Consider the following 46,409-nt stretch of genomic DNA (forward strand, 5'->3'; position numbering starts at 1 on the left):
TTACCGCCACCGAACTTGCGACGATGCCCTACTGCACCACCAATCAAATCCACAAAGATTGCACCCAGTTTTGGCTCATCTACTTTACGCAGCTCTAAACGCTCTGTCGTTAGGACTAAGGCAAAGTCACTGTCATCAGTGTGAGAAAGCTGCCAACGCGCAGCGAGTTCATCAAGGTGAGACTGTTGAGATGGGTCTTCACAAATCAATTGCAGTTGCAAAAGGAGGCTCCAGTAAAAATCGGTTTAACTGGCGCTGAGTGTATACCCAACCCGCCTCTAATTGCTAGGTTGGGGAGAAGTTAGATGACGTTCGTCTGGATAGCTAAAGCTGTTGGAGTTCGTCAACCAGCTCAGACAAAGGTTTAGGATGCCCAATGCCATAACCTTGCCCATAGTCGACACCCAGCTCGATCAGCAGCTCTCTGACTTGGTCATTCTCAACAAATTCCGCCACCGTGACTTTACCCATCTGCTTGGCTAAGTCATTGATTGAACGCACCATCACGCGATCCATCTCGTTTACGTTGATATCTCGCACGAAAAGACCGTCAATTTTCACGATATCGACCGGAAGTTGCTTTAAGTAGCCGAAAGAAGACAAGCCAGAGCCAAAATCGTCCAACGCAATCAAACAGCCCAGCGTGCGCACGCGAGTAAAAAAGCCGAGTGCTTGGTCAATGTTGCTCATCGCTGCGGTTTCGGTAATTTCTAAACAGATCTTCTCACAAGGAATCGAGGACGACTGCAAACGCTCTAACAGGAAGTCGATGAACTCTTGATTCCCCATCGATTGACCAGACAAGTTGATCGCGCAGCGTCCGAGTTTTTCTACTATCTCTGGGCGAGCTTCAAACCATTCTAGGGTTTGGGTAATCACTTGTTTATCAATCCAGTGCGCAATGTTGTAGCGTTCAGAGGCTGGGATAAAAACACCAGGAGACAAGTAATTGCCCTGTGCATCACGAATACGTACCAGAATCTCAAAGCACAATGGTGAGCCTTCACCGCTCAAGTTAACAATGCGCTGAGCAAACAATTCAAGACGCTTACTCGATAGCGCCTCGTGCACTAGATTAACGCTCTGCATTTCTAACTGGCGACGTTGCAGCTCTTCGTTATCTAAGCTGAATAGGTTATAGCGATTGCGTCCCTGCTCTTTGGCAACATGACACGCGGAATCTGCTTGAGCGTGGACCATTTGTGGCGTTTCGGCGGTGTGGTCAATGATACGAATGCCCACTGAGCAGCTCATAAACAGTTGCGTATCTTCCCAACGGAAAAGCTGTTCGCTCAAGGTCGTGATGATCTGCTTGGCAACGTTAATTGCACCGTGCTCATCGCAATCTTTCAACAACACAGCAAATTCATCACCGCCCATGCGCGCCAAGACTGCATTGTATGGCAGCACTTCTTCCAACATGCTGGCACAGAACTGAATAGCCGCATCACCGGCATCATGACCCACGGTGTCGTTGAGCACTTTGAGCTGGTCAAGATCGAGGTACAGCATTGCATGCACACGACGGTGGCTTTCTACTTCTCGCAGTGCGGTTTGTAGCTCTAACTCGAAATAGTTGCGGTTGTAGGTGTCAGTCAGCAAGTCATAGCGTGCTTGGTACTCTAGCTGTTTGGCGAGCTTCTTAGTCTCAGTAATGTCTTCACCAACGATCAGCAATTGGTCGGAATCTCTTAATGGGCGAATGTTTTCACGTACCCAAACACGATGACCATCCGCATGACGATATTCGATTTCGCGACGCCAAACGCCGTGCATTACTTGCTGCGGTTGCAATAACACTTGGCGCGGGATCAGCGCTTTTTCGTCCGAATAGAACTCACGTAGGCGATGCCCCAGCATATCCAACGGTTGATAGCCCAAAAGCTGCTGAGCAAAACGGTTCACTTCCTGAATGCGGTTATTGTTATCTAACGTCACCATCATTACCGGTTGCTGCTCGTAGTAGTTACGCAAACTCGATTCACGTTGGTAGAGCTTGTCTTCCATCGCCTTACGACTGGTGATGTCACGCGCTTCAAACAAGTATTGCTCTTGGTTTGCCACTTGCTGCGAAAATGGTTTGAGGGACACTTCCAGAACCATAGCGCCATGTTCTTTACTCCAGATATCCGTTTCAAAAGTAGAGACTTGGCGATGACTGGACTGGAAGTAATTAGCAAGTAACTGGCGTGCGTCTTCGCTCCAGTTTTTATGATGCCAAAGCGGGCGATCGAGACGCATATCCTGATGATTGAGTAACGATTGCAGACGATCGTTACCCGATTTAAGCAAACCATGTTGGTCGAGAATACCCATGTACTGCATGCTTTGGTCAAACACCGACTCTAAAATCGTCTGGCTCTCGCGAGCAATGCTTTCGCTGCGACGAATGCGATGCAGATAGTAACTAAGCAGCATAATCACGATGGTCATCGCCACCAGCACACTGCCAAACAGTTTAATTTCTCGGGCGTAACGCTCAGTAAATTCCACTGGCTTATTGAAGAACACCGACGAGGCTTCTTGTTCTGCGCCTAAACCCCAACGCACAACCGATTGATAGTCGAGTTTGATGTCCGATTCTGCACGCACAATCGCAGGCAAAGGTTGCTGTGGGTTATCCAGCACTTGCGCCAACAACTTCGCAGCTTCAAAACCTTGGCGATAACCGGTTTGAATCACACCGCCGACTGCACCATGCCCAAGTCCAATATCGTGCACCATAAACAGCGGCGCATTAGAGGCTTGGTTGATATCACGCCAGTCTTTATCGGTCGCAACATTACCGTGAATATCGCGGTAGTAAGTCCAAAACAGCACCACCTTGTCGATACTCATTTGCGACACTTGTTGTTTTAGGTCATCGACCGTTTCCGGCACTAAATGAAGAATTTTGTCGCGATATGCTGGGTTACTATCAAGAAAGTCTTCGATCTGAGCACGAAGTGCCGCCCCAGTAACAGAATGGTCACTGACAATAAGGATTTGTTTGTGGGTCGGATGCAGACGCTCGATCAAGGCGAGGTTGGCGGACAGATCGACGTCTTCAATCACGCCTGTCGCGTTCAGATCTTGGTGCAGTGCAGGATGATAGTTATTGATACCACTGAAAATCACCGGCGTGTCTTTAATGACAGAAGATAAGCGCTGCATCAAAGCAAGTGCATTGTTATCACTAACAACGATCGCGTCAAAATGCTCTTCGCTCAGTTTGGTACGGTAAAGTGACTCCAGCTGACTGAAGAAGTGCTGGCTTTGGCTGCGCTTGGAATCGAGATACAACACGCGCGTATCGAGCTGATGCCCTTCAAGCTGCTGATCGAAGCCACGCTGGATAGAGTCAGTCCAGAAGAAACCTTGATGGTAAGAGTGAACAACGAGGACTTTTTGCTCTTGCGCCGCAGCGACAGCACTGAACATGATCGCTATGCAAAACAGAAAAAATGGCACATCAACTCCATGACTTCAGAGCTACCTCGCGGTTATCCCTGCGTAAACCTTGTGAATCCTGTCCGCTGTGAGTATAAAATGAACTTTAAACCTCATACCCAACGGAAATAATTGTATGAATGCGAGCTTGCCTAAACTCGACGACCTCGATCGCGCGATTCTTAAAACTCTGATGGCGGATGCGCGTAAGCCTTACGCAGAAATGGCAAAACAATTTAATGTCAGCCCAGCGACCATCCACGTTCGTATCGAGAAAATGAAAGCGGCAGACATCATCGAAGGTACTGAGGTAATCGTCAATACCAAAAAGCTAGGATATGACGTATGTTGCTTTATCGGCATCAACTTGAATGCCGCACGCGACTACCATTCAGCGCTAGAAAAGCTCAATGCCCTCGATGAAGTGGTAGAAGCTTACTACACCACAGGCGCGTATAACATATTCGTCAAATTGATGTGCAAGTCGATTGAGGAGCTGCAATTTGTATTGATTGATAAGCTTCAAGCGATCGACGAAGTGCAATCCACCGAGACGCTGATCTCGCTGCAAAACCCGATCAATCGCAGCGTAAATCCATAACGCTCTGAATCAGAGACTAAAAGTTGAATCTATGAACAAAAAAATGGGCAGCCACTTGGCTGCCCATTTTCATTCTCAATCGAGATTACGCTGCAATACCAGAATGGCGCAGTAGCGCATCGATTTCTGGCTCACGACCACGGAAGCGCTTAAATAGCTCCATTGGTTCTTCACTGCCACCCATTTCTAGGATGTTATTCAAGAAACTTAGACCGGTTTCTTTGTTGAAGATGCCTTCTTCTTCAAAGCGAGAGAACGCATCTGAAGACAGCACTTCTGCCCATAGGTAGCTGTAGTAACCTGCGCTGTAACCACCAGCGAAGATGTGACCAAAGCTGTGTGAGAAACGCGCCCACTCAACCGCTGGTACAACTGCCACTTTCTCTTTCACTTCTGCCAAAGTTTCAAGCACACGAGCACCCACTTCTGGGTCGTATTCTGTGTGCAGAGTGAAGTCGAACAAGCCGAACTCTAGCTGACGTAGGATGCCCATCGCCGACTGGAAGTTCTTCGCGGCTAGCATTTTGTCTAGCATCGCTTTTGGTAGCGGTTCGCCAGTCTCGTAGTGACCAGAAATAAACGCCAGCGCGTCTTCTTCCCAACACCAGTTTTCTAGGAACTGACTTGGTAGCTCAACCGCATCCCAAGGCACACCGTTGATACCCGATACCGCGCCTGTTTCTACTTGCGTCAGCATGTGGTGGATACCGTGACCAAACTCGTGGAACAGAGTAACAACTTCATCGTGCGTAAACAGTGCAGGCTTGTCGCCCACAGGACGGTTGAAGTTACACGTTAGGTAAGCAACCGGTGTTTGTAGCTCGCCTGATAGCGTCACACGACGACCACGGCAATCATCCATCCACGCACCGCCACGTTTGTGTTCACGTGCGTATAGATCTAGGTAGAAGCTGCCACGTAGTGTGCCTTCGCCGTCGAAGATATCGAAGAAACGCACTGACTCGTGCCAAGTATCCACGCCTTCACGCTCTGTCACTGTCATACCAAACACGCGGTTTAGTACTTCAAACAGACCACTTACTGCTTTTGATTCAGGGAAGTAAGGACGCAGTTCTTCATCCGAAATTTGGAATAAGTGCTGCTTTTGCTTCTCGCTGTAGTACGCAATGTCCCAGACGTTTAGCTCGCTAACACCAAAGTCTGCGTTAGCAAACTGGCGTAGCTCTTCGATTTCGCGCTCACCTTGTGGTTTCGCTTTGGTTGCCAAATCGTTCAAGAAGCCAAGAACTTGCGCTGGGGTCTCTGCCATTTTGGTTGCCAGAGATTTCTCGCTGTAAGTGTTGAAACCCAACATACGAGAGATTTCATGACGCAGTTTTAGCTGCTCAGTGATGATTTCTGTGTTGTCCCACTTGCCTGCATTTGGACCACGGTCAGAGGCGCGCGTTACGTACGCTTCGTACACTTCTTTGCGTAGGTCTTGGTTATCACAGTACGTCATAACTGGTAGGTAAGATGGGATATCTAGCGTGATTAGGTAGCCATCGAGCTCTTTTGCTTCTGCTGCCGCTTTTGCCGCTGCAAGTGCAGATTCTGGCATACCCGCTAGATCTTTTTCGTCAGCAACGTGCTTAGTCCAACCCATGGTTGCATCTAGCACATTGTTGGAGAATTTTGAGCTCAGCTCAGACATGCGCTTGCTGATTTCACCGTAGCGATGTTGCTCGTCTGATGGTAGACCGATGCCCGAAAGCTCGAAGTCGCGTAGTGAATCCGAAATGGTCTTCTGCTGTGCACGCGTCAGCGTCGCGTATTCTTCGCTGGCTTTGATCGCTTTGTACGCTTCGTAAAGACCTTTGTGCTGACCAACCCAAGTACCGTACTCAGACAGGATTGGTAGACAGCTTTCGTAAGCCTCACGTAGCGCTTCGCTGTTCACTACTGAGTTCATGTGACCCACTGGTGACCAAATGCGGCTCAAGCGGTCATCCGCTTCTTCAATTGGCGCGATCACACTGGTCCAGCTTGGGTTTGCGTTGTCTTTAAGTACCTCGTCAATCTTGGCACGACAATCCGCAATCGCCTGCTCCACTGCAGGTTTAATGTGTTCTGGTTTGATTTGCGAAAACGGAGGAAGATCCGTAAACGTAAGAAGTGGATTAGACATGAATAATTCCTTTTGTGTTTTGGCTCTGTATTTGCCTATTCGCATTTGCAAAGCACCTATTGGTGTTTGCAAAACAGTAGGCGAACTCAATGCACAGGCAAGCCGACAACATGGATGGGGGGATTTCCGTTCCCTTTCTCGATGCAGCAATGACCGAATGGGTCAAAGAGCGCTTACTCTGTCCTTGAGTCTTGTTATGCCTAAGTTCGGTTTGGCACTCTATTGGAGCGGCACAATCCCACTTAGGTTCAATTTGTTTACTCATACTAAGTATGGGTGACTTAAAGAAATTTCAATAGCGAATCCCTATCAGTGATACTGATTTGAATCGAAGTTCTACTTCTTTAAGTTACTTGAGTATAATACCGCCATATCGCGAAAATCACAGACCACACTCAGTCAAAGAGTGTTTCGAGAGTTTAATTTGTTAAGTTACCGCCACAGCTTCCACGCTGGCAACCATGCTGACGTGGTAAAACACATCGTTCAAAGCCTCATTCTTGATGCACTAAAGCAAAAAGATAAGCCGTTTGTTTATCACGATACCCACTCGGGTGTGGGACGCTACGATCTGACTCACGAATGGTCTGAGAAAACGGGCGAATACAAACAAGGCATCGCGCGCATTTGGGATAACTCAAACATCCCTGAAGAGATCGCAAGCTACATCGATTCAATCAAAACATTGAACAACGGTGAGAATCTGCGTTACTACCCAGGCTCACCACGTGTTGCACGTGCGCAAATCCGCCCGCAAGACCGCATGGTTCTAACTGAGCTGCACCCAGCCGATCACCCGCTACTAGAACAAGAGTTCCATCGTGATCGCCAAGTGAGCATCTACAAAGAAGATGGCTTTAAGCGTCTGAAAGGCAGTCTGCCACCGCAAGAGCGTCGTGGTTTGGTGCTGATTGACCCACCATACGAGCTAGCGAAAGAATACCGCGACGTCGTGCAAGCGATTTACCAAAGCCACAAACGTTGGGCAACGGGTATCTACGCGATTTGGTACCCAGTAGTAAACCGCCATGACATCGAAGACATGATTGAAGGTTTGGAAGGGCTTGGCATTCGCAAAATTCTGCAAATCGAATTGGGCGTATCTCCAGACACCAACGAGCGCGGCATGACGGCATCGGGCATGATCGTGATTAATCCACCGTGGAAACTGGAAAGCCAGATGAAAGAAATTCTGCCATTCCTGCAAGAAGCGATCGCACCAGCAACGGGTCACTGGAAAGTCGACTGGATTGTTCCAGAATAAAAAACACTGAATTTCAGAACCTTAAAGCGCAACGACGACCTCGTTGCGCTTTTTTTATTTATTTTCTAAAAAATTTTCGTCTGCGCTTCGTCTTTTCTTTTTTGCCTGCGTCTTAGGGATGTAAACAAGCTAAAACATAGAGAGAAATGACCATGCTTAAAGTTATCAGTTTTAAAATTTGCCCATTTGTTCAACGCGTAACTGCGGCACTAGAAGCAAAACAGATCCCTTACGAGATTGAATACATCAACCTAAAAGATAAGCCACAATGGTTCCTAGACATCTCACCAAACGGTCAAGTACCGGTGATGGTGACAGAATCTGGCACGGCACTGTTTGAGTCAGATGCAATCATCGAATACATCGAAGACGAATACGGTCCGTTAGAACAAGGCGTGACAAACGAACAACGCGCACTAGACCGAGCTTGGAGCTACCTAGGTTCTAAACACTACTTGGCACAATGCGGCACTATGAGCAGCAAAGACCAAGCAACCTTTGAAGAACGAGCAGAGAAGCTGATCAAAGCGTTCCAAAAAGCAGAAAACCAACTGTCTGGTGAAACCAAGTTCTTCAAATCCGATGAACTAAGCAATGTGGACATGGCTTGGCTGCCGCTTCTGCATCGCGCTGCCATCGTCAAAGCGCACTCTGGTTACGACTTCTTCTGTGGTCTGCCAAAAATGCAGGCGTGGCAAAAGCACATCCTAGAATCAGGATTGGTAGAGAAGACGGTATCGGAAGATTTCGTGCAGCTGTTTAGCGATTTCTACCTAACCAACACTTACCTAGCGGATGGCAAAGACGTTCAAGCTCAAGGCGGTTGTGGGTCAACAAGCTGCTGCGGTTAATGCTTTTCCCCTCCCCTGAGCATGAAAAACACCAAGCGGAATAGCGCCTTATTCCGCTTTGCTATCCTTTCATCGCTATTTGTCATAAGCAATGTCACTTTTTCCCATTTAGGAAATTGCTAGACTCGATTTATGATAGGGACATGGAATTAACAACAATTCCGTTGGGATGTTGAGTTCATCACTCACCACCCCAATGTAATTATTGTCAGACAAAATTAATAAGCTCTTGGAGAAAGTAATGGCGACTCATTTTGATTATATCTGTATCGGCGGCGGCAGCGGCGGTATCGCATCAGCAAACCGTGCGGCAATGTACGGTGCTAAAGTAGCGCTTATCGAAGCTCAAGACCTTGGCGGTACCTGTGTAAACGTTGGTTGTGTGCCTAAGAAAGTGATGTGGCACGGCGCGCAAGTTGCAGAAGCAATGAACCTGTACGCAGAAGACTACGGCTTCGATGTAGATGTAAAAGGTTTCGACTGGAGCAAACTGGTTGAGAGTCGTCAGGCTTACATTGGTCGTATCCACCAATCTTACGACCGCGTTCTTGGCAACAACAAAGTAAACGTTATAAAAGGCTTTGCTAAGTTCGTTGACGAGAAAACGGTTGAAGTAAACGGTGAACACTACACAGCGGATCACATCCTGATCGCAGTGGGTGGTCGTCCAACGATTCCAAACATCCCAGGCGCAGAATACGGCATCGATTCAAACGGCTTCTTCGAGCTTGCTGAGCAACCAAAACGCGTTGCAGTGATCGGTGCAGGTTACATCGCGGTAGAAATCGCTGGCGTACTTCATGCTCTTGGTACAGAAACGCACCTATTCGTTCGTAAAGAATCACCACTACGTAGCTTCGATCCAATGATCATCGAAACGCTAGTAGAAGTAATGGACGCAGAAGGTCCGACTCTACACACCCACTCTGTTCCAAAAGAAGTGGTAAAAGAAGCAGACGGCAGCCTAACTCTACACCTAGAAAACGGTGAGAGCCAAAACGTAGATACCCTAATCTGGGCAATCGGTCGTCACCCAGCAACTGACGCTATTAACCTAGCATCAACTGGCGTTGCAACCAACGATCGTGGCTACATCAAGGTAGACGAATACCAAGAAACGAACGTGAAAGGCATCTACTGTGTAGGTGACATCATGGAAGGTGGTATCGAGCTAACACCAGTGGCTGTTAAAGCAGGTCGTCAACTTTCTGAGCGTCTGTTCAACAACAAACCAAACGCGAAGATGGACTACGATTTGGTACCTACTGTGGTATTCAGTCACCCACCAATCGGCACTATCGGTCTAACGACTCAAGAAGCAGAAGAGAAGTACGGCAAAGACAACATCAAAGTCTACACGTCTGGCTTTACTGCGATGTACACAGCGGTTACTAAGCACCGTCAACCATGTAAGATGAAGCTAGTATGTGCTGGCGAAGAAGAAACGGTTGTTGGTCTTCACGGCATCGGCTTCACCGTTGATGAAATGATTCAAGGCTTTGGCGTAGCAATGAAGATGGGCGCAACCAAAGCAGACTTCGACTCTGTTGTGGCTATCCACCCAACAGGCTCTGAAGAGTTCGTTACGATGCGTTAATCACTTTGCTGATTTAAACAGATAAACAAAAAGGGTCATCAATTACTTGATGACCCTTTTTCTATTCACGTTTTAAAACGTTCGGGGGTATTTCGGAGCCGTTTGCGCGTTTTACTTAACTGCGCGAACCAATTCAGCAATACCTTCCCAATCGCCGTTGTCCATCATAGCGGTTGGCACCATCCAAGTACCGCCACACGCTACAACTGATTTCAGCGCTAGGTAATCTTCCACGTTAGATGGGCTTACACCACCTGTTGGCATGAATTCCACTGGGTAAACCGCCGTTAGTGCTTTAAGCATGTTCACGCCGCCTGATGGCTCAGCAGGGAAGAACTTCAGGGTACGTAGACCCATTTCCATCGCTTGCTCAACCAAGCTCGGGTTGTTCACACCCGGTACGATTGTCACGTTGCGTTGCTGACAGTATTTCACTGTCGTTGGGTTGAAACCTGGGCTCACGATAAAGTCCACACCCGCTTCAATCGCGATGTCCACTTGTTCAGTTGTCAGTACTGTACCAGCACCGATCAGCAGTTCTGGGTACGCTTCACGCATGATGCGGATCGACTCAGCCGCCGCTTCAGTGCGGAATGTCACTTCCGCACATGGTAAACCGTTTTCTACCAACACTTTTGCCAGTGGCAGAGCGTGTGCTACATCGTTGATTGCGATAACTGGGACGATTTTGATTTCTCTTAATCGTTGTTCAAGTGTTGTCATGGGTAACCTCTAAAGAATAAAGCTTAATGTTGCTACGATAATAAACGCGATACTACCAAGTAAAGTTTCCATTACCGTCCAAGTTTTTAGCGTTGTTTTCTCATCCATCTCTAGTAGACGAGATACTAGCCAGAAACCAGAGTCGTTGAAGTGAGAAAGCACTGTTGCACCACCTGCAATCGCGATAACGATAAAGCATAGGTCTAGCTCGCTCAAACCAGTTGATGCTGCCACCACTGGTGCGATAAGTGCTGCAGTTGTCGTTAGTGCCACGGTTGCTGAGCCTTGAGCAACACGCAGACAGGTAGAGATAACAAACGCTGCTACGATCACTGGCATACCTGTGTCAGTCAGAACGTCTGCTAGTGCATCACCGATACCACTTGCACGCAGTACGCCACCAAACATGCCGCCCGCACCTGTTACTAGGATAACGCCACAGATCGGAGCCAATGAGTCGCCACACAGCTTCTCAAGTTTTGCCATGCCGTAGTCTTTCGCGAATACCGCAAGAGACACAAGCAGAGTAATCAGAAGTGCTACCGGTGTTTTACCTAGCATACGTAGGAACTCAACCAGTGCTGTTTTGCCATCAATCACACCCGCAACCGCTAGTGTGTTCAGGACTGTGTCTAAACAGATTAGCAGTACAGGCAGCACTAGGATGGTCATTACTGTGCCAAATTTTGGCAGCTTAGATTCATCAACTTGTGTTTCACCGTTGAAGAACGCTTTTGATAGTGGGATATCGAATTTCTTGCCCGCGTACAAACCAAATAGGTAAGCGCCTAGGTACCAAGTTGGGATAGCTACTAGGATACCAACAACAAGCAGTAGACCAATGTTTGCGCCTAGGAATTCTGCTGCTGCAACAGGACCTGGGTGCGGAGGAACAAAGCCGTGCATTACTGCAAACGCACCCGCTGCAGGTAGTGCGTATTTGATTGGCGAACCACCAAAGCGCGCTGCCACACTTAGGATGATTGGCATCATTACCACGAGACCAGCGTCAAAGAAGATTGGGAAACCGAACAGTAGTGAAGCCACACCCAATGCAAATGGTGCGCGCTCTTTACCGAAGCGTCCAATCAAAGTATCTGCCAGCACTTGCGCACCGCCAGTTACTTCCAAAATCTTACCGATCATTGCGCCAAGACCAACCAGCAATGCTACTGAAGCCAGCGTGCCACCGAAACCACTCATCATGGTTGGGACAACTTGGTCAGAAGAAACGCCAGTCGCAATCGCAGTACCTAAACTCACCATAGTTAGGGAAGCAAAAGCGTGCACTTTTAGCTTAATAATCAATACAAGTAACGCCGCAATCGCGAGGACTGCAATCGTTAATAGGAACGTAGGGTCTGGAGCTTGGGTTAGCTGTTCCATGGGTTCACCTTTAAAAATTATTGTTTGTGTTGTGGTTCACATTTATTTGAGTTACCGGTAACATGTTACCGATAACATGAATAAGATAAACCCATATTTTAAAGTGAATTCAAAAATTGAGATCACGCGCAAATTTGTTATGAGGATAAGTTATGGCTGGTAGTAGTGTCGTCGTTATGGGCGTTTGTGCGAGTGGCAAAACCACAATTGGTGAGCACTTGGCGAAAAAGCTGGGACGTAAATTCATTGATGGTGATGATCTTCACCCACGAGCAAACATTCAGAAGATGGCATCAGGTCAACCTCTGAACGACGACGACCGCAAACCTTGGCTAGAACGTATCCGCGACGCTGCTTATAGCTTAGAAAGCAAAAACGAGCACGGCATTATTGTCTGTTCGGCACTAAAAAAGATTTATCGTGATCAAATCCGCGAAGGCAACGAGAACGTGACCTTCCTTTTCCTAGATGGCAGCAAAGAACTGATCCTTGAGCGTATGCGTGCTCGCCAAGGTCACTTCATGAAAGAGAACATGGTCAACAGCCAGTTCGAAGCCCTAGAGCGCCCAGAAAATGAGCCTCGCACCATTTTCGTCAGCATTGATGCAACCATCGAAGACGTTGTGTCGAATGCCGCTGAGTTGATCCTAGTGCAAGACGAGGCAATGGCATGACTCATCAAGTAATTTTAGACGTTACTCAACGCTTAGTTGAGCGCAGCAAAGAAGCGCGTGCGGCGTTTCTTGCTCGCACAGAAGTCCAAGCAGAAGCAGGCAAAGGTCGCGTCGGTCTGTCTTGCGGTAACTTGGCTCACGCTGTTGCGGCATCTTGTTCTTCTGAAAAGAAAAGCATTCTGGATTTCACGCATTCGAATGTAGCGCTGATCAGTGCTTACAACGATATGCTGAGTGCCCACCAGCCTTACCAACACTACCCTGATCAAATCAAGCAAGTGCTGTCTGGTTACGGTCACACTGCGCAAGTTGCTGGTTGTGTTCCGGCAATGTGTGATGGCGTGACTCAAGGTCAAGCGGGTATGGACATGTCACTGTTTTCTCGTGACTTAATTGCTCAATCAACAGCGCTTTCACTGAGCCACAACGTATTCGATGCGACCTTGCTTCTGGGTATCTGCGATAAAATCGCACCGGGACAATTGATGGGCGCGCTGTCTTACGCACACCTACCAACGGCATTTGTGCCAGCAGGTTTGATGGCAACAGGCATCAGCAATGAAGAGAAAGTCGACGTTCGCCAAAAATACGCAGCGGGCGAAGTAGGCAAAGACGCGCTACTTGATATGGAGTGTCGCGCTTACCACTCAGCAGGTACGTGTACCTTCTACGGCACGGCAAACACCAACCAACTTGTGTTTGAAGCAATGGGTTTGATGCTACCAGGTTCGGCATTCATCCATCCACATACTGAGCTACGTAAGGCGCTGACCGATCACGCTGCGCTGAAAATTGCGGCAATGAATGCAGGTTCAGCCAACTTCCGTCCATTGTCTGAAGTTGTCACCGAAAAGAGCCTCATCAACGGCATTATCGCGCTGTTGGCATCGGGCGGCAGCACCAACCACACTATCCACATGTTGGCAGTGGCGCGTGCAGCAGGTTTGATTCTGACATGGCAAGACATCAGTGATCTATCTGAAGTGGTGCCACTATTGGCGCGTGTTTACCCGAATGGTCCAGCTGACATGAACGCATTCCAAGAAGCGGGTGGCGTACCTGCACTATTACATCGTTTGAACGAGTCAGGCTTGCTTCATCGTGACGTGAAACCGGTATTCGGCGAATTCGAAGACCAAATGACGCTACCAAGCCTAGTCGACGGCAAACTGACTTGGACACCATGTGGTGGCAGCCAAGACAGCGAAGTGATTGCTGCGCCAACGCAAGCTTTCCAAAACACCGGTGGTACTCGCGTACTCAACGGTAACTTGGGTAAAGCGGTAGTGAAAGTGTCTGCGGTGAAAGAAGAGCAGCGCGTCATTGAAGCACCAGCAATCGTATTCCAATGCCAACACGAAGTGGAAGCTGCGTACAAACGTGGTGAGCTAAACCAAGATTGCATCGTGGTCGTGACGCACAACGGTCCTGCAGCGAACGGCATGCCAGAGCTGCATAAACTGATGCCAATTCTCGGCAACGTGCAGAAAGCGGGCTTTAAAGTCGCGCTAGTGACGGACGGTCGACTATCGGGTGCATCGGGTAAGATTCCATCGGCAATCCACGTTTCTCCAGAAGCAATTCGTGGTGGCGCGATTGGCTTAGTCCGCAATGGCGACATCATCCGCGTTGATTGCCAAACTGGCGAGCTGAACAACCTAAGCGATGTTACTGACCGTGAATTGTTAGAGATGGATACTGAAGCGAAACAACAGACTTGGGGTCGTGGCTTCTTTAGCGTGATTCGTCAAAGCGTTTCGAGCGCAGAAGAAGGCGCAAGCTTTATTGTGTAGAGCGGGAAGAAAGACCCTGTCATTCCGACGAGCCTAGGCGAGATCAGGAATCCAATATCAAAGTGCTGTGAAGCGAGAGGAAACATCTCTGCCACAGCACTTTTTGTTGGTAGATTCTGAATCACGCTCGTCCCTCGCTGTTCAGAATGACGAGCTTTGGGGTTGGTCACTTTTCTTTTTAAATAAATGAATGAATCCGTCATTCCGACGAGCCTAGGCGAGATCAGGAATCTACTATCAAAGTGCTGTGAAGCGAGAGGAAACACCTCTGCCACAGCACTTTTTATTGGTAGATTCTGAATCACGCTCATCCCTCGATGCTCAGAATGACGATATCTAGGGTTCAGCAAACGACATCAAGCCGTCTTCATCACCACAACCGCCGCAATCACAACAAAGATACCAAACCAGCCAATCGGCTTAAGCTTTTGTTTGAACAGCAAAGCGCCACCAATCGCGGTACCTAAGATACCGATCGCGCCCCAAGAGGCGTAGGCGATCGCAAGGTCGATCTCTTTTACCGCTTGAGCAAGCAAGGTAAACGCAGCCATCACCAACACAATCGCAGTGATGCCCCACCCTTTGCGCTTAAAGCCTTTAGAGCGAGTCAGTGCCATGTTCGCCATGATATCGACCAACGCCGCCATGACGACAAATCCAAATGAAACAGTAAAAAATTGGCTCATGTTTAACACCTCGCATTCGATGAGCTTGGCAACTCATCTTTTTGTTGAGGCTGACCGTGTGATTCGCCGAGCGTCACACACACAATACCGACCACCGCCAGCGCCAAACCAAGCAACTGCTGCGTGCTTAAGTTAGCATCAAACAAAACGATAGAAACTAGGGTAATCAAGGCGATACCCAAGCCTTCCCATGTTGCGTACGCGACACCGATAGAGATTTTCTTTGCCGCTTTCGACAAGAAGTAATAGGAAATGGCGATCAGAACGTACATCACCAGATAGCCTTCCCACGCATTACTTTCACCAATAAACGACATCGTACTGGTACCGGCAACTTCGGCAACGATGGCGAGCAATAAAAATAGACGTGCAATGAGCATGATTCATCCTCCCCAGAAATTAAAAAACTGCATAACGGAGAATGGTGAACGTCCTTTAAGAATCAGACATTCAAAGAATTGATAAGATAAAAAGAGCCGCTTCTCCTGACTATTTGTAGTCAGATTAGCCCTTCTTCAGTAAAACAGACAGGTAATTGAGATATTCATTTTTGAATATCTTAAAGGGCAGTTTGCCTATCCGATCACGTTAATGGCGTATTGAGGGTTTGCTGCACCACTTGGTGCAAATGGCGGTGCAATGGGTGGTTACGGTAGGTCTGTAAATAACCTCCAGAAACAACAAATTGGCTGAACTCTCGGTTGACCATCGGCATTGGATAAGAGGCAAGCTCGTGCATCAAATGTGCAGTACTTTGGCTGGCATACATGATGGCATCGGTCTCAAGCAGCATTTGGCAAGCGACGCGCAAGTTGTAGGATTTAAGTAGTACGACCGGCTCGTAACCCATTCGGCGATATTCCGATTCCACCGTACACAGCGGATTGTAGGATGCTGGTGCAGGCAAAGAGACCAGTGGCAATTCCGACACCGTATCCCAATCATTGCTGATTTTCGACAACGTCGGGTGGTCTTTACGCGCCAAAATCACACGCTTTTCAACAAATAACGGGCGCATGTAGATGTCTTTCGACAACTCGGTTTCTTGGTCGAGAATGCAGTAGTCATGTTCGCCCTCTAGCATCTCGTCTTGGGAATAAATGTTCCAGCTTGAGAAAACAAACGAGGCTTGAGGAAAGGCTTGATGGCAACCGCGCAATAAACGCTGACCTTGTTCGTCCATCAAGTAAGGGTCAGTCACAATCGCAATCTGACCTTGGTACTCGAGTGGGTCAAAGTCCGAAAACTCCTGCACTACTTTTTCTAGCGGCGACAGCATGTTATCGAACTCCGCCGCAAGACGAATCGCCATTGGGGATGGCTCTACCCCGTGTGCTTTACGCACAAACAGAGGATCATCAAACACATCTTTAAGTTTCATCACCCCGCGACTGGCACTGGGCTGCGAAATGCCAAGCTGCATCGCCGCCAACTTGATGCTACGGTTATCCACCACGGCTTTAAGTAAGCGCATTAAATTCAGGTCTAACGCATCAAGTTGATGTGGCATGCCCGTGTCCTTATCAGAAACGAATGATGAAAGATAAACGTGAGTGAGTTAGACGCTTTCGCCCGCCGTAATTTGGTAGCCCATGTCGACTTTAGTCTCTGCTTGCTCTTCACCCTTTAGGCGCGCAATCAGTAGCTCGGCACTTTTCTCACCAATCTCGAAACGCGGTGTATCCACACTTGTCAGTTTCGGGCTGATGGTTTGCCCGATGTCTAATGCATTGTAGCCCACCACCGCAAGTTGATCTGGCACTTTAATGCCGCGTTGCTGAGCACTTAATAAGGTACCAATCGCGATGTCATCGTTGGTACAAAATACGCCATCAAGTTCTGGGTAGGTTGCCAGTGCGCGCTCCAGTAAATCATGCGCCAACGAAAAGCTTGAGTGATCGCCTGTTAGCACGTGCTTTGGCTCCAACCCTGCTTCCGTCATTGCGCGATCGTAGCCTTGCATACGCAATTTAGTACGCGTATCCAAGCGAGCACCGAAGTAAACAATCGTCCGTTTGCCCGACTCCAACATGCGTTTTACGACGCTGTAAGAAGCGTCTTCGTGGTCCATACCAACCGCCATATCTATTGGCTGCTCTGGCAGTTCCATGGTCTCTACCACAGGAATACCTGCGTTTTTGATCATCTGCAAAGTGCGTTGAGTGTGGTGGCTTTCGGTTAGGATTAAGCCGTCAACTTGGTAAGAAAGCAGTGACGCGATTTTGCGTTCTTCTTCCAACTCGTCATAACTAAAGTGCGCAAGCAGTGTTTCATAGCCATTAGCTTTAGTGACCGTTTCAATGCCCTGAACAAAAGACGCAAAAATTTGGTTGGACAGTGAAGGCAGTAAAATACCAATCGCTTTACTGGAAGACTTCGACAACATCGCCGGAGCACGGTTTTCGATGTAGCCCATCTCTTCAATTACAGCGGCAATTTTCACTCGCGTTTTTTCTGCCACTGAGTCTGGATTGCGCATGTAACGCGAGACGGTCATTTTTGTTACGCCAACTTTGTCTGCGACATCCTGCAATGTCGTTCGTGCTTTCTTATTCTGCTGAGCCATAAATATCTAATTTATCAGTAATGTTACTAGTAACATTATGACGAATAGACTCCTCGTCGACAAGCTCGGCAAAATCCATCTGCTACATCATTAATAAAATCATAACCTTACCGCTCAAATAACCATCAAATTGCAATTCCAACATTGTGATTCAAAGCTGAATAAATAAATGACATTAATATTGAGTTTCTTATAAAATAGCGTACCTAAAACAATAAGATACGAAGTACAGTGCAGTTAGGCTCTAGCGAAACCCAGATTTACTATCACCTGCTTGATCTGGACGACTCTCAAAAGCAGCAATACCTCAACGAATTGCAGCAGAGTCAACCTGAGCTTTACCTCCAAATCGCTCCTCTTTTAGCTAGCGAAAACGAAGAAGAACAACTGACACAGTTGCTCGGCTTCGGCGCGAATTTGGCAACCAAACAAGAGGTCGACCTAACGGGCGAAGAAGTTAGCAAGTACCGACTCACCCACGAGTTAGGGCGTGGAGGTATGGGGGTCGTATATGCGGCACTGCGCGCTGACGAGACGTTCGAGCAAGACCTTGCGATCAAGTTCATCCAAACCAATCTCAGTAATGTATTAGGCAAACGCGCGCTGTTTGATGAAGCTCAGCTTCTGGCTCGTTTGAACCATCCTTACATTGCCAAAGTGTTTGATGGCGGCTTGCACGGTGATTCGGTTTACATCGTGATGGAACGCGTTTTTGGTCAGACCTTAGACTCGTATTTGTTGCTCACGCCAATGGAAGACGATGACAAGTTGTTGCTGTTTAAGCAGATTTGTCAGGCAATGGAACACGCCCACCAGCATCAGGTCCTGCATGCGGATCTCAAACCAGAAAACATCCTAATTGATCGCAATAAACGACCAAAACTGCTCGATTTCAACCTGACACAAAAGGTGCAATCAAACAGTGATAATTCGTCTCCGGCATTAATTGCCTTCAGTGAAAAATACGCCAGCCCAGAACAGCAAGCCGGAGCGTTTTTGACTGAGCAAAGTGATGTGTATTCACTAGGTAAGATTCTGGCGCTGATGTTTCCTGATCAGCCAATATGGTCAGATATTTATTGGGTGGTGAGACGCGCGACGCGAGCGAAAGCAAAGCAGCGCTACCTCAATGTTCGGACACTGCGCCAAGATATTGAATGTATTTTAGAACGACGCCCAATAGAGCAAAAGAAGCACTGGCCACTGTACAGTACGCTTCGTTTAGTACAACGCCGACCGCTGCCATCGCTGTTGTCCGCAATCTTAGTGTTATCTGGTTTGCTGTTTGGTAACACTCTGATTCAAAAGAACATACAACTGCAACAAGAGAAGAAGATTGCAGAAGACATCATGTACGAAGTGACGCGCCTTGTCTTTCATGCCAAGGGGCAAAACGTCGAGCATATGTCCGTCAGTGCCATGATGGAACTGACACGCAGGCGGATTCTGTCTAACCCAGATATCCCCAAACACATAAAACAGAAAATGCTGTTGGCGATGATGACACCGGTGCCAGAGAAGCACCTCACTAAATCAATAAGTTGTCAGCCAAATTGTGCACCAAAGGACCGCACTCAACAGTAAGGCTAAACATAAGAAAGGCTTAAAAATTAAAATGTACACACGTTCCATTGCGATCTGGTTGTCTGCGTTAGCGATAGTACCAGCATGGGCGAACTCTACTTCTACGACTCCGTCGGCAGAAGCGACAGCGCCTACCATAAAACAAGGTTTCTTCATCGATTCACCGGTAACTGGTCTGTATTACAAAACCAGTTCCAACCTGTCTGGTCACACAAACAAAGGCGCATTTCAGTATCGTCCTGGCGATGTCATCAGCTTCTTCCTCGGCAATGACGATAACGGCTACTTGCTCACCACAATGTCGAGCCAAGAAGTGCTCACACCGACCATGGCGACCACAAAACCCAGTCGCAGCATCAATATGACCCGCTTGTTGCTCTCTCTCGACAGCACTCCGGAAAACCGTCAAGAAATCGTGCTAATCAACAAGGTATTATCCGATCCAACCTTCCAAGCACAGCTCAAGCGTCTCGACCTCAATTTCCTAGATGACGCCAAACACCAACTCAATTTGGATTGGGTTTCGGTGCAAGAAGCGGTTGAACATCTAAATGAAAGCCAACGCTACATCGAAAAGAACTTCGCCTCAAATGAGATCATTTTTGAGCCTCGTGACGTGCGATTTAAGAACATCATCATCAAGAAAAAGGATTGGCAGGGTCGCGCCTGTGCATTCGATATTCGCTATCAACACCACCCGCGTTACCGCCCACCAATTGGCGAGATTAACTTCACCATCACTAAAGAGAGCCTGATTCAACATCCAAGTGTTGGCGACTACTTCCAAGGCTGTTTCCTAGCACTTAACCAGAGCGTAACCGAAGAAATTGTCGAACCGATTGAAAAGTTCTCTGAATGGGAAAGCTTGGTCGGATGCGCCGATTCAGGCTGTACCCGTAGCGACCTTAATGGCTTCTCGTTAGAAGATTATGACGATGAAGGCGATTGGAAATATCGATCGGTTGCACTCAACTTCGATCCGAGCACCCAGCTATTAATGGAAAAAGTACAGGGGTTGGGACCAAACGAGCACGTTAAGCACCACAACCGTACTGAGATGTTGTGGTTTACCTATCCTGACTCTGTCGATAGCGAAATTGCCTACCAAGGTGTATGGCAACAAACTCAATACCTACAAGACTCAATGAAGCAGTCGTGTCTACTAATGCGTCATAACCAAGTGTTGCGTTTACCTGTCGATGCCGTTGCCTGCCCTACAGATACCAGTCTATACACCCAAGATGTCACCAACGAGTATTTGGACATGTGGTGGGTCAACAATGACCAACCAAGTGCTGAACTCGCGCAAATGAACGTGATGGTGCGTTGGTCACCAACCCCAGCGGAAATCAACTACACCACGTGGGAATACCTACCTGCAGGCAAAAGCTGGGAGCAAGGCATTTTGTATCGTTACCAACAAGACATTAGCCGTAATCGCGATGGTTCTGATCGCGTTGAAACCTATTCCATCTCTGAGTTTGTAAAAGTAAGTGAGGATGTATAGCCATGACTTCTAAATCTACTCTGACGCAAATTATCCAACAGTGGCAAGCAGGCGATAAACAGGCGGAAAGTGAGTTGTACCAATTCGCTTACCTACAACTGCGTAAAATTGCTCAACAAGAACGCGAGCGCAACGCAGAGAAATACGGAACCGACAATAAGGTACTGTCGGACAGCGTAAACAGCACCACAGCTCTGATCCATGACGCGTATTTAAAGATGTCTAATTGCGACATGAGTGAGATTGAAACCAAGCGCGATTTCTTCTTAATGGCAGCCAAAGTAATGCGCCAAATCCTGATCGACAACGCTCGCTCACATCAAGCGCAAAAACGCCAACACATCACGCTAATGAAAGAAGAAGAAGATCGCTTCGAGCAACTCATCATCATGGATAAAGCACTCGATAACTTTAGTGTGCGCTACCCGCGCCAATCCAACGCGTTAAAGCTCAAATATCTGATGGGCATGAAAAACCAAGAGATCTGTGAACTGCTCGAATGCAGCGCCAGTTTGATTGAAAAAGACCTTAAGTTCTCCCGCAGTTGGCTGCAATCAAGAATGGCACACGCGTAAAATCATGAAGAAGAAATACTGGATTGCAGGTGCATTGAGTACCTGCTTGATGGCGCTTTACTGGCTAACAGACGAGCAAACCACAGCTGCGGCTGCCAACATACAACCAGCGAATAATAACGAGAAAAAGAGAAATACGCCTCACGGAGAACGCACTTCCCTTATCGAAGTAAAACAGGCACTCACCGCATCTGCATTGGAAAGAAGCAATGAACTGGCGTTTGAAAAAGCGCTTGAATCCACGTTGTCAGACCGTCCTGATCAGGTTGAAGATGCCTTGGGATCATTGGAGGCCAATTACTCCCAAAACCTAACGATAACCTACATCAGTGAATCTGCACACGACGATGCAACAGAGAACGGCAAGCCGATAATAAACCTAGCGGTTGAGCAGCAATTACAAACCATTATCTATAGTTGGGAACTGACACAAAACAACCCTATCAACTACTCATTAGGGTTGGAACAGCTGTTCGAAGATCCAGAAGGAGACTTACTCACCACGCGAATTTGGCTAGAAAACGCCAACGGACTGAGCGTTCTCAACCAAGGGCAAATCATGCTGCAAGGCGCGCCAAAAGACTTCAACCAAACCACATATTTGGCAGTCTCTGCACGTGATGACCACCACGGGACAGAAGATCACGCTTGGGTCACGACACGCTTCGAGCTGCCAGCAGTCACTGCAGAGCAGAACGATACAGAACATCCGCTCATTGATGGTGTGGTATATCGCCTTGAAACCACAACGTTGCTCGGTGGACGCAAGTACCCTTACGAAGTAGTGTACTGTGAAGCATTTAAATTCATTGATGATGAAGTTTTTTATGCTGCTTCAAGCAACAAAACTCGCTGCCCAGACGAGCATAAGCTGAATAAAGTCGGGGAATACCAGATCAGTGATGACTCATTGATCATCCACATCAAAGGTAGCCGTCAGATCTGGACTACGAAGAAAACCTACCGGTCACGAGTTCACAAAGACACTGAGAACTACTTTATTACCGTCTTTGATAACAATCGTTTCGAAAGCTACACCATGCAAAAAAACAAGCGCTCAATGGAAGAGCGTTTGAACGTCAATACAGGAAAAGAGCTGTATCAGTCCGCCCTATTTGATCTGCTCATTCCGACTGCCGGCGGTTATCGCCATGCGCTCGCGGGTAACTATATTTTTGACCGAAGGCATGCTCAAGGTGGTGAGTATTACGACGGTTTCGACTCAGATCTCAACATAGTCACGTCTAATAGCGACTTATTTGCTCATGAATTCTGTCAGTTTTGGGACACCTCAATCCTTGCAGGTGAAGGGATGTTTAGCGAGGTAATTTCTTACTCCAATAATACCGATTGCGCGACTGCACCTAAGCCATCCGCATACGCTTATGTCTACTTCAACAATGATTATCATGCTAATGATGAGTTTATTCAGGGGGAGGTTTATAGCTACATCCTACGCCCATTTCCTCAGTACGCGAGCAAAGTAGAAGAGCTAAAAATAAACATGATTTACCACTACCCAAAAAATACAGCAGCCTATAAATAAACCAAAACAACACAAGTCATTGTTTATAAAGACCTAAATTTAAAGTTAATTGATATTTTTATTGATAGAAATTCCAAGAAAAAATATTCCAAAAATTTTTACGGTTTTTCTTTGGTTTTCCGTGTCTTGAAGCCGCTTCCAAATCCGATTAAAAATGCGCAGCTTTTCTAATCTCACTAGTGAGATTAGAAAATAAAACAATAAAAAGCGACTTTCTCATTCGGAAACGAAACAAGGACAAATAAACAATGAATAAGGTGAGTTTACTAGCAGCGTCAGTGGCTATCGCGCTAACCGGTTGTGGTGGTTCAGATAGTGGTTCAAGCAACAACAACTCTGGTGTAGTGATTACAGGCTTTGATGGCTACTTCAAAGAAGCAGTCGTTTTTGAAGATGTAAACAACAATGGAAAGCTAGATAGCAACGACCCAATTATTGGTCTAACCAATGATGAGGGTAAGGTGACGCTAACAGACAAACAATACTCTGCTGAAAAGAACCTTGCGATTCAAACCATTATTCCGGGTGGTACTGTTCAAGCTGAACTGATTGCTCGCGATCCACAACTTTTTGCTGGCACATACACGGTTGATATGGACAACCCAACCCAAGCTATGGCTCATGAGGTTGTATTCCGTACACTTCCGGGTGAGAAAGTTATCTCTCCGCTGACTGACCTTGTTGCAATCCAAGCTGGTGCTAACCCAACACCAGAAAAAATCCAAGCAGCGAAAAACAAAGTAAATGAGACATTAGGTATCGAGGGTGATACTGCATTTACTGATGTAATCGCCGCTAACAATACCGCTTTACATAAAACGGCTCAGATTCTAACCGAGTCTAAAGCACAAGCAAAAGACAGCTACTCTGCAGAAACCGCTATTGCAATTGCCGATAAAGCAACTGACGTCGTTAATGATAAAAACAACGCAGACAAACTAGATGATCCAAACTTCAAACCAGTTATTGAAGTCAACAATGGCGTAGTTAGCGAACCCGTTATCAACAGCAAGTTATTTGCAAATGAGAGCGTTGTAAAAGCTATCAATACAGAACTGAAGCCTCTTGATAGCCACTCAATCAATTTAGAACTGCCTCTTGCTGCTGGCGATCTTGCCCTTTTTGAAGATGACGATAACAAAAACATCGACATCACAGTAAGCGTCATCACACTTGATGGTTCTGTGGTCAAAAATCTAACAACTACGGCTATCAATGGTGGCAAGTTAACGATTTCAGGTGAGCTAACTCCAGTTCGTCCTGCTTACCAAATCAAGCTAACGGCAACTGACTACAACTCACAAGAACAAGATAAGTCCTTTGGTGCTGTAACAACCGCTTTCGACCTACAAGTAAACGTTGAAAATCCAGCGCCAACAATCAACACAGAAGCCGCTGATACAATCGAAGAGTGGATTGACAGTATTGAGCTATACCAAGGTGTTGAAGTTCAGAATGAACAATTCCGTATTGACAACTTGTTCTCTGACGACGAAAAGCTTGCATTTAAAGCATACACATCTGTTGATGGCTTAGTACTTGAACTTGTAGAAACACAAGGTCAGACTGAGCTGAAAATCACAGGTAAGCCATCTCGCATTTACCCTGAAGGTCAAACAATCACGATCTCTGCATTTGACGGTATCAATACGACTTACAAAGTCTTCGAGCTAGATGACATTGAAAAACAACCTGAAGCATCGATTGAAATTGATCGCGGTGATCTTGCAGAACTTCAACAAGAAATCACAGTACAGCTAACAACACTAAAAGTTGGTGAAGCTGTTGATGCAGATTTCAATATTACTGAAGTCTTTGAAGCTCAGCACACGTCAGGTGCAATCGAATACTACGCTGGTACAGAAGAAGATGAGTACGCAACAACCGTTCCGGGTCTAAAAGTCAATGTTGATAACAACGGCACACTGACGGTTTCTGGCACACCAACTAGTGCAACGAAAAACGGTTCATTCGTGATTGCGGCAGGTGTAAACCCAGATGCTGACGATGCCGTAATTTCTGAATACGTAACGATCACACTGCCCAACGTTCAACCAGCAGATGACGTAACACCTCCTCCTGCAGGACATCCGCTAGAAGGTAAGTTCCTACATTTCGTAGAAATTGGTCACAACGGTACCAACTTCGCTAAAGGATGGTGTGATTCAATCTACCTAGATGCGAACACGAAAACGATGTACTGGAACGATCGAGATAGCGACAATCTATCAACTTGTGACACAGACATGTCAGAGTTTACAGAAGGTGTTCCATACACAATCGTTGGTGACAAAATTATCTCCCAAGAAGATGGTATGAAAATGACATTGGATGTCATCAAACAACACTCTTTTGACGACGACGAGCATTTCCTTGTGTCATTCACAGATGAAGAAGGCGATGAGAAGTCAACAGAACTGTATTCTTACCACACAAATGCTCAATATGTAGAAGAAGCGCTTAACAATGACGTTAGCGAATCTCAAGAAGATGCGAATTGGGTAGACCGTGAAACATTCATTGCGATGCCATCTGAAGAAGGTGCAAATGATATTGTGGTAACTGAACTAAAAGTTTCTGGCATCGTTCAGCAATTTGATTACCAAGGCAGCCCATACACTTCAGCTTCAATCTATGGTCGTAATGCAAAAACTTGTGAAATCCTACAAGATATCTATCTCGACTACGGTCGTATCCAAGTTCACGGTGACAGCTACAGTGCTGACAACTACTTCAGCAGCCAACCACAATATAGAGATGCTGAAGGCTCTTGTTACATCGATTTCATGCCTTTAGATCATTCAGCAGCAATTCCTGCGGGGCTTTACACTATCGAAGCCACTCCAGAGCGTACTGATGAAGCAGAACGCATTATCTTTAGTTTTGAAAAGTGATAACTAGAAGCTCATAAACACGAAGCCCCGCTCTTGCGGGGCTTTTTTAATCCATTTTTTACTTCACGCAAATCACGTTAAGCAACGAGGTGCCCGTTAGCTGATTTGGCTCTCGGTCAGCAAACAAGCCCTTTTTATCTTTACCCCAGTAAGGTAACTGCAAAGGCCACTTGTTCTTCTCCATCACGCCAGAATCGCGCAATGTTTTAAACTCTGACACAGTTGCTAAGTGCATTCCTAGCTGTTGGCAAACTTTCATTGAGCTTGAGTAGCTAAGACGATTCCATGGTTTTCCATGTTCCATGTAGAACTGGTTGTTGTTCTCGATTAAATACGGCACCACAAATGTCTTGCCCTTCAGTACCGTTTTCAAACGCACTTCAACGTTGTCATTCTTGATAGTTGGTTGAGCTGGCTTGGTCATTTTAGCAGGCTTAGCGGCAACTGGTTCTAGCGACTTTGGCTTTGGCGCAGCTTTCGCAGGCGCATCTTTTGTCTTAAACGCGTCCGTATTAGCACGAGTAGCAGCTGGTACGACAGGTGTTACAGGTTTTGCCACCGGCTTGGTCATTGGCTTAGTCTGTTTCGCAGGGACTGTGCCACCTTTACCAACCACACGAATAAATGCTTCTTTATAGGTCGACAAGGTTTTGACTCGTTGCAAGTCCTGAGATGCTTTAGCAAATTCCGTATAAGGACCAATGAGGCAACGATAGCCTTTTTGTTCTGGCTTCATCCAAACATCGGTGGTGATTTTGCCATAAATCGGCTTTGCTTTGGCTAAAGACATCGGTTTTGGCAATAGACCACACTGGATCCAGAAGAAGTCATTGCCTCCTTGCGGCACTTTCTTTCCCCATAGCCCTTTACCGATCGGGCAAGATTGCTCAAGCACAGGCAATTCTTTATTGCTGGCCTGAGAGGCTTGGCAAAGAAATTCACTCGCCAAAACCGGAGTCGAAAATTGAGCGCACGCCACCAGCAGCCCAAGGCTCAAGCCAGATTGGACGGTACGGGAGGAATGTAGTGCCTTTTTCATTTCCATAGCTTCACTCTAAACAGTAGGTGATGAAATTATCGCGACAGAGCGTCAATAAAACATGCATAAAAAGTGATAAGCAAAAAAAGAGCCGGAATTGCATCCGGCTCTCAGTTTAGAAAGAAATTTATTAAATAGGCAAATAATACGTCGATTTTATCGCGTCATTAACCCTTGTAGATTTTCGGGTTGAACACGTCACGTAACCAGTCACCCAGTAGGTTAATCACCAGTACCAATGTCACTAGCACGATTCCTGGGAAGGCGGTAATCCACCACGCACCAGAGAAGATGTAGTTAAAACCAATACTGATTAGTGCACCCAATGATGGCTGGTCTACTGGCAAACCTAGACCAAGGAATGACAATGCCGCTTCTGACATGATTGCGTTTGCTACCTGTACCGTCGAGATAACCAAGATTGGTGATAGGCAGTTCGGAAGAATGTGACGGAACATAATTCGCGGTGCTTTAAAGCCCATCACTCGTGCCGCTTCTACGTATTCTTTCTTCTTCTCAGCCAGTACTGAAGCACGAATGGTACGTGCATATTGCGGCCACTCCGCCACACCAATGATCACGACGAGCATGACTACCGCGTATTGGCTGTAAAAATCACTGCCAAAGCTGGCTTTAAAGATAGCTGACACGATGATCGCAACCATCATGGTCGAGAACGACAGCTGAACGTCAGCAAAACGCATCAAGAAACTATCAATACGACCACCAAAGTAACCTGCTGACAAACCAATGATGATACCCAGCATAAGCTGAAGACCAACCGCGAGGAAGCCGATCGTCAAAGATAAACGAGAGCCGTAAAGAATGGTCGACAAAATATCACGACCTTGCTCATCAGTGCCCAATACGAAACGCTCATCGCCATCTTCCATCCAAGATGGAGGTAGCTCTGAGTCCATGATGTCGATGGACGTCAAATCGTATGGGTCAGTTGGAGCTAGAATCGGTGCTGCTACAGCCAAGACTAAAAACATCATGAAGACGGTAAAACTTGCCATCGCAACTTTGTCGCGCTTGAAGTAATACAAGAAGTCCGACTCTTTGAAACGCTGCCAGGCTGACGGTGCGGCAACAGGAGCTGGTGTTACATTTGATTGGCTCATGATTAAGCTCCTTTTCCAGTTAGGTTCACAGTTGGGTTGATGATGCCGTACAGCAAGTCAACGATGGTATTAGTTACCACGAAGATCAGACCAACAAAGATAACGTAGGCAGTGATCAACGGTGTATCTACACGGTTGATTGCCTCTAGGAAAAGAAAGCCAGTACCCGGCCATTGGAACACGGTTTCTGTCAGAATGGTGTATGCCACCATGGTACCAATTTGCACACCACCGACCGTCAATACAGGTAGCATGGTGTTTTTAAGTGCATGTTGGTAATAAATCTTTTGTAAGTTCAAGCCTTTCGCTTTGGCGAACTTAATGTACTCAGAGCTCAGTACTTCCAGCATTTCTGAACGCACCAAACGGATGAACAACGGCAGCATGATAGATGCGAGTGCAATACACGGCAGGATCAGGTGCTTAATACCATCGATGGTAAAGAAGCCAGACTCCCATCCGAGTATATTAGACGTTTCACCCCGTCCAAAGGAAGGTAGCCAACCGAGTTCTATGGAGAAGACGTACATCAACATGATTGCGGTTAAGAACACCGGAATCGAGATGCCGACACTACTCATCGCCATAACGAATTTTGTAAAAATACTCTTCGGATGTATCGCTGAATACACCCCAAGCGGTATAGAGAAAACAATGATAATGAGCGTCGCACCAAACACGAGCTCTAATGTAGCCACCAGCTTATCGAGGATGACCTCAACTGCAGGTCGCTTGAAGAAGTAAGACGTACCTAAATCACCTTGTAGCGCATTGCTCACAAAGCGAGTGTACTTTGTGATAAAGGGATCGTTCAGGCCCAGTTCGTCACGCAGCGCTTGACGCTCCGCTTCTGAAACCGACTGACCTACAAGCTCACGTAGCGGGTCACCCAGGTTATCCTGAATGGCAAACGCCACCAAACTGATCACAAACATCACTATCAGTGCCTGAAACAGGCGCTTGACCAGAAACGAAAACATTCCTTGCCCCTTAACTATCCATAGATCTCTATTCAGAGAGAAAATTCAGTCTAAAAACAACTCAGTCCGACTGAAACAAAACTGAGCCGAGTACGTAGAGTTGAGGAGGGACATCCATCCCTCCTCAACATCGACTAACCGTGATTATTCAACCACTAGGTCACCGAAGTAAGGCATTACCATTGGGTTAACGATGTCTGCAGCTTTCACGTTAGACTTCGCGCCCCAGGCTTCACTTTGCCAGTGTAGCGGTACGAATGCAGCGTCGTTGTACAACGTTGCTTCAACGCCTTTCAGCATTTCTGCACGTTTAGCTGGATCCGTTTCTACGTTTGCCGCTTCAACCACTTTGTCCATTTCTGGGTTAGAGTAATGACCACAGTTGTACTGACCACGACCTGTCTCTTCGTTACGTGTCATGGTTAGGAACTCGTTGAAGTTTGCTGAATCTTCAGTATCTGAGTGCCAACCGATCATCAACATGTCTGCCGCACACTTGTCGAACTCAGGCCAGTATTGCGCTTTAGGCATAGTCTTCAGGTCAACCTTGATGCCGATCTTAGACAGCATTGCCGCCGCCGCTTGTGCCACTTTCGCATCGTTCACATAGCGGTTGTTTGGTGCAATCATCGTTAGCGTAAAGCCATTCTCGTAACCCGCTTCTTTCATCAGCTGTTTTGCTTTCTTAAGATCGTAACGAGGAACCAGTTTGTCATCATGACCAACGTAGCCTGCTGGGCTTTGCTGACCAGCAGCTGTTGCGAAGCCTTTCATGATTTTTTTCACGATGCCTTCGTTATTGATTGCGTGAACAATCGCTTGGCGCACACGAACGTCTTTCAGTGCTTCGTTGTTGCTTTGGTTCATTTGGAACGTGATGATACGCGTACCAGGTAGTGTTACTAGATCGATACCTTTTGCGTCTTTCACACGTTTGTGATCGTTTGGCGCTACTGGGTGGATCATATCAACACCGCCAGAAAGCAGTGCTGCAACACGAGTCGCGTCTTCTTTGATCGGAAGTAACGTCAGTTTGTCTACGTTACCTTTCGACTCTTTATCCCAGTAATCTTTGAAACGTTCGAATTCTACTTTTACGCCCTGCTCACGAGCCGTCACGATAAACGGACCAGTACCAGAAACGTGTGTTGATGCAAATGAGTTACCATGCTTCACTAGCTCAGACTTGTCTTTACCATCTTCGGTTTTACCCGTGTAGAACTTGCTGTCCATTGGGAAGATGTACGTTGCTGTTTGTAGCACTAGCGGGTAAGGCCCTTTAGTCACTAGATCAACCGTGTAATCATCCACTTTCACGATTTTTTCGTACGGGTCAAAGATAGCTTTGAAGTCTGGAGAGCTTTGTAGACGTTCGAAAGTCCACACAACGTCATCCGCTGTCATGTCGTTGCCTGAGTGGAACTTAACGCCTTGGCGAAGTTTGAAACGAACCGTCGTATCATTGATACGCTCCCAGCTTTCCGCTAGGCGAGGTTCAAAGTCCATGTCCTGTGTGAAACGAACTAGAGGGTCAAATACCATGTGTGACATTTGCAGCGTACCACCTGATAGCTGCTCGTGCGGGTCTAGAGATACTGGGTCAGCTGCATAGCCAACTTTGATATCTGCTGCCAATGCGTTAAAGCTTAGACCTGCTGCCATTAGCGCCACTGCTAACTTGCTTTTCATGGTTTTCATTTGCATAACTCCTTCATGCGGGAATTCGAATCCCTTGTTGTGTTTGCGTCTTTGTTATGACTAAGGTTTGTTGACCTTGATGGTCAGCCAAGCGAAAAACTTGGTTTATGCCGTTTTGATTTCTTCTCTCAAACCTGTGAATTCAGGCATCAGAGAAATCAGTTTCTTACTGTATTCATGCTGAGGAGCAGTAAACAATTGCTCTGTCGGAGCCACTTCCAGTAGCGTACCCATCTGCATCACACCTACTCGGTCACACATCTGACGAATAACCGGTAAGTCGTGACTAATAAACAGCATGGTGAGATTCAGTTCACTTTGCAGATCTTTCAGCAAGTTTAGAATTTGTGCCTGTACCGATACATCCAACGCAGATGTTGGTTCATCACAAATCAGTAATCGAGGGCGGGTCGCCAGCGCACGCGCAATTGAGATACGCTGACGCTGACCACCGGAGAATTCATGAGGGTATTTCACACCTGCCATTTTGCCTAAACCTACGTGATCAAGTAGGTCATTCACAATCTGGCGCGTTTCCGCTTCATTTTTCGTTAGCTTATGGAAACGAATTGGCTCCGCGATGATGTCAAAAATCTTCATTCGCGGGTTCATTGAGGTATATGGGTTTTGGAAAACCATCTGCATCTGACGACGCAATGGGCGGCGTGCTTTTTCCGATTTAAGCGCCGTCAGGTCAATGCCTTCAAAGCTTACTTGACCTGAGTTTGGTTCATACAAACCAGCAATCACACGTGCGATGGTCGATTTACCTGAACCAGATTCACCCACCAAACCAAACGTCTCACCTTCATGCACTTCAAAGCTAACATTGTTTGATGCTTGCACGTATTCACGGCGGCTTTCAAACAATGAATCTTTGGTTACAAAACGCAGGTTAACGTTCTTCACATCCAATAAAGGACCTGTGTACTCACGTTGGTCTTGGCTTTGACCCAACCAGTGATTCTTAATGTCTAGCTCTTGTAACTCTGTCGCTTCTTCGATGTAGCTCACCAATGGGAAACGATCGAGCTTTACATCAGAACGCGGAACGGCAGAAATCAAGCTGCGCGTATATGGGTGATCAGGGTCGCCCAATACCTTAGCTGTAGGACCAAACTCCACCAAATCGCCACGGTACATAACCGCCACACGGTCAGTCACGTTTGAAACCACGCCCATGTCGTGCGTAACCAACATACAACCTACGTTGTTCTTGATACACAGTTCGCGGATAAGGTTTAGGATTTGGTCTTGAATAGATACATCGAGCGCTGTCGTTGGCTCATCGGCAATGATAAGGTCTGGCTCACCAGCCAAAGCGATAGCAATAACCACACGCTGACGCATACCGCCAGAAAATTGATGCGGATACTGCTTAAGACGGTTTTCAGGTTGAGGAATGCCAACCTGCTGCATTAGAGAAAGCGCACGTTGATACGCCTCTTCATCCGACACCTTCATGTTGGCGTGAATGGTCTCTTTCAATTGCTGCTCAACCGTAAATAGAGGGTTAAGTGAGGTCATTGGATCTTGGAAGATAAAGCCAATCTTAGAGCCGCGAACCTTACGCATCGCTTCCGGTGTTAAACCAGAAATTTTCTCCCCATCAAGGTACACGTCGCCACTAGCAACACGTCCCGGAGGACTAAGCAAATCAATAACGGCGTTACCAACGGTGGATTTACCCGCACCTGATTCGCCAACAACACCCACAATTTCGCCACGATCGATATGAAAAGAAAGCGATTTCACGGCCGCATGGACACCGTGACGGGATGGATATTCAATACGAAGGTTTTTCACCTCTAATAGTGACATTTCAGACCTCTACTGCCTTGTCTGTGGTATCGAATCGCGCAATAAAAGCGCCATTCATCACCTGAATGAATCCGTTCAAATTCAGAATAATACTCTGAAATCTTAATGCGGAGACAATTTGGCAAAAATTACACAAAAAAGCAACAATTAAAGTATATTCCGCCGAAAAAACATTATTTACACGCACAATGAGCGAATAGAAATGCATTAACAAGTATTTAACCATTTTCATAACACCCCATTTTTGTGCGATACGCACCAATAAAAACAGAAAAATGCTCTAAAATTACGCATAAAGTCACTATTGATAGTATCCCTATTATTCACGCGTCATTATTAACATTAACCAAACAATATTCCGTTCTTATTGGGATATTTCGACATAAAATGTTACTAACAAAATAGTCTGCATACATAAAAAGCCAAAATTCACTCTAGTAAACAGAGGCGAAAACGTGAGCAGTTCAGCAAAACAAATGAAATCTGTCACCTACCCCAAGTTATGCGTCTGTTATGCGATTTTGTGATTAAGCTAATTTTCTATGGATTTAAAACACTCTCCGAACTGGGAGCTTTGGTGGGGGAAAAGAGAAGTTCAGCCATCAGTTTTACGCTTTCCACTGTCATTTTGAGTGAGATCAGCGATAATCAAGCTCCAACATCGAGTAGTGAATGAAGGAGCCCCTGTGCTTAAAGCGATATTTTTTGATATGGACGAAACGTTATGCGGCACATCTCAAGCCGATAAAGTGGCAGGACAAGAATTTGCTGCTTGGATTGCTCAAACTTACCCGCAAGTCGCCGATTCAACTGCTTTTGTTCAGCGCTACTTGCAAGGCGTATACAAAAAGCTCAATAACGAATTTCCTCAACTTATTGCTCTACTGCCAGATGAAAATGCCTTCCGCTGCGGTTTAATTCAGACCATCTTGGCAGAGCAAAGTATAGAGATTGATACAGAAAAGGCTCAACAGGCGCAGAGCTATTTTGACTCGGCTCGCATGGGGGCTTTTGACTTCTTCCCAGGTGTAAAAGAGATGCTGACCGAGCTACGTCAACACTACAAATTAGTGGTGATAACTAACGGTCCAATCTTCTCACAGCACCCAAAACTCAAAGCAACACAAATGAGCGAATGGGTTGATCACATTATCGTCGGTGGGGAAGAGCCAGAAGAGAAGCCAGCAGCCAGCATTTTCCGCAAAGCACTCAACCTTGTGGATGCAAAGCCAGAAGAGGTGATTCATATTGGCGACTCTCTACCAGCAGACATTGCGGGTGCCAACAATATGGGTATTCTGAGCGTGTGGGTAAACGCAACAGGTACGGAAAATCCAACCAATATCAAACCCAACTATCAAGTGCGAGAGACGGTTGAGCTGAATGAAATCCTAAAAACGCTCGCTCAGTAAAGCGCTTAATTCAAGAAACACAAAACCCCAGCCAACGTGCTGGGGTTTCTTTTATCAGCTCGAATCGCATTTAGATCATAGGTGACCAAAACCTTCCAGAGCTGTACATGTTTACTGATATTGAAACGGAATGCAGATTTTTTAGGGTGAGAAATACAAAAAAGCCCTAGTCTTTCGACTGAGGCTTTAAATATTGGTCGATGAAGAGCCATATTCTAACTTCAGGCGAACCCCATATGGGTTCAAATCCATTGAAATATTGCCGACTCATCTAGTCCAAGCGAGATCATAAGCTCTAAAACGACGAAAGCCTGCTAAAAAGCAGGCTTTCTAATAGTGGTCGGTGAAGAGGGATTCGAACCCCCGACCCTCTGGTCCCAAACCAGATGCGCTACCAAGCTGCGCTATTCACCGAACTGTATTTTCTGATTCTCTCAAATCAGACAGGATACTTCAACTAAGAAGTCACCTAAATTAATGGGGTGGCTAACGAGATTCGAACTCGCGACCACCGGAATCACAATCCAGGGCTCTACCAACTGAGCTATAGCCACCATCAATTTTGCTGTTTACCGCTCTATTATAGCCATAAACTAAATAGTGGTCGGTGAAGAGGGATTCGAACCCCCGACCCTCTGGTCCCAAACCAGATGCGCTACCAAGCTGCGCTATTCACCGACGAATTTTGTTTCGACTCTTGGGATATTTGAATCAAAACTGGAAACTTCACTAATTTAATGAGTTACCGAAATAATGGGGTGGCTAACGAGATTCGAACTCGCGACCACCGGAATCACAATCCAGGGCTCTACCAACTGAGCTATAGCCACCACTATTGTTCGTGCCTTTAATTTGTATTCCGGAATGGCACGCCCGAAAGGATTCGAACCTTCGACCTTTGGCTCCGGAGGCCAACGCTCTATCCAACTGAGCTACGGGCGCATGCCCCATCGGCGGAGAGGAATAATACGGATATCACACTATGCCGTCTAGTACTTTTTTTACTTTTTTTCTCGTTTGGTCTCTTTTTCGACAGTTATCTGCCTTTAAAGTGAATTTTTGATGTGATTCACGCCCTGTCATGGATAACTTGTTGTTTATTGCAACAAGTTATCGGGATATAATCACCCATTATTTACATTGATTTAACAGCTGCAACTTGGTTGTTCAATCACTCTAGACTGTTAGATAAGGTTTTTTGCTCACTATAGAAGCAATCACCTAAAACTTTATCCAACAGCTCTAAATACTCTAACTATATAAATAGGTAAGTCACTTACCTCGGAATGTGAAGTGGGTTTAATGGATATGTCTCGACGAATGATTAGCGTTTTGTTCGCTGCCTTAACTTTCTCTACGGCAGCTTTAGCTTCTGACATCAGCCAAACTGAATACGATGCGATCGCAGAACGCATCAAACCTGTCGGTGATGTTTACCTTGCAGGTGCGGAACCAGTAAAAGCAGAACCAACTGGTCCACGTGATGGCGCGGCAGTTTACGGTACCTTCTGTATTGCTTGTCACTCATCTGGCGTGAACGGTGCACCAAAAACTGGTGATGCTGGCGATTGGGCACCTCGTATTGCACAAGGCAAAGACGTACTGACCAACCACGCAATCCAAGGCTTCAACGCGATGCCAGCTAAAGGTACGTGTATGGACTGTTCTGATGACGAAATCATCGCAGCCATCGACCACATGATTGAAGGTCTATAATAAAGACATCAATGAAAAAGGCTTGCCGCGTGGCAAGCCTTTTTATTTTTGACAAATTAGAACCGTCCGTGACTACTTTTTAAACATTGCACGGATATTGGCAATATGTGCCTGACCTTTCGCCATACGCTCTTCCGCTGATACTGGCTTTTTGTTTGCTTCCCATTCAACGTCATCAAATGGCAGCTCATCGAGAAAACGGCTTTGGGTCGGCTTGATCAATTCACCAAACTGTCGGCGCTCTTTACACATGGTAAAAGTCAGCTCGCGCTGTGCACGCGTAATACCTACGTACATCAATCGACGCTCTTCTTCGACGTTGTCTTCATCAATACTGGTTTGGTGTGGCAAAATACCCTCTTCCGAACCAATCAAGTAAACAAATGGGAACTCGAGGCCTTTCGACGCATGTAGTGTCATCAATTGCACCGCATCACTGTCTTCATCTTCCTCACCACGTTCCATCATGTCGCGCAGTGTAAGACGCTGAACCACCTCTTTTAACGTCTTTTCTTCTTGGTCGTAGTTATCACCTTCTAAGTCAGCAACAATCCACGAGTAAAGATCAGAAACGTTCTTCATGCGCATTTCCGCCGCTTTCGGGCTTGCTGACGTTTCATACAGCCAATCTTCATAATGAATATCACGTACAAGTGAACGTACCGCTTCAACGGTATCACCACGCTCGGCTTGATCGGCAATCGCAACTAACCACTGTGTAAAACGACGCAGGTTTTCCAAACCTCGACCAGTAAGATGCTGCTCCAATCCCATTTCAAAGCTAACTTCAAACAGACTTTTACCACGCATGTTGGCATAGCTGCCTAACTTCTCTAGTGTGACCGGACCGATTTCACGACGCGGTGTATTTACGATACGTAGGAACGCGTTGTCATCATCTGGGTTCACCAACACGCGCAGGTAAGCCATGATGTCTTTAATCTCGGCACGAGCAAAGAACGATGTGCCGCCAGATAGCTTGTATGGTACACGGTTTTGCATCAGTGATTTTTCAATCAAACGCGATTGGTGATTACCTCGATATAGAATCGCATAATCTTTATATTCGGTGCGGTTTAGGAACTTGTGCGCAATCAATTCACCCGTTACGCGCTCCGCTTCGTGCTCTTCGTTCTTCGCCAGCAACACTTTGAGTTTTTCACCGTCAGGAATTTCCGAGAACAGCGATTTCTCATACACGTGCGGGTTATTCGCAATCAAAATGTTAGCTGCGCGCAGAATGCGACTCGTCGAACGGTAGTTTTGCTCCAACTTGATCAAACGCAGGTTAGGATAGTCTTCACCAAGCAATACTAAGTTTTGCGGCTTAGCACCACGCCATGAATAAATAGACTGGTCATCGTCACCTACTACGGTCAAACGACCGCGCTCACCAACGATTAACTTCACCAAATCATATTGACTGGTGTTGGTGTCTTGATACTCATCCACCAATAAGTAACGAATGCGGTTCTGCCAACGTTGACGCACTTCTTCATTGTTACGTAGCAATTGCACTGGCAGAGAAATCAGGTCATCAAAGTCGAGCGCGTTGTACGCCTTCATTTGCTTCTGATACATCTCAAAACAGAAAGCAAACAGTTGTTGTTGCTCACCTTGAGCCAACGCTTTGGCTTGCTCTGGTGTCAGCATGTCGTTCTTCCAGTTGGAAATACAACTTAGCAACTGACGCAGCAGATCTTTGTCGCCATCTAGCTGCTTTTCTGTCAGCTCTTTAAGCAGCGCTAGCTGATCTTGATCATCAAATAAAGAAAAGCCCGCTTTCAAACCAAGGTGCTTGTACTCGCGCTTGATGATGTTTAGCCCCAAAGTATGGAACGTCGAGACCATCAAGCCTTTCGATTCAGCTTTGCCTAATGTCTGCCCTACACGCTCTTTCATCTCACGTGCAGCTTTGTTGGTAAAGGTCACCGCAGCAATATTACGCGCCTTGTAGCCACACTGCTGAACCAAATAAGCAATTTTATTGGTAATTACACGAGTTTTACCCGAGCCAGCACCCGCAAGTACCAAGCATGGGCCTGATACGTACTTAACGGCTTCGTCTTGTCTTGGGTTCAGCTTCATAAAAATTCTCTGCGGGTGGAAATAGTGGCGCCTATGATAAAGGGGTGAGTGTGTGAAAGCTACGGTCATTTTCACGTAATTTTTACACAGAGAGTTGCAACATTTTGTTGCATAAGCGACCACTCTTTACGCTATAATGAATGAACGTTCATTCATTGGGTGGTGGGGTTATGACCAATAACACTACTGGAGATAAATACGAGCAAATCATTGCAGCTGCCGAACGCTTAATCGCTGAGTCGGGCTTTCATGGTCTTTCCATGCAAAAGCTCGCAACTGAAGCAGGTGTCGCAGCGGGCACGATTTACCGATATTTCTCAGATAAAGAACATCTTTTGGAAGAGGTTCGCCTTACTGTTACCAAACGTATTGCGGACGCCGTTCAAGCGGATGTTCATGACGATATGCCTCTGAAAGAGCGTTACCGCACCATGTGGCTCAATATTTGGCACCTTGCTGGTTCAAATTTAGACACCTTAAGCAACCGTGTCCAATATGAATCACTACCTTGTACAAATCGTAAAGGAACTCGGGAACTTGAAAGGCAAATGTTTGCCCAAGTAGATCGTCTTTTCGATCAAGGTAAGGCGGAAGGGGTATTCAAACTCCTAGATAACGAGATTCTTTCAGGGTTGAGTTTCGAAGCTAGTGTTGCGCTTGCTAGAAAACATGCTTTGGGATTTTATCAGTTGGATGAAGACGCGCTGGAAGCAGCCGTTGAAGCTAGCTGGGATGCAATTATTAAACACTAACTTGGAGTTCTTAATAGAATGAAAAAGTGGACTTTCTTTATGTTGCTTATCGCGATTCTCCTATTCGGGAGCGTGATAGGTTTCAATTTATTCAAGCAACAGAAAATTGCTGAATACATGGCGAATCGTCCGGAACCAGAATTCCCAGTAACCGTAACAGAAGTAAAAGCGGTTGATTGGGTTCCTGTTATCGAGGCAATCGGCTTCATTGAACCTAACCAAGGTGTCACTGTTGCGAACGAAACCAGCGGCGTGATCGATAAGATCTCTTTCGACTCTGGTACTCAAGTTGAAGAAGGCCAACCTTTGGTTCTTCTGGACTCTGAGGTAGAAAAAGCAAATCTTAAGAGCTCACAAGCAAAACTGCCAGCAGCTCAAGCTAAGTACAAACGCTACCAAGGTCTTTTCAAAAAAGGCTCTATCTCTAAAGAAGCGTACGACGAAGCTGAAGCAAACTACTTCTCACTTAAAGCGGACATCGAAAGCTTGAAAGCGACCATTGACCGCCGTGAAATCAAAGCGCCTTTTGCTGGCGTGGTTGGTATTCGTAATGTTTATCTTGGTCAGTACCTACAAGCAGGTACCGATATCGTTCGTCTTGAAGACACCAGCGTGATGCGTCTACGTTTCACTGTTCCTCAAACGGACATCTCTCGCATCATGCTAGACCAAGAAGTGGACATCTTTGTTGATGCTTACCCTGATAAGCCTTTCAAAGGTTCTATCTCAGCGATTGAACCAGCAGTTAACGTTCAAAGTGGTCTGATCCAAGTTCAAGCCGACATTCCTAACAGCGATGGCAAACTTCGCAGCGGTATGTTCGCGCGTGCAAACATCATTCTGCCTAAGCTAGAGAACCAAGTAACGCTGCCACAAACGGCTATCACGTTTACGCTTTACGGCGACAACGTCTACATCGTGACTGAAGAAGACGGTGAAAAACGCGTTAAACAGCACGTTGTGAAAGTGGGTGAGCGTACTAAAGACATCGCGCATATCCTAGAAGGCGTGAAACCAGGTGACGTCGTGGTCACATCGGGTCAAATCCGTCTAAGTAACCACGCGAAAGTGACTATCGTTGAAGATGCAGCACTGACACCACCTGCTGAAACACCAATGCTTTAATTGGAGGCATCATGCGCTTTACTGATGTTTTTATTAAACGTCCAGTTTTAGCGGTATCGATCAGCTTTTTGATTGCGTTGCTTGGTTTGCAAGCCGTATTCAAGATGCAAGTTCGTGAATACCCTGAAATGACAAACACGGTGGTTACTGTAACCACTAGTTATTACGGTGCGAGTGCCGACCTGATCCAAGGCTTTATTACCCAGCCTTTGGAGCAAGCGGTAGCGCAAGCCGATAATATCGACTATATGACTTCATCCTCGGTGCTTGGTACATCTACCATTACCGTAAACATGAAGTTGAACACCGACCCGAATGCGGCGCTGTCTGACATTCTGGCAAAAACCAACTCCGTTCGCTCACAGCTTCCAAAAGAAGCGGAAGACCCAACAGTAACGATGTCGACTGGCTCGACTACCGCGGTACTGTACATCGGTTTCACCAGTGACGAGTTGTCTTCTAGCCAGATCACCGACTATCTTGAGCGTGTAATCAACCCGCAGCTATTTACGGTAAATGGTGTATCGAAAGTTGACCTATACGGTGGTATGAAATACGCGCTACGCGTATGGCTAGATCCAGCGAAAATGGGCGCACTTAAGCTGACAGCAACCGACGTGATGACGGTACTAAACGCCAACAACTATCAGTCGGCAACCGGTCAGGCGACAGGTGAATTCGTACTTTACAACGGTAGCGCAGATACTCAGGTATCCAACGTTGCTGAACTCGAAGCGCTGGTTGTTAAAACTGGTGAAGGTGACGTCATTCGTCTTGGCGACATTGCGAAAGTGACCTTAGAGAAGAGCCACGACGTTTACCGCGCAAGTGCGAACGGTCAAGAGGCTGTAGTTGCAGCGATCAACGCGGCACCAAGTGCTAACCCAATCAACATCGCGGCAGATGTGCTGAAACTTTTACCTCAATTAGAGCGTAACTTGCCAAGCAACATCAAAATGAACGTGATGTACGACTCAACTATCGCCATCAACGAATCTATTCACGAAGTTGTGAAAACCATTCTTGAAGCGGCAGTTATCGTACTTGTGGTAATCACTCTGTTCCTTGGTTCATTCCGTGCGGTAATCATCCCTATCGTTACTATCCCACTATCATTGATTGGTGTTGCAATGGTAATGCAGGCGATGGGCTTCTCGTGGAACTTGATGACACTTCTGGCAATGGTACTCGCCATCGGTCTGGTGGTGGATGACGCGATCGTGGTTCTTGAGAACGTCGACCGTCACATCAAAGAAGGGGAATCGCCGTTCCGTGCAGCTATCATTGGTACTCGTGAAATCGCTGTGCCAGTAATTGCAATGACACTGACACTAGGTGCGGTATACGCGCCGATCGCACTAATGGGCGGTATCACGGGCTCGCTATTTAAAGAGTTCGCATTAACCCTAGCTGGCGCGGTATTTGTGTCTGGTATCATCGCTCTGACTCTGTCGCCGATGATGTGTTCAAAAATGCTTAAGGCAAATGAAGAGCCAAGCAAGTTTGAGCAAAAAGTACATCACGTATTGGATGGCATGACCAACCGCTACGAGAAAATGCTGACCGCTGTTATGGCGCATCGCCCAGTGATCATTGCTTTCGCGATCATCGTGTTCGCAACGCTACCAATTCTGTTTAAGTTTATTCCAAGTGAATTGGCTCCTTCAGAAGATAAAGGCGTAGTGGTACTAATGGGTACAGCACCTTCGAACGCGAACTTGGACTACATCGAACACACCATGAATGACGTGAACAAGATTCTGTCTGATCAGCCAGAAGTAGAATACGCTCAGGTGTTTAACGGTGTACCAAACTCAAACCAAGCGTTCGGTCTAGCAACTCTTAAACCTTGGAGTGAGCGTGAAGCGAGTCAAGCTGATATTACCAAACGTGTAGGTGAACTAGTCGCTCACGTACCAGGTATGTCAGTTACCGCATTCCAGATGCCAGAGCTTCCTGGTGCCGGTTCAGGTCTGCCAATTCAGTTCGTTATCACCACACCAAACAGCTTCGAGAGCTTGTTTACTATCGCAAGCGATATCCTAGCTGATGTGTCTACCAGTCCAATGTTCGTTTACTCGGATCTGGATCTAAATTACGATTCAGCAACGATGAAGATCAGCATCGACAAAGACAAAGCCGGTGCCTACGGTGTGACCATGCAAGACATCGGTGTAACGCTAAGTACTATGATGGCGGACGGTTACGTAAACCGTATCGACCTAAATGGTCGTTCATACGAGGTTATCCCTCAGGTTGAACGTAAATGGCGTCTAAACCCAGAGTCGATGAAGAACTACTACGTGCGTTCGGTTGACGGTAAAGCGGTACCACTAGGAAGCTTAATCACGATTGATGTTGTTGCAGAGCCTCGCTCACTGCCTCACTTCAACCAGCTAAACTCAGCAACGGTTGGTGCAGTACCTGCTCCAGGCGTAGCAATGGGTGATGCGATCAACTGGTTCGAAGACGTAGCACAAAACAAACTGCCATCAGGCTACAACCATGACTATATGGGTGAAGCTCGTCAGTTTGTAACGGAAGGTAGCGCACTATACGCAACATTCGGTTTAGCACTGGCGATCATCTTCCTAGTACTGGCGATTCAGTTTGAATCTATCCGCGATCCAATCGTAATCATGGTATCGGTGCCGCTAGCGGTATGTGGTGCATTGATTGCTCTAGCGTGGGGTACGGCATCGATGAACATCTACTCGCAGGTTGGTTTGATTACTCTAGTTGGTCTGATCACCAAGCACGGTATCCTGATCTGTGAAGTAGCGAAAGAAGAGCAGTTACACAACAAACTGTCTCGTATCGATGCGGTAATGGAAGCGGCGAAAGTTCGTCTACGTCCAATCCTGATGACAACAGCGGCGATGATTGCAGGTCTGATCCCACTGATGTACGCAACAGGCGCAGGTGCAGCTCAGCGTTTCAGTATCGGTATCGTAATCGTTGCCGGTCTAGCAATCGGTACACTGTTTACGCTATTCGTACTGCCTGTGATTTACAGCTACCTAGCTGAGAAACATAAGCCACTGCCAGTATTTGTTGAAGACAAAGACTTAGAAAAGCTAGCTCGAGTGGATGAAGCAAAAGCTGCTCATCGCGAATTAGCAGATAATAAGTAAGCGTAAAGCACTAAGAAAAAGGTCACTTCGGTGACCTTTTTTATTGCTGCTCTCTTTTTTACCATCTAAATGGCGACTTTCCCGTATCATTTACATAGAATGTGGGCAAATCAAAAGGAGTTTTAGCCACTATGTTTGACCCAAAGAAATTAGAGCAAATCGCTAAACAAATTCACGAATCAATGCCACAGCCAGTAAAAGAACTAGGCGCGGATGTTGATCAAAAAGTTCGCCAAGTAATCCAAGGTCAGCTAAACAAGCTAGACGTAGTTAGCCGCGAAGAATTCGACGTACAAACTCAAGTTCTGCTGCGTACTCGTCAAAAGCTGACAGAAATGGAAAAGAAATTAGCAGAGCTTGAAGAAAAGCTCGCTGATAAATAAGCGAAAAGCGACAAGAAAATTATAAGGGTTGATGTGAGAACATCAGCCCTTTTTGTTTATTGGGATTCAGGATTCGAGATTCAGGATTCGCTTCTATTTTGCCTTCTTAAGGACAAAATTCACCTTTATAAAAACAAAAAAGGCTTGGTCAACGGCGACCAAGCCTTTTAATTAGATGTTGTGTTTTATGTTGTATTTATTGACCCCAGTCTGTCCGGAGTTCTTCCTGCTTTGCTTTAATACAATTACGCAGATTGTATATTCGAAGCTAAGAGCTTTAGTCCCTTAAACGAATTGCGCTGAATTAAGGTTTCATTTCTAGGAGAAGGCGCGGAGTTTACGATAGTAAATGAGCACCTTCGACACCGAAATGGAACCTTAAGGCAAGTAATTAGCCGCCTACAGCGATGTTCTTCATATCAGTCATATACCCACGTAGTTCTTCACCAATGTACTCCACTGGGTGGTTACGGATAGCATCATTTACAGCGATAAGAGTCGCGTTATCTACTTGGTTAGAAGTTTCACCTAGACCCTTACCAATTACGTCAGTATTTACTGCTGGCATAAACTTCTCACGTAGAAGCGGTGTTGCTACGTTAGCGAACAGGTAGTTACCGTATTCCGCAGTGTCTGAGATAACCACGTTCATCTCGTATAAACGCTTACGTGCGATAGTGTTCGCGATCAGCGGTAGCTCGTGTAGAGACTCGTAGTAAGCAGACTCATCGATAATGCCAGATGCTGTCATTGCTTCGAACGCTAGCTCAACACCAGCACGAACCATAGCAACCATCAGGATACCGTTGTCGAAGTACTCTTGCTCAGAGATTTCTACGTCAGTTTCTGGGTAGTTTTCGAAAGCAGTTTCACCCGTTTCTGCACGCCAGCCTAGTAAGTTTGCATCGTCGTTTGCCCAGTCAGCCATCATTGTGCTAGAGAAGTGACCTGTGATGATGTCATCCATGTGCTTGTTGTATAGCGGACGCATCAGCTCTTTTAGCTCTTCAGAAAGCTCAAATGCTTTTACTTTTGCTGGGTTTGATAGACGATCCATCATGTGAGTGATACCACCAAACTTCAGTGCTTCAGTGATGGTTTCCCAACCGTATTGAAGAAGCTTACCTGCGTAGCCTGGATCGATACCATCAGCAATCATCTTCTCGTAACATACGATAGAACCAGCCTGTAGCATGCCGCAAAGGATAGTTTGCTCACCCATTAGGTCAGATTTCACCTCAGCAACAAAAGAAGACTCTAGACAGCCGGCACGGTGACCACCTGTTGCTGCTGCCCAAGCTTTCGCGATATCCCAACCTTCACCTTTAGGGTCGTTCTCAGGGTGAACAGCGATAAGAGTCGGTACACCGAAGCCACGCTTGTATTCTTCACGAACTTCCGTACCCGGACATTTAGGCGCAACCATTACTACTGTTAGGTCTTTACGGATTTGCATGCCTTCTTCAACAACGTTGAAACCGTGTGAGTAGCCTAGTGCTGCACCTTCTTTCATCAACGGCATTACCGTCTCAACAACGTTTGTGTGTTGCTTATCTGGAGTAAGGTTTACGACTAGGTCAGCTTGTGGAATTAGCGTTTCGTAGCTACCCACTTCAAAGCCGTTGTCTTTTGCGTTTTTGAATGACTGGCGTTGCTCATCAATTGCCGCTTGGCGAAGCGCATAAGCAACGTCTAGACCAGAATCGCGCATGTTTAGACCTTGGTTAAGACCTTGAGCACCACAACCTACGATGACCACTTTCTTACCTTTTAGGTAATCTGCTTCTGATGCGAATTCTTCGCGGTCCATAAAGCGACAACGACCAAGTTGGTCCAATTGCTCACGCAAGTTTAGGGTATTGAAATAGTTAGCCATCTGGGTGCTCCTTAACATTCTTCCATAGAGGTCGGTACTTGTGTTACCGAATGAGTTCATACTAAAACAGACATTCTGTTGCTGAAAGTGATATATTCACAATTACTTATTGCAATTAATGCAACATGGAAGTGAAGATTTAATGAACATCAAAAGCCTGCAGTTATTCATTCATCTATGTGATAGTAAGAGCTTCGCTAAGACAGCGGCGGCAATGCATATCAGCCCTTCTGCACTAAGCCGGCAGATCCAGAAATTGGAAGAAGAAACGCATCAACAGCTGTTCTTGCGTGATAACCGAAGTGTCGAATTAACGGTTCAAGGAAAGAAGCTATTACCTGTTGCACTAAAGATCTTAGGGGAATGGCAGCAATACCAAAGTTACGTCAAAGGAACGGAAGACGAGTTAAAAGGGGAGATACGTTTATTTTGCTCGGTAACGGCAAGTTATAGCCATCTCCCAGAGCTTATTTCCGAATTCCGCATTCAGCATCCATTTATTGAATTCAAACTCTCTACTGGCGACCCAGCGCAAGCCATCGATAAAATATTGGCAGATGAGGCTGATATCGCGATCTCTGCTAAGCCAGACCAACTGCCAGCTAAAGTCTCCTTTGAACCAATCAGTGAGATTCCCCTATCGGTGATAGCGCCAGTTGGAGTCAGCAGCTTTGCAGAAGAACTGCAGAGAGAAAGTCCGGATTGGTCAACGATCCCTTTTATTGTCCCAGAAGCAGGCACAGCAAGAGAAAGAGCGAATGTTTGGTTTAAGCAAATGAAGATCAAACCAAATATCTACGCACAGGTGTCAGGACATGAAGCCATCGTCAGTATGGTGGCCTTAGGCTGCGGAGTTGGTATTGCACCGGATGTAGTAATCAACAACAGCCCTGTCAGAGAGAAGATAAATAGGCTTAAGGTTCTGCCTATCAAACCATTCGAACTTGGTGTTTGCTGTATTAAAAGCCAGCTAGAAAACCCTTTAGTTAAAGCATTATGGGAAGTGGCAGAAAGTAAATATATCTCCCTGTAGGGATACCTCATTCAAATGGGAATGGAAGCCCGTTACTCACGTAATGGGCTTTTTGTTTACAGTCAATCTTGAACATAAAATCTAGAGCAGCACAAAAAGAGCGCAACGTCACTGTTCATATAACAAAGATAGTACTAGAAAAACGATGAGAGTAAGTAAGCACTTACGTTTGGGGAGTTTTAAGGCTGAGAAAATAGCCAATGATAAAAGATAAATAAGACCTTTATCCCACAGAGTTCACTATGCTGCAGGTACTGGACTCTGAGGATATCAGCCCAATCCAAAAGTTTTTTCTAAACAAGCGACAGAGCGGCTGGGCTTGCACGCAATTGGACTCGCACACGAGCGGAGTTCATACACCAATAGGTGAATTTGAATTGTTAGATACGAAAAAGCCCTAGCATTTCTGCTAGGGCTTTGTCTG

34 protein-coding genes and 5 tRNA genes (1 of these 39 cut by a window edge) are annotated in these 46,409 nt (G+C 46.4%); 18 read left to right on the forward strand and 21 right to left on the reverse strand.

Annotated features, from left to right (window positions below; translation table 11 throughout):
• On the reverse strand, positions 1-221 hold the beginning of the coding sequence (locus tag OH463_RS08620) for a class I SAM-dependent methyltransferase (protein ID WP_009705451.1). 559 nt of this gene lie to the left of the window's left edge; the window shows 221 of its 780 coding nt (coding positions 1-221); the start codon lies at positions 219-221; its stop codon lies off the left edge, out of view.
• A gap of 103 nt (positions 222-324) precedes the next feature.
• Entirely contained in the window at positions 325-3,450 is a 3,126-nt protein-coding gene (locus tag OH463_RS08625) for an EAL domain-containing protein (RefSeq protein WP_269990983.1), read from the reverse strand.
• Between the two features lie 115 nt (positions 3,451-3,565).
• Between OH463_RS08625 and asnC the strand changes: the two genes are divergently transcribed.
• A complete protein-coding gene (asnC, locus tag OH463_RS08630; protein ID WP_005430014.1) occupies positions 3,566-4,030 on the forward strand; it encodes a transcriptional regulator AsnC in 465 nt (154 codons plus the stop codon).
• An 85-nt stretch (positions 4,031-4,115) separates the two neighbouring features.
• Here asnC and prlC read toward each other — a convergent pair whose 3' ends face one another.
• Positions 4,116-6,158 (reverse strand): oligopeptidase A, encoded by a 2,043-nt coding sequence (prlC, locus tag OH463_RS08635; RefSeq protein WP_269990984.1) that lies wholly within the window; start codon positions 6,156-6,158, stop codon positions 4,116-4,118.
• 424 nt (positions 6,159-6,582) lie between these two features.
• Between prlC and OH463_RS08640 the strand changes: the two genes are divergently transcribed.
• The 3 genes from OH463_RS08640 to gorA all read left to right on the forward strand — a co-directional run bounded on the left by OH463_RS08640 (position 6,583) and on the right by gorA (position 9,870).
• Positions 6,583-7,422 (forward strand): 23S rRNA (adenine(2030)-N(6))-methyltransferase RlmJ, encoded by an 840-nt coding sequence (locus OH463_RS08640; RefSeq protein WP_005434590.1) that lies wholly within the window; start codon positions 6,583-6,585, stop codon positions 7,420-7,422.
• A 146-nt stretch (positions 7,423-7,568) separates the two neighbouring features.
• Positions 7,569-8,273 carry a glutathione S-transferase family protein gene (locus OH463_RS08645; RefSeq protein WP_172580298.1) on the forward strand — a complete coding sequence of 235 codons (705 nt, stop codon included), beginning with the start codon at positions 7,569-7,571 and terminating at the stop codon, positions 8,271-8,273.
• Between the two features lie 241 nt (positions 8,274-8,514).
• Positions 8,515-9,870, forward strand: coding sequence for a glutathione-disulfide reductase (gorA, locus tag OH463_RS08650; protein WP_005429991.1), 1,356 nt, complete (start codon positions 8,515-8,517; stop codon positions 9,868-9,870).
• 111 nt (positions 9,871-9,981) lie between these two features.
• Here gorA and OH463_RS08655 read toward each other — a convergent pair whose 3' ends face one another.
• Positions 9,982-10,593 carry a bifunctional 4-hydroxy-2-oxoglutarate aldolase/2-dehydro-3-deoxy-phosphogluconate aldolase gene (locus OH463_RS08655; protein WP_005430025.1) on the reverse strand — a complete coding sequence of 204 codons (612 nt, stop codon included), beginning with the start codon at positions 10,591-10,593 and terminating at the stop codon, positions 9,982-9,984.
• Positions 10,594-10,602: 9 nt separating this feature from the next.
• The gene (locus OH463_RS08660; RefSeq protein WP_009701097.1) at positions 10,603-11,979 is read right to left on the reverse strand and encodes a GntP family permease; all 1,377 of its coding nucleotides are present in this window, start codon (positions 11,977-11,979) and stop codon (positions 10,603-10,605) included.
• 152 nt (positions 11,980-12,131) lie between these two features.
• On the opposite strand from OH463_RS08660, the gene OH463_RS08665 reads away from it, so the two are divergent.
• Together OH463_RS08665 and edd are read left to right on the forward strand one after the other, a co-directional pair.
• Complete coding sequence (locus OH463_RS08665) at positions 12,132-12,653, forward strand: gluconokinase (RefSeq protein WP_005434599.1); 522 nt, start codon at positions 12,132-12,134, stop codon at positions 12,651-12,653.
• Positions 12,650-14,446, forward strand: coding sequence for a phosphogluconate dehydratase (edd, locus tag OH463_RS08670; RefSeq protein ID WP_269990985.1), 1,797 nt, complete (start codon positions 12,650-12,652; stop codon positions 14,444-14,446). Before OH463_RS08665 ends, edd begins: the two co-directional genes overlap by 4 nt.
• A gap of 356 nt (positions 14,447-14,802) precedes the next feature.
• On the opposite strand, the gene OH463_RS08675 is transcribed toward edd, so the two are convergent.
• The 4 genes from OH463_RS08675 to OH463_RS08690 all read right to left on the reverse strand — a co-directional run bounded on the left by OH463_RS08675 (position 14,803) and on the right by OH463_RS08690 (position 17,698).
• Complete coding sequence (locus tag OH463_RS08675) at positions 14,803-15,132, reverse strand: SMR family transporter (protein ID WP_269990986.1); 330 nt, start codon at positions 15,130-15,132, stop codon at positions 14,803-14,805.
• Positions 15,133-15,134: 2 nt separating this feature from the next.
• Positions 15,135-15,512, reverse strand: coding sequence for an SMR family transporter (locus OH463_RS08680; protein WP_005430013.1), 378 nt, complete (start codon positions 15,510-15,512; stop codon positions 15,135-15,137).
• Between the two features lie 203 nt (positions 15,513-15,715).
• Entirely contained in the window at positions 15,716-16,642 is a 927-nt protein-coding gene (locus OH463_RS08685; protein WP_269990987.1) for a LysR family transcriptional regulator, read from the reverse strand.
• Between the two features lie 48 nt (positions 16,643-16,690).
• Positions 16,691-17,698 carry a LacI family DNA-binding transcriptional regulator gene (locus OH463_RS08690; protein ID WP_020196671.1) on the reverse strand — a complete coding sequence of 336 codons (1,008 nt, stop codon included), beginning with the start codon at positions 17,696-17,698 and terminating at the stop codon, positions 16,691-16,693.
• A 231-nt stretch (positions 17,699-17,929) separates the two neighbouring features.
• Between OH463_RS08690 and OH463_RS08695 the strand changes: the two genes are divergently transcribed.
• The 5 genes from OH463_RS08695 to OH463_RS08715 all read left to right on the forward strand — a co-directional run bounded on the left by OH463_RS08695 (position 17,930) and on the right by OH463_RS08715 (position 25,804).
• Entirely contained in the window at positions 17,930-19,282 is a 1,353-nt protein-coding gene (locus OH463_RS08695) for a serine/threonine-protein kinase (RefSeq protein WP_069218276.1), read from the forward strand.
• 31 nt (positions 19,283-19,313) lie between these two features.
• The gene (locus OH463_RS08700; protein ID WP_053050452.1) at positions 19,314-20,789 is read left to right on the forward strand and encodes a hypothetical protein; all 1,476 of its coding nucleotides are present in this window, start codon (positions 19,314-19,316) and stop codon (positions 20,787-20,789) included.
• Between the two features lie 2 nt (positions 20,790-20,791).
• On the forward strand, positions 20,792-21,364 hold the full coding sequence (locus tag OH463_RS08705) for a sigma-70 family RNA polymerase sigma factor (RefSeq protein WP_005446332.1): 573 nt from the start codon (positions 20,792-20,794) through the stop codon (positions 21,362-21,364).
• A gap of 4 nt (positions 21,365-21,368) precedes the next feature.
• Positions 21,369-22,910 carry a hypothetical protein gene (locus OH463_RS08710; protein ID WP_017817150.1) on the forward strand — a complete coding sequence of 514 codons (1,542 nt, stop codon included), beginning with the start codon at positions 21,369-21,371 and terminating at the stop codon, positions 22,908-22,910.
• A gap of 248 nt (positions 22,911-23,158) precedes the next feature.
• On the forward strand, positions 23,159-25,804 hold the full coding sequence (locus OH463_RS08715; RefSeq protein WP_258455656.1) for a hypothetical protein: 2,646 nt from the start codon (positions 23,159-23,161) through the stop codon (positions 25,802-25,804).
• Between the two features lie 58 nt (positions 25,805-25,862).
• On the opposite strand, the gene OH463_RS08720 is transcribed toward OH463_RS08715, so the two are convergent.
• From OH463_RS08720 to OH463_RS08740, 5 genes are all read right to left on the reverse strand, one after another.
• Positions 25,863-26,849 carry an SPOR domain-containing protein gene (locus tag OH463_RS08720; RefSeq protein ID WP_269990988.1) on the reverse strand — a complete coding sequence of 329 codons (987 nt, stop codon included), beginning with the start codon at positions 26,847-26,849 and terminating at the stop codon, positions 25,863-25,865.
• Positions 26,850-27,010: 161 nt separating this feature from the next.
• Positions 27,011-27,967 (reverse strand): ABC transporter permease, encoded by a 957-nt coding sequence (locus OH463_RS08725; RefSeq protein WP_009699069.1) that lies wholly within the window; start codon positions 27,965-27,967, stop codon positions 27,011-27,013.
• A gap of 2 nt (positions 27,968-27,969) precedes the next feature.
• Positions 27,970-28,947: an ABC transporter permease gene (locus tag OH463_RS08730; protein ID WP_005446342.1), complete on the reverse strand. Its 978-nt coding sequence runs from the start codon at positions 28,945-28,947 to the stop codon at positions 27,970-27,972.
• Positions 28,948-29,091: 144 nt separating this feature from the next.
• On the reverse strand, positions 29,092-30,645 hold the full coding sequence (locus OH463_RS08735) for an ABC transporter substrate-binding protein (RefSeq protein WP_005446344.1): 1,554 nt from the start codon (positions 30,643-30,645) through the stop codon (positions 29,092-29,094).
• A gap of 105 nt (positions 30,646-30,750) precedes the next feature.
• Positions 30,751-32,466 (reverse strand): ABC transporter ATP-binding protein, encoded by a 1,716-nt coding sequence (locus tag OH463_RS08740; protein WP_005446346.1) that lies wholly within the window; start codon positions 32,464-32,466, stop codon positions 30,751-30,753.
• A 686-nt stretch (positions 32,467-33,152) separates the two neighbouring features.
• Here OH463_RS08740 and OH463_RS08745 point away from each other — a divergent pair.
• Positions 33,153-33,878, forward strand: a complete 726-nt coding sequence (locus OH463_RS08745) for an HAD family hydrolase (protein ID WP_269990989.1) — start codon at positions 33,153-33,155, stop codon at positions 33,876-33,878.
• Positions 33,879-34,215: 337 nt separating this feature from the next.
• On the opposite strand, the gene OH463_RS08750 is transcribed toward OH463_RS08745, so the two are convergent.
• From OH463_RS08750 to OH463_RS08770, 5 genes are all read right to left on the reverse strand, one after another.
• Positions 34,216-34,292 (reverse strand) — tRNA-Pro (locus OH463_RS08750).
• Positions 34,293-34,356: 64 nt separating this feature from the next.
• Positions 34,357-34,432 (reverse strand) — tRNA-His (locus tag OH463_RS08755).
• 47 nt (positions 34,433-34,479) lie between these two features.
• Positions 34,480-34,556, reverse strand: a tRNA-Pro gene (locus OH463_RS08760).
• Between the two features lie 76 nt (positions 34,557-34,632).
• Positions 34,633-34,708 (reverse strand) — tRNA-His (locus OH463_RS08765).
• Between the two features lie 35 nt (positions 34,709-34,743).
• Positions 34,744-34,820, reverse strand: a tRNA-Arg gene (locus OH463_RS08770).
• 360 nt (positions 34,821-35,180) lie between these two features.
• Here OH463_RS08770 and OH463_RS08775 point away from each other — a divergent pair.
• Positions 35,181-35,594 carry a c-type cytochrome gene (locus OH463_RS08775; RefSeq protein WP_005446350.1) on the forward strand — a complete coding sequence of 138 codons (414 nt, stop codon included), beginning with the start codon at positions 35,181-35,183 and terminating at the stop codon, positions 35,592-35,594.
• Positions 35,595-35,666: 72 nt separating this feature from the next.
• On the opposite strand, the gene rep is transcribed toward OH463_RS08775, so the two are convergent.
• Positions 35,667-37,682: a DNA helicase Rep gene (gene rep, locus OH463_RS08780; protein ID WP_009703181.1), complete on the reverse strand. Its 2,016-nt coding sequence runs from the start codon at positions 37,680-37,682 to the stop codon at positions 35,667-35,669.
• Positions 37,683-37,852: 170 nt separating this feature from the next.
• On the opposite strand from rep, the gene OH463_RS08785 reads away from it, so the two are divergent.
• The 4 genes from OH463_RS08785 to ubiK all read left to right on the forward strand — a co-directional run bounded on the left by OH463_RS08785 (position 37,853) and on the right by ubiK (position 43,076).
• Entirely contained in the window at positions 37,853-38,434 is a 582-nt protein-coding gene (locus OH463_RS08785) for a TetR/AcrR family transcriptional regulator (protein WP_005446352.1), read from the forward strand.
• Between the two features lie 18 nt (positions 38,435-38,452).
• Positions 38,453-39,559 carry a multidrug efflux RND transporter periplasmic adaptor subunit VmeC gene (gene vmeC / locus OH463_RS08790; protein ID WP_005446353.1) on the forward strand — a complete coding sequence of 369 codons (1,107 nt, stop codon included), beginning with the start codon at positions 38,453-38,455 and terminating at the stop codon, positions 39,557-39,559.
• Between the two features lie 11 nt (positions 39,560-39,570).
• The gene (gene vmeD / locus OH463_RS08795; protein ID WP_005446354.1) at positions 39,571-42,693 is read left to right on the forward strand and encodes a multidrug efflux RND transporter permease subunit VmeD; all 3,123 of its coding nucleotides are present in this window, start codon (positions 39,571-39,573) and stop codon (positions 42,691-42,693) included.
• A 131-nt stretch (positions 42,694-42,824) separates the two neighbouring features.
• Positions 42,825-43,076, forward strand: coding sequence for a ubiquinone biosynthesis accessory factor UbiK (ubiK, locus tag OH463_RS08800; RefSeq protein WP_005427244.1), 252 nt, complete (start codon positions 42,825-42,827; stop codon positions 43,074-43,076).
• Between the two features lie 391 nt (positions 43,077-43,467).
• On the opposite strand, the gene ilvC is transcribed toward ubiK, so the two are convergent.
• Positions 43,468-44,952, reverse strand: coding sequence for a ketol-acid reductoisomerase (gene ilvC, locus OH463_RS08805; RefSeq protein ID WP_005446356.1), 1,485 nt, complete (start codon positions 44,950-44,952; stop codon positions 43,468-43,470).
• A 142-nt stretch (positions 44,953-45,094) separates the two neighbouring features.
• Between ilvC and ilvY the strand changes: the two genes are divergently transcribed.
• Positions 45,095-45,985 carry an HTH-type transcriptional activator IlvY gene (ilvY, locus tag OH463_RS08810; protein ID WP_069218282.1) on the forward strand — a complete coding sequence of 297 codons (891 nt, stop codon included), beginning with the start codon at positions 45,095-45,097 and terminating at the stop codon, positions 45,983-45,985.
• Positions 45,986-46,409 lie beyond the last annotated feature (424 nt).

Origin of the sequence: Vibrio sp. NFR, assembly GCF_027587095.1 — a bacterium.
Taxonomy (GTDB): Bacteria; Pseudomonadota; Gammaproteobacteria; order Enterobacterales; family Vibrionaceae; genus Vibrio; species Vibrio harveyi.

What these genes read in the sequence shown, in the direction of transcription:
- asnC (WP_005430014.1), top strand. Translation starts at nt 3,566, where the DNA reads ATGAATGCGAGCTTGCCTAAACTCGACGACCTCGATCGCGCGATTCTT.
- prlC (WP_269990984.1), bottom strand. Translation starts at nt 6,158, where the DNA reads ATGTCTAATCCACTTCTTACGTTTACGGATCTTCCTCCGTTTTCGCAA.
- OH463_RS08645 (WP_172580298.1), top strand. Translation starts at nt 7,569, where the DNA reads ATGACCATGCTTAAAGTTATCAGTTTTAAAATTTGCCCATTTGTTCAA.
- gorA (WP_005429991.1), top strand. Translation starts at nt 8,515, where the DNA reads ATGGCGACTCATTTTGATTATATCTGTATCGGCGGCGGCAGCGGCGGT.
- OH463_RS08655 (WP_005430025.1), bottom strand. Translation starts at nt 10,593, where the DNA reads ATGACAACACTTGAACAACGATTAAGAGAAATCAAAATCGTCCCAGTT.
- OH463_RS08660 (WP_009701097.1), bottom strand. Translation starts at nt 11,979, where the DNA reads ATGGAACAGCTAACCCAAGCTCCAGACCCTACGTTCCTATTAACGATT.
- OH463_RS08665 (WP_005434599.1), top strand. Translation starts at nt 12,132, where the DNA reads ATGGCTGGTAGTAGTGTCGTCGTTATGGGCGTTTGTGCGAGTGGCAAA.
- edd (WP_269990985.1), top strand. Translation starts at nt 12,650, where the DNA reads ATGACTCATCAAGTAATTTTAGACGTTACTCAACGCTTAGTTGAGCGC.
- OH463_RS08675 (WP_269990986.1), bottom strand. Translation starts at nt 15,132, where the DNA reads ATGAGCCAATTTTTTACTGTTTCATTTGGATTTGTCGTCATGGCGGCG.
- OH463_RS08680 (WP_005430013.1), bottom strand. Translation starts at nt 15,512, where the DNA reads ATGCTCATTGCACGTCTATTTTTATTGCTCGCCATCGTTGCCGAAGTT.
- OH463_RS08685 (WP_269990987.1), bottom strand. Translation starts at nt 16,642, where the DNA reads ATGCCACATCAACTTGATGCGTTAGACCTGAATTTAATGCGCTTACTT.
- OH463_RS08690 (WP_020196671.1), bottom strand. Translation starts at nt 17,698, where the DNA reads ATGGCTCAGCAGAATAAGAAAGCACGAACGACATTGCAGGATGTCGCA.
- OH463_RS08700 (WP_053050452.1), top strand. Translation starts at nt 19,314, where the DNA reads ATGTACACACGTTCCATTGCGATCTGGTTGTCTGCGTTAGCGATAGTA.
- OH463_RS08705 (WP_005446332.1), top strand. Translation starts at nt 20,792, where the DNA reads ATGACTTCTAAATCTACTCTGACGCAAATTATCCAACAGTGGCAAGCA.
- OH463_RS08710 (WP_017817150.1), top strand. Translation starts at nt 21,369, where the DNA reads ATGAAGAAGAAATACTGGATTGCAGGTGCATTGAGTACCTGCTTGATG.
- OH463_RS08715 (WP_258455656.1), top strand. Translation starts at nt 23,159, where the DNA reads ATGAATAAGGTGAGTTTACTAGCAGCGTCAGTGGCTATCGCGCTAACC.
- OH463_RS08720 (WP_269990988.1), bottom strand. Translation starts at nt 26,849, where the DNA reads ATGGAAATGAAAAAGGCACTACATTCCTCCCGTACCGTCCAATCTGGC.
- OH463_RS08725 (WP_009699069.1), bottom strand. Translation starts at nt 27,967, where the DNA reads ATGAGCCAATCAAATGTAACACCAGCTCCTGTTGCCGCACCGTCAGCC.
- OH463_RS08730 (WP_005446342.1), bottom strand. Translation starts at nt 28,947, where the DNA reads ATGTTTTCGTTTCTGGTCAAGCGCCTGTTTCAGGCACTGATAGTGATG.
- OH463_RS08735 (WP_005446344.1), bottom strand. Translation starts at nt 30,645, where the DNA reads ATGAAAACCATGAAAAGCAAGTTAGCAGTGGCGCTAATGGCAGCAGGT.
- OH463_RS08740 (WP_005446346.1), bottom strand. Translation starts at nt 32,466, where the DNA reads ATGTCACTATTAGAGGTGAAAAACCTTCGTATTGAATATCCATCCCGT.
- OH463_RS08775 (WP_005446350.1), top strand. Translation starts at nt 35,181, where the DNA reads ATGGATATGTCTCGACGAATGATTAGCGTTTTGTTCGCTGCCTTAACT.
- rep (WP_009703181.1), bottom strand. Translation starts at nt 37,682, where the DNA reads ATGAAGCTGAACCCAAGACAAGACGAAGCCGTTAAGTACGTATCAGGC.
- OH463_RS08785 (WP_005446352.1), top strand. Translation starts at nt 37,853, where the DNA reads ATGACCAATAACACTACTGGAGATAAATACGAGCAAATCATTGCAGCT.
- vmeC (WP_005446353.1), top strand. Translation starts at nt 38,453, where the DNA reads ATGAAAAAGTGGACTTTCTTTATGTTGCTTATCGCGATTCTCCTATTC.
- vmeD (WP_005446354.1), top strand. Translation starts at nt 39,571, where the DNA reads ATGCGCTTTACTGATGTTTTTATTAAACGTCCAGTTTTAGCGGTATCG.
- ubiK (WP_005427244.1), top strand. Translation starts at nt 42,825, where the DNA reads ATGTTTGACCCAAAGAAATTAGAGCAAATCGCTAAACAAATTCACGAA.
- ilvC (WP_005446356.1), bottom strand. Translation starts at nt 44,952, where the DNA reads ATGGCTAACTATTTCAATACCCTAAACTTGCGTGAGCAATTGGACCAA.
- ilvY (WP_069218282.1), top strand. Translation starts at nt 45,095, where the DNA reads ATGAACATCAAAAGCCTGCAGTTATTCATTCATCTATGTGATAGTAAG.